A 57,671-nucleotide genomic window follows, 5' to 3' on the forward strand; every position below is an offset into this window, starting at 1 on the left:
TATTTTGGGCGCTGCCGATTGCTCAGTTTAAGATTGTTTAGTTTAGGTATTGGGACTTGCTAAGGAGCGACTAATTAATCAGGCATAAAAACAGCGGCGGCTTTCCTTTTTAGAGAGGAAAGCCGCCGCTGTTTTTATGCTACGGTTTCTGATCTGCGCTGATTACCAGCCGCTGGCCAGCACATCGGCGATGTGCATGGTTTTGATCGGTTTGTTCTGTTTCTGGATATAGGCCTCCAGGTGCATCAGGCAGCTGCTGTCTGTGGAGATGATATAATCCGCACCGGTGGCCATGGCGTTCTCCACTTTCTGCTCGGCCATGGCTGTGGATATGGCCTCAAACTTCACGGCAAAGGTACCGCCGAAGCCGCAGCACGTCTCGTTGTCGGCCATCTCCACCAGTTCAAGCCCGCGCACGTTACCCAATAGCGCACGCGGCCCTTCTTTAATGCCGCACTCCCGCAGCCCGCTGCAGGAGTCGTGGTAGGTATAGCGCCCGTTGAGCGCCGCGCCCTGAATTTCTGTCACGCCCAGCACATCGGTCAGGAACTCGGTGAGCTCATACACCTTCTTTTGCATGGAGCGGTACTTCACCAGGCTCGACGATTTCACGAAAATATCCTGGTATGCGTTCCGGACCATGCCCACGCACGAGGCCGACGGGGCCACAATGTAATGGGAGGTCTCATTGGAGAAGTCGTTCAAAAACTTCGTCGCAACCTCGCGGGCCTCGTCGAAGAAGCCCGCATTAAACGCCGGTTGCCCGCAACAGGTCTGGTTGGCATTGTAGTGTACCTCACACCCTACCTTTTCCAGCACTTTCACCATGTTCATGCCCGTTTCGGGGTAGAGTTGGTCTACAAAGCACGGAATAAAAATATCTACAACTATTCTTCTTGCCATAATCAGGAAAACACAGCGACGGACCGCGCCATTGCGGCGTCGAAGGCTGCTTTATTCAGGTTCAAATTTAAACCATTATTTTCGAAGTAAGCGATCAAATTTTCGGTGGCCATGTTGCCCGTCAGCGCGTCTGCCGCCATCGGGCAGCCGCCATACCCCCGTAGCGCACCGTCAAATCGCTGGCACCCTGCCTTATACGCGGCATCCACCTTTTCTTCCCAGGTACTGGGGGTGGTATGCAGATGCGCCCCAAACTCAATTTCCTGGAAAGCCCCGATCAGATGCTCGAACAGGTAGGTGATGTTCTGCGGATTGGAAACACCCACCGTGTCTGAAAGCGAGATGATGCGCACCTGCAACCGGTGCAGTTTCTCCACAAACGAGATGACGGTTTCCGCGTCCCAGGGGTCGCCGTAGGGGTTGCCAAAGCCCATCGAGATATAGGTTACGAGGGTTTTGCCCTGTCTGTGGCAAATCTCCTGAATCTGGGCCAGGTGCTCCAGGGCCTCGGCGATGGATTTATTGGTGTTGCGCTGCTGGAAGGTCTCGGACACGGATAGCGGAAAGCCCAGGTACTGGATCTGCTCATGCTGGGCGGCCTCCTCGGCACCGCGCACGTTGGCGATAATCGCCAACAGCTTCGACGAGCTGCCTTCCAGTTCCAGGTTCGCGAGCACTTCGGCGGTGTCGCGCATCTGCGGAATCGCCTTCGGTGAGACAAAGCTCCCAAAGTCGAGGGTGTCGAAACCGACTTTCAGCAGTTGGTTGATGTAGTCAATCTTCTGTTCGGTGGGTATAAAGTCGTGGATGCCTTGCATGGCATCGCGGGGACACTCGATTAGTTTCATGGTGTTAAATGTGGTCACAGCTTTTCGGGTATACTCAAAATTCACGTCGCAGCAGGCAGGGCCGCTCCAAAGCTCGCGCTTAACCAAAGGTACAAATTTACCCGGGAGGTGGCCTACTTTGTAACGGCCTTTTGCCACAGCCCACCGACTTGCTTCTCTTACGAGGAATCGGGGGAGATTGTAACGAAACAGCTTGCCAAAACCGCAACAGGATTTTTGCGCACGCCGCTTCTAAAGATTTACAGTTGCCTCGCTTGATCGAGACAGCGCCAGGCCAATTTAAGACGCAAACCCCACGGCATTTTTCTGCGTTTTTAGAGTATGTGTACATAATGCAGCGGACTACCGTATACCCTTTTGCCGATAGCGCTGCCATCTGCCTCATTCTTTCGATGTATGGAATGAGCACTGAAGAGAATCAATAGAACCCTTACCCCTGAACCTATGGAAAATCTAGTAGAGTACCTGGACGAGTCGCTCGTGCCCCTGGAGGAGAAAATCAGAAACTACCTGAGCGTGGAGCACAACATCCGCATGATTGAAGTAGAGCTGCTCTCGCTGCAGAGCATCGCCTCTGACTTTACCCCCGACAGCGACGAATCGGGCCAGCATATGGCAAAAGAGCAGCTGCATGTAAAGCTGAACGACAAGGAAAAACGTATGGGCGTGCTGCTGGAGCAGTATAAAACGCTGCGCCAGGAAGTGATTAACATGCTGCCGGAGCAAAACAAGTTTTTCGAGCTGAACCTTGGGTATGGCCCGAGCATGGTTGGCTATTTCACCGTCGACCACGAAACGCGCCAGCCACTTTCAGAGCCAGTTCTCCGGATCGTGCACTAAATAACATGTCTTGTTTGGTTCGGTCATCCGGATTTAGCGCTTGCCGCAACCAGCTACTCCTTCATCATCAGGTAATCAATGGGTTTACTTATACTGTATTTAAGCATTGCCTTGTTCTTCTCGTTTCTGTGCTCCGTGCTGGAGGCAGTCCTGTTGAGCATCACGCCTTCCTTCATTAGCATTACCGCACAGCGGGACCCCGGACTGGGCAAAGACCTGCAGGGATTTAAAGACAACGTGGACCGGCCCCTGGCCGCCATCCTGACGCTGAACACCTTTGCCCATACCATCGGGGCTGCCGGCGTGGGGGCGCAGGCACAGCGCCTATGGGGAGACGCCTATCTCTCGCTCACTTCCGGCATCCTCACCTTGATTATCCTGATTTTCTCCGAAATCATACCGAAAACAATAGGCGCCAACCACTGGAAACAGCTTGCCCCTTTCTCCATCCGCACAATCAAGGTACTGATTTACTCCCCCCTGTACCCCATTATTCTCTTGTCGCAGTTTATCACGAAGCGGCTGAAAAAGGAAAAGGGGCGCAGCATCCTGAGCCGGGCAGACTTTACGGCGATGGCCGAGATCGGGATCAAGCAGGGCATTTTCCAACAAGGGGAATCGCAGATTATTCGAAACATCCTCCGCTTCAACAATATCATGGTCCGCCATATCATGACGCCCCGCACGGTGGTGGTGAGTGCGCAGGAGGACATGTCGATTATGGAGTTTTTCAGCAGCTTCCCGGATTTGCGCTTTTCCCGAATCCCCGTATTCAAAGAAAACCTCGACGACGTGACGGGCTACGTGCTGAAGGATGAGGTGATGTATGAGATGATCCAGAACCAGGGCCATAAACCACTAAAGTCCATAACCCGACCTATACAGGTGGTGCCCGAACACATGCCTATACCCACCCTGTTTTCGCGGCTGCTGGATCGCAAAGACCAGCTGGCGCTGGTGGTAGACGAGTACGGCGGCACGGCGGGCCTGATCAGCATGGAGGACATCATCGAGACGCTGCTGGGCATGGAAATCATTGATGAAATGGATCAGATTGCCGACCTGCAAACGTGGGCCCGCACCAACTGGGAAAAGAGAGCCAAGCGCCTTGGGTTTCGGATGGAGGAATAGGTATGGCCGCTGCGCCACTTTCATATAAACGCCTCACACGTCAGGATGCTCCAGAGCTTGCCTCCCTGCGGAAACTATATCAGGAGGCCTTCCCGCTGCGGGAGCGCAGAACGTTCGGGCAGGTAGAGCGGCTGCTTGAGCACCCCGGCATGCGCTGTATCGCAGTGATGCAAGGCACATTGTTCGCAGGTTTTTATATCAGCTGGCGCCTTGGGCAGTTCTGTTTTGTAGAGCACTTCGCCATTGTCAGCCATCTGCGCGGGCAAGGCATTGGCCGGCAAGTAGTACAACGCATGCTGCAGGACGAAGCGCTTGGCGTTGTGCTAGAGGTGGAGCTTCCCTACTCCCAGGCTAGCCGCCGGCGCATCCTCTTTTACCAAAGCCTCGGGTTCTCCCCCATTGCCGGACTTACCTACCACCAGCCGCCTTATCGCAGCGGGGAGGCCCCTTTGCCCCTCTGCCTGATGTCGTCCTTTCCTCTCACAGACCCGGCTGAGCAGGACAGGGCGGTCCGCGCGATTCACGAGCAGGTATACGCGCGCTTTATGGTATAGAAACGCCTGAAACTCACTTAACATAGCGTCTGATTTATATTAAAATCAGAAAAAGCCCCGGCTAACTCCTTTGTCCTCCGGGCACAAAAGCTTATCTTGTGCTGCTGATACAGGCCGTTTTTGCTGCCTGCTGCATACCCTAATTTTACCACAGTACATGGCACAGCCCTCCCTCCGGCAAATGGTTCATCCAAACCTGCAGGCGCCGCTCTCGCTTTTCCAACTGCACCAGCAGATACGGGAAGAGCTGGAAGTAGCGTTCCCGGAAAGCTATTGGGTGGTGGCCGAAGTGGCCCAGGTAAATGTGGACCGGCGCAAGGGACACTGCTACCTGACGCTGGTGGACAAGGGAGCCGATGCCCGCCAGATGCTGGCACAGGCACGTGCCACTATTTGGAGTTCGCGGTACCAGATGCTTAGCCGCTACTTTGAGGAAAAGACAGGCCACCCCCTGAAGGCTGGCCTGAAAGTGCTGCTACATACCTCGGTGCGTTTTCATGAGCTCTATGGCCTTAGCCTGGATATCTCGAACATCGACCCCAATTATACCATCGGTGACCTGGCTCGCCAACGGCAGGAAACGCTGAAGCGGCTGGAAGCAGAAGGCCTGCTGGAAGCCAACAAAGCGCTCCCTTTATCGCTGTTGCCCCAACGGCTGGCCGTCATTTCCTCGGCCACGGCAGCAGGCTATCAGGATTTTGTGCATCAGCTGCAGCACAACAGCTTCGGGTATTATTTCGAGATTACCCTTTTTCAGGCCACGGTGCAGGGCAACGAGGCACCTGCCTCGGTCAGAAACGCCCTTGCCCTGGTTGCGAAAGACAGCCACCGGTATGATGCTGTCGTCCTGATCCGCGGGGGCGGGTCACAGACCGACCTGAGCTGCTTCGATGACTATGCCATCGCCGCTGCCATTGGTCGCTCCCCACTGCCGGTGCTCACGGGCATTGGCCACGAGCGCGACGAGAGCGTTTCGGATTTGGTGGCGCACACGCGCCTGAAAACCCCAACGGCTGTGGCCAATTTCCTGACAGACCGCTTCCGTTCGGCAGAGGAGTATACCGAAAGCGTGTACGCCAGCATCCGGCTTCTGTCGGGGCAGCAACTGCAGCAGGCCGATGACGCGCTTGAGCGTAGGAGTCACCGGTTCTCGAACCAAACCAAAGCCTTGTTGCAGGCGGCCAAAGACAGATTGGAGCTGTTGTCGCGGGGGCTGCTCCTGAAGCCAAAGGCTTACCTCGATACCCAAAAGCACCAGATCAGCACCCTCGACAAAGACCTGAGCTCCCAAACCAAAGAACTGCTGCACGAGCGCCAACGCTATTTACAGGAACTGACGGGATGCGTGGAAGGAAAAAGCCAGCGCTACCTGCACATGAAAGCGCATGAGCTCAACACCTTGGTACACTGTGTCGAGACGGAGGCTAAAGACAGCCTGCAGCGGAAACAGCTCCTGTTTAGCAAATGTAGCGACAAGGTAGGGTATGAAACCCAGAAGAAGATGCAGCATGAGCACCATCGGTTAAAGCTGCTTGAAATGAGCATTGAGGCCAACAACCCTGAACGGCTGCTGCTGCGGGGGTATACGCTTACACTGGTCAATGGGCAGATCACGAAAAGCATTAAGGAAATTAAGGAGGGAGACGTTATTGAGACGAAAATGCAGGACGGAACGCTCCACAGTATGGTTGTAAATATTGACGAAGATGACAGATAAGGATTTAAAAAGCTTAACCTACCGAGAGGCCACACAGGAGCTGGAGGAAATACTGCGCGCAATAGAGAATGATTCAGTGGATGTGGACGAACTGACCCAAAAGGTGCAGCGCTCTTCCCAACTCATCAAACTCTGCAAAGAAAAGCTGCGCAACGCCGAAAAAGCGATTGATCAAGTGTTTAACGAGGAAAACTGTGAGCAACCCGCCACAAAGGCACCCGGCGGCGGACCGGACAAATCCGCCAATGGCTCTCTTTTTTAAATTCGCTTAAAACTCTATAACAAGAAGGCCCCCTGTATCGGATACAGGGGGCCTTCTTGTTATAGTGCCAAAGCAATTGATCAACCGGTCATCAGGGCACCGGGAGATTGCTCCTGCCGCCTCGACTGCACTAGTCTGGAAAGCGTCTGGCGGGCATCCTCGCAGGTATCCACATGGTATTTTGCAACCGAGTGAGAGTTACCTACCTTGATGGTATACGCCTCGCGCGGCATGGCTTTAAAGATTTCCTCATCGCCCCAGTCGTCGCCAATGGCCATCACGAACTTATGCGGAAACTTGGTGAGCCAGTAACTGGAGGCCTTTCCTTTGTTTATTTCCTGCGCCTTTATCTCGACAGCCATTTGGCCGTCCAGCACTTGCAGGTTGCTGTTGGAGGCAATGAAGTTAAGATGGTTCACCAATTCCCGGGCACGCATCTCGCCAAGGCCAGTCTCTACGCGGCGGTAATGCCATACAAGGGAGTATTCCTTTTCCTCGATAAAGGAAGCTGGGGTACGGTCTACGTACAGGTCCAGAATCAGGCGAATGTCTTTCTTCCAGTCATCCATCAGGCTGAGCATGGTTTGCCATCCGGTGCCCCGCTGCTTAATCCATACCCCGTGCTCCGCGATGATGTCTATGTTCAGGTGGCCAAGCCAATCCTGCATGGTTACTTTCTCACGGCTGCTCACCACAACCACCCTGTTTTTAGAGTTACTACTAAGCCTTTCGAGTAAGTCCATCAGCTCGTCATCCGGGCGGGCCATCAAGGGACGGTTGCGGTAATCTACCAAAGCCCCGTCATACTCCAGGAAAAACAAACGCGAACTCGCCGAGTCGTAGGCATCGTTCATCTCCATGATCGTCGCCTCGTCCAGGTATGAGGTAGCCAGCGACATTTGCTTGATCTTGACGTAGGACAGCCGGTCCATGAACATGCTCACCCAATGGTGGATGTTGTAGCGCTGCAGCGACTCCTGCATGTTGGTCATGTGGGCGATCTGCTCTTCTTCCGGCATCGTCAATGCCGAGTAAATGGCCTTCACCATTTGGTTAATGTCGTTCGGGTTGATGAGCAGCGCATCGGAGAGCTCTTTCGAGGCTCCCGCCATCTCGCTCAGAATCAGAACACCTTTTTTATCCAGCTTGCTGGCGATGTACTCTTTACACACGAGGTTCATACCATCGCGCATTGGCGTCACGAGCGCTACATCGGCCATGCGATAGAAGGCAGAAAGCGTTTCGAGAGGGTATGAGCGATAGAAATACTGGATTGGGTTCCAGCTGATACGGCTGTACTTACCGTTTATGCGGCCTACCAGTTCATCAACTTCTTCTTTCAGTTCTTTGTATTTTTCCACGGCGTCGCGGCTCGGCACCACGAGCATCAGCAGGGTTACCCGCTCATGAAAATCCGGATACTCCTCCAGAAACTGCTCAAATGCCTTCAGGCGCTGGGCAATGCCTTTCGAGTAGTCCAGCCTGTCGATAGAGAGTATAACCTTTTCTGCATTGAGGTTTCCCCTGTAAATCTTCTCGCGCTTCACCACCTCTTCGAGGGCAGCCGTCTGGCTGTATTTTTCGTAATCAATCCCCATCGGGAAAGAGTCGACGAGTAGGGAGCGGGTGTTGGTGTTGATCCAGCCATGCATGCTGCCATACCCTACCAGCCTGTTGACAGAGCTGAGGAAGTGGCGCATGTCGTCGTAGGTATGGAAGCCCACCAGGTCAGAGCCCAGCATACCCTCCAAAAGCTCTTTTCGCCATGGCAACAGCCGGAAGACTTCGTAAGACGGGAACGGGATATGCTGAAAGAACCCAATCGTGCTGTTTGGCAGTTTCTCGCGCAGCATGGAGGGCAACAGCAGCAGTTGGTAATCATGAACCCATATGGTGTCGTCAGGCCCCGCCTGCTCTACCACTGCCTCGCAATATTTCTGGTTTACCTCCACATACGTTTCCCAGAGTTGCTGGTCATACTCGGCATACTGGCTGAAATAATGGAAGGTGGGCCAAAGCGTCTCATTGCTGAACCCCTCGTAAAACTCTTTGATTTCGGTCTCTGTCAGGAAAACGGGTTGCATGCTCTCCGGACGGAGATCCTGTCGGATGCGCTGTTGCGTTATAGGGTCGTCGACAACCAGGCCCGGCCATCCAATCCAAAGGTTATCCCCTTTTTTGTAGATAGACCCTAGCCCCGTTGCCAGTCCGCCCTCACTCGTTTTGTACTCTAGCTCGCCCTCCTTCTCTTGCAGTTTTACAGGAAGCCTGTTCGATACAATGATCAGTTTTGCCATGTGTTATGGTTTTTTATTGAAGCTGTTTTTCAATAGCGCTTGGGGTGATACACCGTTACCTACTGAGCCCATCTTTCGCCTAAAATTTTATGATTAGATTGGATGCAATTACTTACTTACTCATACGCTAAAACCCGTATTAGCGTTTAGGTTATATATAAAAATCTCTATAACAAGATCATATCCCGAAACACTGGCTTTGTAATGATTGCACAAAACCAAGATTAGCATATTCTAATAAAGTCGGTATACGGCCCAATATTTACCGTACGCTTTGCTACCAGCTATTAAGTTTAGCAGAATTTTCATAGAATCCAAATAGAAAAGAGATTTGATTACGTGCGCCAAGGCTGTTATTTCACCTTTTGGCTTGCCGTGATAGGTGTCGCAGAGCAAGCCGGTCTGCCGGTAAAGCACGTTGGATTCCGGCTGACGCGCACCTCCAATAATGCCGATAAGCCATTTCTGTTGCCGCCGCTCACAGAGCAAATGAGTCTGCCACTCACCTTGTTCATACCGGTGCGGGCCGACCTGGTGCTGCTGCCTGTGTCAGCACTCACTGAGGGCCAAAGGCACCCGATCCGGCGCATCAGTGACTTACCCGACCAGCGTCTATCTACCGGCGGGGCCGCAGCCTGTTTTCAAGCCGCCTATCCGTTTGGGACGATACGCTGGCGGTGGAAGAAAGCGGTTGTATGGAGAAAGTGTCGATGCTCGATAGGGTGTTGTGGCTCTGGGATAACCGATGCTTTCTTCTGCCGTTATACTACTTCACCGAGAAACCCTTTCAGAACCAGAGGCGCATCGGGTCTGCTTTTCTTGCCACGCTATACCTACACTCGGATTATACCGTGCCGTTAGTATCGGTTTGCCAGGAGCTTTTCTACATCCTGGCTTGCACGAACTTGGTGTGCGGTCATGTGGCAGGGCTATAAGTCACCGGCTCAAATGTGTTGACCATGCTTAAGAACTGCGTAGCTTTACTGATAACTTTTGCACCACCCAACAACGCGCACTGTGCTGGCAGGTAATCCGCTGCTATCTTGGGACAAAGGTTACTGGTGTATAATTCCGGGCCGGGCTGGCCCTTCACTTTCAAACCCTAATTGCATGCAATTTTTAGATGGCGTAGATCCCGGTATTACGGAATGGGTGATCATCCCTTCCCTAATTTTCCTGGCCAGAATCTGCGATGTGACACTGGGAACCCTGCGTATCGTGTACATTTCCAAAGGTGACAAGACGGTAGCGCCCATGCTTGGTTTTGTGGAGGTACTCATCTGGCTGATTGCCATCACGCAGGTAATGGAAAACCTGGGCAATGTGGCCTCATACCTTGCCTGGGCAGGAGGCTTTGCCACGGGCAACTTTCTGGGGCTGCGCATCGAGCAGAAACTGGCCTTGGGCCAGGTCGTGGTGCGCGTGATCACGGTAGAGCCTGCCGGAAAACTGATTGAGGAACTCAAGAAGAGCGGCTACCGACTGACGTTCGTGGATGCCCACGGCACCAGAGGCAAGGTAAACCTACTGTTCATGGTCGTGAAACGCCGGAAGTTGGACGCGGTAGTATCCATTATCAGGAGCTTCAACCCTCATGCCTTTTATTCTATCGAGGATGTGCGCTCTGTTTCTTCTCTGGAGCCTGAAATTGCCCCAGACACCGCAAAAGGCGACAGGAGCCTGCGCAAACTCTTCCCTATCAGGAAAGGGAAATGAATTTTCATATCAGCCACTGCTTCAGCATCTGCTCACTAAGGCCTTTAAAGGTATAAGCTAAGCTGGAGACGTAAGTAAGTATAAAAGCCAAACGGCAGGCCTGAAGTGGCCTGCCGTTTGGCTTTTAAATGATGCACTTTAAAACTTATCCCTTCACAGACTTTAAGTAGATCACCGACAATGGCGGTAGTTTTAATGTGATGGTTTGCTCGCGTCCGTGCGATAGCTCAGCTTTGGACGATATGATATCGTCATTGTGCTGGTCGCTGCCACCATAGCGCTTGTCATCAGAATTGAACACCTGTTTCCACTGTCCGGCTGTCGGCACGCCAATACTGTAATGCTCGTGCATGGCAGGGGTAAAGTTACAGACTACCAATAGCGTATCCTCAGGATTATCGGATTTGCGCACAAAGCTGATCACGCTGTTGTGAGCATCGTTGTAATCGATCCACTCAAAGCCGCGGTCATCAAAGCTATACTTGTACAAGGCCGGCTCCTGTTTGTAAATAGCGTTCAGCTCCCGGATCTCATCCTGGATTCCCTGATGAAATCCATACTGAAGCAAGTGCCAATCCAGGCTGCTGTCGTGGTTCCATTCGCTGCTCTGGCCGATCTCGGCTCCCATAAACAGCAGCTTGGCTCCCGGGTGGGCATACATGTAAGCATACATCGTACGGAGGTTTGCAAAGCGCTGCCACTCATCGCCCGGCATTTTCTGCAGAAGTGCTCCTTTGCCGTGCACCACTTCGTCATGGGACAGTGGGAGCATGAACTTCTCCGAGAACGCATACATCATACTGAAGGTAATTTCCCCCTGATGGTGGCGGCGGTAGATGGAGTCTTTGGAGAAATAGTCCAGCGTGTCGTGCATCCAGCCCATCATCCACTTCATGTCGAAGCCTAGGCCTCCGTGCTCCACAGGCGTCGTCACACCAGGCCAGGCCGTGGACTCTTCCGCGATGGTTTTCACATCCGGGAAGCGCTCGCGCACCGCGTGGTTGAAGTCCTTCAGCAGAGAGATGGCCTCCAGGTTCTCGCGTCCCCCATGCTCGTTCGGAATCCACTCGCCTTCCTTGCGGCTATAGTCGAGGTATAGCATCGAGGCCACGGCGTCTACGCGCAACCCATCCGCGTGGTACTTGTCCAGCCAGAACAGCGCGTTGCTGATCAGGAAGGAACGGACTTCGTTGCGGCCATAATTAAAGATATAGCTGTTCCAGTCCGGGTGATACCCCTTGCGCGGGTCGGCGTGCTCGAACAGGTGCGTGCCGTCGAAATAGGCCAGACCATGCTCATCAGAGGGGAAATGCGATGGCACCCAGTCCAGGATTACACCAATGTTATGCTGGTGCAGGGCGTCAATCAGGTGCATCAGGTCCTGCGGAGAGCCGAAAGAACTGGCTGGCGCGAAGTAACCCGTGACCTGATATCCCCAGGAGCCGGCAAAAGGGTGGAACATGATCGGCATCAGCTCTACGTGCGTAAAGCCCATTTGCTGCACATACGCAGGGAGTTCCTCGGCCAGCTCGCGGTATGTAAGCGACCGGTTGCTGTCCTCCATCTTGCGGCGCCAGGAGCCCAGGTGCAACTCATACACACTGTAAGGCTGCGCGGCATCCTTTTGGGCGTTGCGCTGCTCCATCCACTGTGCGTCCTGCCACTCATACTTGAGGTCCGAAACCACGGAGGCCGTTTGGGGCGGCGACTCGCGGCAAAACGCGAACGGGTCGCTCTTTTCTACATGGAACAGATGGTAGCGTGATTTGATATGGTACTTGTAGAGCATGCCCGGTGCCATGTTGGGCACAAAGCCCTCCCAAATACCGGATCCATCCTCGCGCGCGTGCAACTGGTGGCTCTCGCGGTTCCATTCGTTGAAATCGCCCATCACAGACACCTGCTCGGCATTTGGGGCCCATACCGCAAAGGATGTCCCGGTTTTGCCGGCATACTCCATATAGTGCGAACCCAGCTTCTCATACAGGGTAAAGTGCCTGCCTTCTTTAAACAGGTAAATGTCAAAGTCGGTCAGCCTGCTGGCAGGATAAACTGCCCGTTCGGTATCCTGTGCCTGTTGCAAGCCAGTGCCTGCCAGTTCTTGTTCGTTCGTTTCAGTCTGCACGATTGTCGTTACTTTGGTACGCCCCCTGGGCTTGATCACGATTTGCTCCTGCACGATATCATTGGATGCCACAGGCACCACGATCCCGGCAGCCGGAGTTTCCTCTTTGGCCTTGCGCCCACGCTTTTTAGGCGCAGGTGCCGCATCTTCGGTTGCTGCTTTCTTTGTTCGACCACGCTTGGCAGGCGCTTTGGCCTCCCCTCCCTCACCTGAAGTGTCGCTGGTGATGGGGGCGCCCATTTCGGCTGCCAAAGAATCTGTTTTCTTTTTTCTTCCTCGCTTCTCAGCGGCTTTAGGCGTCTCGCCTCCAACCGGGGAGTCGGGGGAGGCACTGCCCGCCGCCTTTCTCCCGCGCTTTGGAGTCGTCGCTTTTTTGGTTGTGTCCTGGTCAGTGCCTGACAGGCCGCTTGTTTGCGTTATATCGGTGGTCTCGGTGGTTGTGCTTTCTTTTTTCTTAGCCATTCTTATACTTTTTCATTATGTATTTGATGCCTCTGATGGGGATGAGCACCCAATCCGGACGATTATTCAATTCATATCCGAGTTCGTAGATCGCCTTCTCTAAAAGGAAGGTATGGATCAGAATCTCGAAATCCTCTTCTTTAGCAGGCACAATACCGGAGTTTTTGGTTTTGCTCAGGTAGTTGTGCATAAAGAAGCCACTGGCGTATTGATACCACTGCTCGGCCCATGCCTCCAGGTACTCTACATCCTCGCGGCGCAGGCCTTCTTGGTGGAAAAGGGCGCTGTAGGCAGCGTAATGGAAGGAGCGGATCATACCGGCCACATCGCGCAGGGCAGAGCGCTTGAGACGACGCTCACTGAACGAGCGGGCTGGCTCGCCCTCAAAGTCAATGATATAGAAGTCTTTACCGGTAAAGAGCACCTGGCCCAGGTGGTAGTCTCCGTGCGTTCTGATTTTAAGGGTGTCTATTTTGTGCGAGAAGATCATCTTCAGGCGCTCCAGCACCTGCTCGCGCATCTCCAGCACCTCTTTTGCCTCAGCCCGCACGTTTTCCGGCAGGTTTGGCAAATGTTTCTGCAGGCTGTCGAAGTTGCTGCGCACCAGCGAGGTGAGCGACGAGTACAGCGAGCGCTGGTAGTGCAGCGAGAACTCCTCGGGCACAAAGTCTTTGTGGTTGGTGATGCTGCCCAGCGCCAGGTGCATCTCTGCGGTGCGCTGGCCAAGCAGCTCCACGCGCTCCACGTGTGCGCCGCCGATCTGCATCTGCATCTCCTCCGGAATCTCGGTGAAGGCCTTAGGCCGGGCGAGCGATCCCGTCGGTTGCTTGATCTTCATCCGCTCCGGCTGCGTCAGCACGCGCTCATACATGCGTTTCAGCGAGTCACCGAAATAGCTCCAGGCGTCGCCCTGGTTCGGCACCAGTTCCTGCAGCATCACGAGCACCATCGGCTGCTGCCCCGGCTCATGCTGCTCCAGCGCCCCCAGGAAGCGCGGCACGTTGGCAAACCCGACGCCTTCGCTCAGCATCTGCACCACTTCCACATCCGGGTTCATGGTCCTGTCCAGTTTGCGGTATACCTTCAGGAACAAGGAATTGTCGAAGATGATGGAGGTGTTGCTTTGCTCTGCAGCCAGGATTTTTGAGGTGAGCGGTGCCTCTGCGTTGCGCAGGTCCGCGGCCAGAGTACGGTTGCTGTGCCCTACCAACTCGCCCTTGCCGTGGCGCACACGCTTTTTCTTCAGCATCAGCTGCAGCAGCGACTGCCGGAATTCCTCGCTGTAAATCGCATCGTACAGCACGCCCTCTTTGCCATCCATCACCACACGGGCGATGATGCTGGCAGGTGAATGGTCGCGCAGTTCCTGCTCCTGCTCGCCCGTCGCGAAGCTGATCGGCAGTTGGTACATCTCGGGCAGGCCCTCGTTGTAGCTCACCTCGATAAAGAGCAGCGAGGCTCCGACTTTGGCCAGCGGCAGCGGCATGTTGTTCACTACCTGCATGCGCTGCACGGTACGGGCCTTTCCGCCAAACCAGCGGCGTTGGAAAATATAGCCTGGCAGCACCCGCGCCTCCAGTTCTTTCAGCACTTTGCTGTCCAGCGCCGCTTTCAAAGATCCCATTTGCAGGGCTTTGCGCTGCCCGTTATCTTCATGGGATACCTCCTGTGGCTGCAGTTCCATCCAGTAGTAGCCGTGGCCGCCCATGGTAAACAGGTATGGCTCCTCTTTCACGTTCGGGAACTTGTTCTTGCTGAACACCTCCACCGGGGTATAGCCCTTGTACTCATGCAAGTCAAGCTCCACTGCCTCCGGGAAGCGCGACAGGTTGGCGATGACCAGAATGGTCTCGTTCTCATACTGCCGTATAAACGCCAGCACTTTGGAGTTCGTCGGAGACAGGAAGGAGATCGTGCCGCGGCCAAACGCCTTGTAGCGCTTGCGCATGTTAATGATGCGGCGCATCCACCAGAGCAGCGAGTTGCTGTTGTGGTTCTGCGTCTCCACGTTGATCGACTCATACTTATACTCCGGGTCGATGATCACGGGCAGGTACAGGCGCTGCGGGTTGGCGCTGGAGAAGCCGGCGTTGCGGTCTTCGTTCCACTGCATCGGCGTGCGCACGCCGTCGCGGTCACCGAGGTAGTAGTTGTCGCCCATCCCGATCTCATCGCCATAGTATACCACCGGTGTGCCGCGCATCGAAAAGAGGAGCACGTTCATGAGCTCTATTTTGGCGCGATCGTTATTCAGCAGCGGGGCCAGGCGGTGGCGGATACCAAGGTTGATGCGCGCCATCGGGTCTTTGGTGTACACCTTGTACATGTAGTCGCGCTCCTCGTCAGTCACCATCTCCAGCGTCAGCTCATCGTGGTTACGCAGGAACATGGCCCACTGGCAGCTCTCCGGTATGGGCGGTGTCTGGTTAAAGATGTCGATGATGGGGTACCGGTCCTCCATCTTCACCGACATGAACAGGCGCGGCATGATGGGGAAGTGGTAGTTCATGTGGCACTCGTCGCCGTCGCCAAAATACGAGGCGGAGTCTTCGGGCCACATGTTGGCTTCGGCCAGCAGCAGCTTGCCCTGGTGCTTGCTGTCTACGTGCGCGCGCAGTTTCTTCAGGAAGTCGTGTGTCTCGGGCAGGTTCTCGCTGTTGGTGCCCTCGCGCTCAAACAGGTATGGCACGGCATCCAGACGGAAGCCATCCACCCCAAGGTCGAACCAGTAGTCCAGCACCTTGAACACCTCTTTCTGCACATCCGGGTTGTCATAGTTCAGGTCGGGCTGGTGCGAGAAGAAGCGGTGCCAGTAGTATTGCTGCGCCACCGGGTCCCAGGCCCAGTTAGAGGGCTCATAGTCTGTGAAGATGATCCGCACGTCCTTGTACTTGGTGGGGTCGTCGCTCCATACATAGAAATCCCTGTACTTGGATCCCTTTTTGGCAGTTCGGGCGCGTTGGAACCAAGGGTGCTGGTCGGAGGTATGGTTGATCACCAGCTCGGTGATTACTTTGAGGCCGCGGCGGTGCGCCTCTTTCACGAAAAGCTTAAAATCCTGCATGTTGCCATACGAGGGGTTGATGCTGTAGTAATCGGCAATATCATACCCATCGTCGCGGAGGGGGGAAGGGTAAAAAGGGAGCAGCCAGATGGCGGTTACGCCCAGGTCTTCCAGGTAATCCAGCTTTTGCATCAGGCCTTTAAAGTCGCCTATGCCGTCGCCGTTACCATCCGCGAATGCCTTGATGTGCAGCTCATAGATAATGGCATCTTTGTACCAATGGATATTATCGTCTAACAGGATTTTTTCGTCTGCCATAAATTTTGGTCAAAAGGATTCTTCTTTATCGGGGTTAGTTTTTATTCGTTGATGTTGGGCAGCCAGGCGTCGTCCAGGTTGTCGTGGCCCATGATGGCGTTGGCGTCCTCGATGCGCAGCACATGCACCGGCATCTCATGCGGGCGCAGCTCCACGTAATTCCACTCGCCTGTCCAGGTATATTTGCGCTCGGTCAGCATGTCATGCACCAAATACTGCTGGTCTTGGCCCAGGTTAAGCTCGGCTAGCGGCACCTGCACCCACCCGGTCTGCGTGTTGTGCGGATCCAGGTTCACCACCATGATCATCCTGTTTTTGCGGTCGCTGCTCCACTTGGCATAGCACAACAACGAGGGGTTGTCGCTCTCGCCGAAGGCGATGTTCCAGGTTGTCTGCAGGGCCGGGTTCACTTTCCTTATCTTGTTTATCAGCGTGATCACCTCCCGGATTTTGGTCAGCTTGCCCCAGTCCCAGTGCTTCACCTCGTATTTCTCGGAGTCAAGGTACTCTTCCTTGCCAACGATCGGGTCGGCGATCCCGAACTCATACACCGGCCCGTACAGCCCGTAGTTGGACGACAGGGTGGCCGCCATCACGACGCGGGTAATATGGGCCGCCTCACCGCCCTGCTGCAACGCCACCGGGTTAATGTCCGGGGTGTTGGGCCAGAAATTGGGCCGGTAGTATTCCCGCATCTCGGTTTGGGTGAGCTCATGCATGTACTCTTTTAGTTCCTCGGCTGAGTTTCGCCAGGTATAATACGTATAGGATTGCGTAAATCCAAGTTTTCCCAGCTGCTCCATCACGCGGGGTCGCGTAAAGGCCTCGGCCAGGAAGATCACCTCGGGATGGGCTTTGTGAATATCATTGATCACCCACTCCCAGAAAGCGAACGCCTTGGTGTGCGGGTTATCCACGCGGAAGATGACAACGCCTTGGTCGATCCAGTGCTGCAGCACGCGGCGGAGCTCTTTCCACAGATTCTGCCAGTCCTCTGTCTCAAAGTTAACGGGCAACACGTCCTGGTACTTCTTCGGCGGGTTCTCGGCATACTGCACCGTTCCGTCGGGGCGCCAGGTAAACCACTGCGGATGCTCTTTCACATAGGGGTGGTCCGGGGAGCACTGTATGGCGAAATCCAGCGCGATCTCGATGCCGTGGTCTTTCGCCTGCTGCACCAGCCCCCTGAAATCATCCAGGGTGCCCAGTTCCGACAGGATCGCGTCGTGGCCACCCTCGGGTGCGCCTATCGCCCACGGGGATCCGGGCTCGCCGGGCTGTGAGCTAGGGTTGTTGTTTTTTCCTTTTCTGAAAGCATACCCGATCGGGTGGATCGGCGGCAGGTAGATGGTGTCGAAACCCATCTCGGCGATGCGGGGCAGAAGCCGCTCACAGTCTTTAAACGTGCCGTGCTGTCCGGCCTGCTGCGCCGACGATCTTGGGAAAAATTCATACCAGGCGCTAAAGAGCGCTTTCTTACGCTCCACATCCAGCTTCAATCGTCTGTCGTAGGTGCTTACGTTTTTGAGTTCCTCGCTGTCCCGCATCTGCTCCGAAACCTCCCCGCTGGTGGCCAGGGCCACTGCGTCAGCGTGCGACTGGTTGTGACGGAGCTGGTAGGCATAGCTATAAAGCCGATCCTGTTCCTCTCCCCCCACTTGCGCGGCGACGCCCTCCAGCATTTGGGCCCCTATCTGCAGCTCTACCGTTACGTCCTGATTGGCTTCGAACTTCTTGGAGAGTCCTTTCTGCCAGGTATAAAAGTGGTCTACCCATCCCTGGAGGGTATACTCGTAGCGGCCCATGGCCTTGGGCGTAAAAGTGGCGCGCCAACTGTCGTTCCCCAGAAACTCCATCGGCACTGCGGTCCAGTCCTCCCCTTCCACGCTTGTGTTGCGGTATACCAGTTGCGCTTTCACCTCGTCGTGGCCGTCGCCGAATATGTCGGCGGTCACGGTAATCTCCTCCCCCACTACCCTTTTTGCCGGAAACCTCCCGCAGTTTATTTCTGGCTTTACGTTCTCTATTATTATCCTTTTCGTTCCTTCGAGTTGTTCCATGTAGTAGTTTAGCTTTGTCAAGTGTAGGTACTGCGCTCTGATAAATATGTTACGGACAATATTCCGTTATTGCAAATATGGTAAGTATTAGCTACGTTACACGCAACCAAGGTAAAAAAATCTTTGTATCGTTACACGTACTAATTACTTATACTACATCACAACTTAATCTTTTGATGCGAGTTTATACGTGCTATTAAAACCCAAGCTAGACATGTCGATAGTAAGAAATATAGGAGCGGAATACCAGCCGGGCAAGGGCACAGCCTTCACGGTTTGGGCGCCAAAAGCAACACAAGTGGAACTGTCGCTGAAAAGCAACCCCCAGACGCGGGTTCCGCTGCAGCGGGAGGCCTTTGGCTACTGGACGGGTTTGTCGGAGGAGGCTGTGCCCGGCACACGCTACATGTACCACCTCGACGGCGAGCGCGACAGGCCGGACCCCGCCTCCCGGTTCCAGCCGGAGGGGGTGCACGGGCCCTCTGCCGTGGTAGACCACACCAGCTTCGGCTGGACGGATGCCACATGGCAGGGTCTTCCGCTGGATCAGCTTATTATATATGAGCTGCATGTGGGCACCTTCAGTGCAGCGGGTACCTTTGAGGGTGTGATCGAACACCTGCCTGAGCTACAGGACCTGGGCATCACGGCCATTGAGATCATGCCTATCGCCCAGTTTCCGGGGAGCCGCAACTGGGGCTACGACGGCGTATTCCCGTTTGCGGCCCAGAACTCGTACGGCGGCCCGGAGGGACTTAAAAAGCTGGTGAACGCCTGCCACGGTCACGGCATTTCGGTAGTGCTGGACGTGGTTTACAACCACATGGGCCCTGAGGGAAATTACCTGAACGAGTATGGCCACTACTTCACGCACCGGTATAACACGCCCTGGGGCGATGCCCTGAACTTCGACGATGCCCACTGCGACCATGTGCGCAACTTCTTCATCCAGAACACGCTCACGTGGCTGCGCGACTTCCATATAGACGCGCTTCGCCTGGATGCCGTGCACGCCATATACGATACTGGGGCCAAGCATTTTCTGCAGGAGCTGCGCGAGCATGTGGGGCAACTGGAGGAGCAGGAAGGCCGTCCCTTCCTGCTGATCGCGGAAAGCGACCAAAGTGACGTGCGCCTCATCAACCCTATCAACAAAGGGGGGTATGGCCTCCATGCGCAGTGGTTCGACGATTATCACCACGTGATCCATACCCTGGTGACAGGCGAGATGGAGGGCTACTTTGAGGATTACGGCAAGCCGGACCAATTGCAAAAGGCACTGGAGCACACGTTCGTTTACAACGGGCTGTACTCTGAGCACCGGAAGAAAACGCTCGGCACCGACGCGACCGCCAATCCGGCCAGGCAGTTTGTGGTGTGCGCCCAGAACCACGACCAGGTGGGCAACCGCATGCTGGGAGAGCGCCTCACGGAGTTAGTGCCGTTCGAAATGCTGAAGACTGTGGCGGGTATGATTCTGCTGTCGCCGTATGTGCCGATGCTGTTTATGGGTGAGGAGTATGGCGAGCAGAATCCGTTCCTTTACTTTGTGAGCCATACAGACACAGACCTGGTGGAGGCCGTGCGCAAAGGCCGGAAAGAGGAGTTCGCTTATTTCGCGGCGAAAGGCGAAGCGCCCGATCCGCAGAGCGAGGAAACGTTCGAGCGGTCGAAACTGCGGCGAAGCTATACTTCTGATCCGCAGCAGCAAAAACTGCGGGAGTTCTACAAGGCGCTGATTCAGCTTCGGAAAACGCACCCGGCGCTGGCCCACCCCGACAAGCCGCACCTGCGCGTGAAACTGGATTCCGAAAAGCTGGTGCTGCACCTGACGCATACCGGGCAGGAGCCGCACCTTTATTGCCTGTTCAACATAAGTAACCAACCACAGAAAACACAGCTGCACGCGGCGGCAGGCCCCTGGAAACCGTTGCTCCACTCCGCCGACACGGCCTGGGGCGGACCAGGAGCCGACATCCCCGAAATGCTGCAGCAGCGAGCGACCGTTAGTCTGCCCCCTGCCTCAGTGCTCATACTTGAACTATTCGCTTAAAATGGAAAAACACATCTGCATACACGGGCACTTTTACCAGCCCCCCCGCGAGAACCCCTGGCTGAACGACGTAGAACTACAGGAGTCGGCCTCACCCTATCACGATTGGAATGAGCGCATCACGGATGAGTGCTACGCACGCAACTCCGCATCCCGCATCCTCGACGGCCAAGGCAAGATCGTGGACATCATCAACAACTACGCCCGCATCAGCTTCAACTTCGGCCCGACCCTGCTGGAGTGGATGCAGAAGAAGCAGCCCGAAACCTACCAAGCCATCCTTGATGCGGACAAAGAGAGCATCGAGCGGTTCTCGGGCCACGGCTCGGCGCTGGCGCAGGTATACAACCACATCATCATGCCGCTTGCCAACGAGCGCGACAAGCATACCCAGGTGATCTGGGGCATCCATGATTTCAGGAAGCGCTTCGGCCGCGACCCGGAGGGTATGTGGCTTGCCGAGACCGCCGCCGATACTCCCACCCTGGAAGTGCTGGCTGAGCATGGCATCAAGTTCACGATCCTCTCCCCTTACCAGGCGCTGCGCTATCGCAAGATTGGCGAGAAGGAGTGGCGCAACGCCGAGGGAGCCAACATTAACCCGCGCCTGCCCTACCTGTGCAAGCTGCCCTCCGGTAACGAGATCGTCCTGTTTTTTTACGACGGCCCGGTATCGCAGGGCATCGCCTTTGAGCACCTGCTGGAGCGCGGCGAGGACTTTGCAAACCGCCTGGTTAACGCCCTGGACGGCGATAGCAAGGAGCCGCAGCTGATGCACATCGCCACCGACGGCGAGACCTACGGCCACCACCACCGCTTCGGCGAGATGGCCCTCTCCTACGCCCTCGACCATATAGAGGAGGAGGGGTTGGCGCACGTCACGATTTACGGCGAGTTTCTGGCCAAATTCCCTCCCAAATATGAGGCCCAGATTATTGAGGAAACTTCCTGGAGCTGTGCCCATGGCATCGAGCGGTGGCGCAGCGACTGCGGCTGCAACACCGGCGGCAACGGCACCTGGGACCAGAAATGGCGGGAGCCGCTGCGCGAGGCGTTCGACTGGCTCCGCGACCAGCTGAGCCCCCTTTACGAACGGGAGATGAAAAAGCTGGGTGCCGAACCGTGGGTTGCGCGCAACAACTACATCCAGGTGATGATGGACCGGTCCACGGCAAACGTGGAGAGCTTTATCCTGCGCCATACCCAGCGGCCACTGGAGATGGACGAGAAAATCCGATTCCTGAAGCTGCTGGAGATGCAGTACCATACCCTGCTGATGTATACCAGCTGCGGCTGGTTTTTCGACGAGGTGACAGGCATCGAAACCGTGCAGGACATCTATTACGCCGCGCGGGCCATACAGCTGGCCGAGGAATGGAAAGGCGAGAATTTCGAGCAGAAGTTCCTGCAACTGCTGGAGCGGGCCAAAAGCAACCACTCCGAGCACGGCAATGCCGCCAACATCTACCGGGAATCCGTAAAACCTGCTATCATCGACCTGCTTCGGGTGGGTGCGCACTATGCCGTGTCGTCGCTCTTTGCCGAGCATACCCGCCACCTCCAGCTGTACAGTTACCAGGCCACCTCGCAGCAGTATGAGCTGATGGCGGCGGGCCGGCAGAAGCTGGCCGTGGGCCGCGCCAAAATCCGCTCGATGGTTACCTGGGAAGAGGAGGTGATCACGTTCGGGGTGCTGCACCTCGGCGATCATCAGCTGTTTGGCGGCGTGCGGGAGTTTGTGGGTATGGAGGACTACAGCCAGCTGAGCAAAGAGCTGCGCATCGCCTTTGAGCGCGGCAACGTGAGCGAGGTGATCATGCTGTTCGACAAACACTTTGAGTCGCACAACTACTCGTTCTGGCACCTGTTTAAAGACGATCAGAAGAAAATACTGGACCAGGTGCTGGCACACGCCATGGACAACGTGGAGAATAATCTGCAGCAACTCTACGAGAACAACTACCCGCTGATGGCCGCCATCAAAACGCTGGGCATGAAACTGCCCCGTCCGCTGCGAACAACCGTAGAGTATATCGTGAACTCGAAGCTGCTGCACGAGTTTAAATCCGAGACGCCCGACCCGGCCGAGATCAGCCGCCTGCTGGAGGAAGCCAGGCGCATGAAAGTGAAGCTGAACTACAAGGCCCTGGATTTTGCCGTGACCCAGCGCGTGGGCCAGTTGATGAAGCAGGTGCAGGAGCACCCGGATGACATTGCCCGGATGCAGCGTATAATTGAGCTGCTGCAGGTGCTGGAACCCTCCAAGCTCCGGCTGGATTACTGGCAGGCGCAGAACATCGCCTTCCAGATGCAGGAAAACATGTATAAGAAATACAAAAAGCACACAGAGCAAGGCGACAAAGAGGCCGCTGCCTGGAACGAGACGTTTGAAGTGCTGTACACAAACTTAAATTTAAAAGCATAAATGCCATACATACCATCGGCCACTTACCGGCTACAAGTTTCGCCAAGTTTTACGCTGGAGCAGGTGCGCCAGCTTATACCTTATTTAGATGAACTGGGTATCAGCACGGTCTACTCGGCCCCCTTTTTCTGCTCCCGCCCCGGAAGCGAGCATGGCTACGACGTGACGGCCCCGTACGCCATCAACCCCGAGATCGGCACGCAGCAGGAGCTGAAGCAGATTGCCGAGGAGCTCAAGCGCAGGGGTATGGGCTGGCTTCAGGACATCGTTCCCAACCACATGTCCTATCACCCAGACAATGTATGGCTGATGGACGTGCTGGAAAAAGGACCGCAATCCCATTTTTATACCTTTTTCGATATTGATTTCAATCACCCGGACTTTGCCGGGCAGGTGATGGTTCCCTTTTTAGGAGATCCGCTGGAGGAAGTGCTGGAGCAGAAGCAGCTCAAGCTGACCGTAAAGGATGACGGCCTGTACCTGGCCTACTACGACAGCGCGTACCCGTTGAGCGTGGCCAGTTACCGTCCGCTGATACTGCAGGCCCAACAGGTCTCCGGGCAACCCGAGGCGACTGAGGCAACCCAACAGCTGTTGAAGGAGCTGGCGCCCCTGGAGTCTGAGGACAGCCTGTCGCCCGCGGCCTGGACAAACTTTAAAAAGAAACTGGTGACCAGCGAAGCCTTGCGGCAGGCGCTGGAAAATGTGGCGGAGGGTATAAACTCCGACACGGCCCAACTGCAGGAGCTGCTGGGCCGGCAGCACTACATTTTCTGCCACTGGAAAGAGACTGAAAAGCGCATCAACTTTCGCCGCTTCTTCACCGTGGACGAGCTGATCTGCCTGAGCATGGAACACCCGGAAGTGTTTGAGCAGTACCATCAGTTTATCAAGCAAATGTGCGAACAGGGGCTGCTCCAGGGCCTGCGTGTGGATCACGTGGACGGACTGTTTGACCCGGTGACCTACATGAAGCGCCTGCGCAAGCTGGCGGGCCCGGATACATACATTGTGGTGGAGAAAATATTGGAAGGCGAAGAGGAACTGCCGGAGCGCTGGCCCATTGAAGGCAACAGCGGCTACGACTTTCTGGCCTGGGTAAGCAATCTCTATACCTCCGGCTCCGGCCGCCGCAAGCTCACAGGCATTTACAGCCGCCTGGTGCCAAACGCGGATACCAATTACGAGCAGCTGGTGTTCGAAAAGAAAATGTTTATCCTGGATAACCAGATGCAGGGGGAGTTGCAGAATCTGCTTCGCCTGTTGCAGGAGCGCCACCTCATACCGCTGGAGCCAGCCGAAGAGTGGGGCAAGGCGCTGGGAGTACTGCTGTGCGCCTGGCCGGTCTACTGCATCTATGGCAACCGGCTTCCGCTCACCAAAGCCGATATGGAAGTGGTGCAGACCGCCTTCGACGAGGCCCACAAACAGGCGCCAGAACTGCGGGAGCAACTCCAGCACCTGCATACCCTATTCTCCGTACAGGCAGGAGACTCTGAGCAGACCACGCACGACAAGCTCTATTTTGTCATGCGCAGCCAGCAGTTCACGGGGCCTTTGTCGGCGAAGGGCGTGGAAGACACCACTTTCTACAACTATAACCGCCTGATCTCGCTGAATGAGGTGGGCAACAGCCCGGATATTTTCCACCTGAACGACGATGCCTTCCATGAGCTGATGGTGCACAGGCAGCAGGTATACCCCCACTCCATCAACGCCACCGCCACCCACGACACCAAGCGCGGCGAGGGCGCCCGTATCCGGCTGAACGTGCTGAGCGAACTACCGGAAGAATGGGAGAAAAAAGTACAGGAGTGGCTTGATATCAGCAGGGAACATACCACCAAGATCACCGTCAATGACCTATACTTCCTCTTCCAGACCTTAGTAGGCGTTCTGCCGCTGGACGGGCAGGCGGATGAATCCATTGTGGAGCGCGTGCAGGAGTACCTGCAAAAAGCCCTGCGCGAGGCGAAGGTAAAAACAGACTGGGCAGCTCCGAACGAGCCATACGAGCAGGCCATGCAGGACCTGGTGCGCCAACTCTTGCTGGAAGACGAGCAGTTTATGCCTTCTCTCCGCCCATTCTTACAAAAGGTGTCGCACTATGGCTGGATCTATGCCCTTTGCCAGGCACTGCTGAAGGTAACCTGCCCCGGCGTGCCCGATGTCTACCAGGGCACCGAGCTCTGGGACCTGAGCCTCGTAGACCCGGACAACCGCCGCCCCGTGGATTATGCGCTGCGCAACCAGTATCTGCAGGAACTGAAGCAACAGCCAGACGGCGAGCAACTGCACCAGCAGCTGCTCCAAAACCCGGACGATGGTAAGGTAAAGCTATACCTCCTGTACAAGGCCCTGAACAAGCGCCGGGAACTACAGCACGTCTTTGCCTCCGGCGACTACCTTCCGCTACAGGTGCAGGGCATGCACAAACATCATATCCTGGCCTTCGCGCGCCAGCACAAAGGGCAGTGGGCGCTGGTAATTGTACCTTTGCACCTGGCGAGCCTGGTTGGGGAGAACGAATTGCCGGTTGGCCAGCACGTTTGGGAAGACACCACGGTTGTGCTGCCTGAAGGGGCACCGGCCGAGTGGCACCATGTGTTAGGCTCAAACGCGATCAGCACCGACGGCACGCTGCAGGTAGCGGCGGCATTCCATTCATTTCCAGTAGCATTATTAACCGCATCAACCTTATGACGATCCCCAACAGAAGCGCAGGTCTCTTACTGCACATCACCTCTCTCCCCTCCCGCTTTGGCATCGGCGACCTTGGCCCGGAGGCCTACCGTTTTGCTGACCTGCTGAAAGAAGCCGGTCAGAAGTACTGGCAAATTCTACCGCTCAACCCAACCGAAAGTGGCTACGGCAACTCCCCGTACAGCAGCCACTCTGCCTTTGCCGGAAACCCCCTGCTTATCAGCCCCGAGCTATTGGTAGAAGAGGGCCTGTTGCGAAAAGAGGATCTAGAAAACGCCCCGGACTTTGCCGAGGACCGCGTGGAGTTCGAGAAAGTGGCTGACTTTAAGCTGCAGATCTGGCATAAAGTGTTCGCCAACTTCAGTAAGGAGGCGGATCATGCCCTTCAGCACGAGTACCATGCCTTCCAGCACAAGCACCAGGCGTGGCTAACCGATTTCACGCATTTCGCAGCGTTTAAGAAAAGGTTTGAGAACAGAAGTTGGGTAGAGTGGCCCCACGAAATCAAAAACCGGGACAAGCACAGCATCAAGGAACTGGCCGCTGAGATGGAGGAGGAAATTGCTTTTGAAGAATTCCTGCAGTTCCTTTTTTACAGGCAGTGGGAGGCCCTCACAAAATACTGCCACCAGCGCAACATCACCTTTTTCGGGGACATGCCTTTTTACGTGAGCCACGACAGTGCGGATGTATGGGCGCATCCCGCTTATTTTAAGCTTGATGCAGACGGCAACCCTACGGGGGTATCGGGGGTGCCCCCGGATTTCTTCAGTGAAACTGGTCAGCTGTGGGGCACACCGGTATTCAACTGGGGAGAGCTGGCCAAGCATGGGTATGACTGGTGGATCAACCGCATCGACCATAACCTGCGCTTGTTCGGCCTGCTGCGTCTCGACCATTTCCGGGCGTTCTCAGCCTATTGGGAAGTGCCCGCAAGCGAGGACACCGCTATGAACGGGGCCTGGGAGCCATCGCCGGGAAGCGCCATTTTACACCATGTACAGCAAAAGCACCCGAACCTGCCCATCATCGCCGAAGACCTTGGGGAGATTGACGAACCAGTCCGTGACCTGATGCAGCTCTTCGACCTGCCGGGCATGCTCGTGCTGCTATTTGCCTTCGTGTCGGATGAGAAGGCCTTTGAAAGCTCCTACATGCCCCATAACCACATACCGAAGAGCGTGGTGTATACCGGCACCCACGACAACAGCACCACCGTGGCCTGGTACCAGGAGGCGAACGAAGGAGACAAGGAGAGCCTGAGCAAGTATACCTTCCAGGAGCTGTCAGATAAAAACGTGCACGAGGTGATGTTGCGCCTGGCCCTCGCCTCAATCGCGAACCTCGCAGTGCTGCCTGTGCAGGACGTGTTGGGACTGGGCAAAGAGGCTACCATGAACAAGCCGTCCACGGCAAACGGTAACTGGCAGTGGCGCCTTAAAAAAGGGCAGTTCACGGAAACGCACGCACGAAAGCTGATGGAACTCACCAAACTATACGGGCGTGTTTAGAGCATTCTACTAAATCATTTGTGATATGCCTCAAGAATGCTTACTTTAGAATAATCGCTCTTTTCGGGAACGGGAAGGGCGATTATATCCTAATTCATACCCTCCACTATGGCATACACCAGCGCTACGATCGATTTGGGCACCAAAGCCCCCAGTTTCGCTTTGATTGACACGGCATCAGACACTCTCGTTTCGCTTGCCGACGTAACGTCGATGAAGGCAACGGTTATCATGTTCATCTGCAACCACTGCCCATACGTGCAGCATATTCTGGATGAAATTCTTGAGCTTGCCAGGGAGTATGAGGCCAAGGGCGTAAAGTTTGTGGCCATCAGTTCTAACGACACCATGGCCTCGCCGCAGGACGGACCGCAGCACATGAAGGCCCTCGCGCTGGATTATGAGTTTCCCTTCCCATACCTCTACGACCAGACCCAGCAGGTGGCCCGCCTGTATCAGGTTGAATGCACACCCGAGTTTTTTGTGTATGACGGAAACCTGACACTGCGCTACCACGGCCAGTTTGATGATGCCAGGCCAAATAACGACAAACCCGTGACGGGAAAAGATCTGCGCGCGGCATTAGACGCCTTGTTGCGCAAGCAAGAGGTGCCGCAGGATCAGATACCCAGCGTGGGGTGCAGTGTCAAGTGGCGTATGAGCTGATTCAGGATTGGTTTAGGTTTACGGGAGGTATGGCTTTGCTCTTTTCATGCACTAGCTCCGCCATGGCTGTCACGTGGTCAAGGTACTGCGAGGTATAGGCATCGTAGGCGGCATGTGCGTAAAGGGCAGTACCGCCCATAACGGCTTTGATAATCTCATCGTGCTGCTCCATCGGAATGGCCGGACAACCAAGGCTTCGGCCTAAGCGACCTGCCTGCTGAATAAAGTCCTCGGTGGCATACTCTGCCCCGTGCATCACGATGCAGCGGTCTTTGGCGTTGGTGTTGAAGCCCTCGTCCAGCCCCTCCAGTTTCAGCGAAAGGCCGTGCTTGCCGAAGTACGTGTCATCGGTCACGTAAAACCCGATGCTGCTCATATAGGATTCGTTCTCATTCGAGAAATACTCGGCATACTCGTTGCCGGAGTTGCGGCCATGCGACACGTATGTGTTGAACAGAATCTCCTTCTTATCGATATCCACCACCCACAGCCTTTTCTCGTTCGAGGATTTTGTGAAGTCGATGATGGTGATGATCGGTTTGTCAGACACCTGGCCTTTCCGCTTCATGTTGTAATACCCGGTCAGGGCTTTGTCGAACACCTCAAACTTAAGCCCTGTTTTCTGCAGGTCCATATAGCTGTAGAGGCTGTAGGCCACCTGGTTAAATTTCATCACTTTGTAGCTTGCCACCCTGTCTTTAATCTTCCTGGAGTCTGGCTTGTGCATGGCGGCTCCCGTGTTTGCGGGGGTAGCGAATGGGGTAAGCACCAAAGGGGCAAACAACGGCAGCAGTCCTTTGGCCAACTTGTGCTTTGCGTATCTCCATCTTGGTATTCTCATTTTTTCTAGGTTTTAGCTTCCTACTTAGTACGTACAATCAGGGGCTCAGTTAATTCCTATTTAGCATTTCGGGAAAATCGCGTAGCAAACAAGAAAATATGAGGGTTAATTGGCATCATTTTTACTTGATAGGCTGTTATCAAGACAACATTCACATTATACCACTCCATGAGAAGCAATTCTGGAAATAAGATTTTTTATATATGCTATACCCTCCTCCTGTTGCTGCTGGCCAGCTGTAGCGGAAAGCAAACCTTGCGCGGGGTGTTTGAGCGCCACCAGTCGCCTTACGAAAAGTACGCCGCGAAAATCAAATCGGCCGGGCTGGACCAAACAGCGCTGGGGCAGGACTGGCTGCAGGCCGGGCAGAAGGCCTTACAGGACTCCATCACCATTACGCCACCCTTAAAAGAGACGGGCTACTTTGCCGCAGGCCAGCCTCGTGCCCTCGGCTACCTCGTGGCAGCGCAACGGGGCGAGCGCATCGTGGTGCACCTCGAGGTGCAGGCAAAAGAGCCGATGCAGGTGTTTGTCGACCTGTTTGAGGTGCCGGAAAACGCTGGCGGGGAGGCCCGGCGCGTGGCCTCCGCCGACTCAGTGGGCGCCTCTCTCGGGTATGAGGTGGAGGAGGACCAGCAGCACGTGCTGCGCGTACAGCCCGAACTCCTTCGCAGCGGCCAGTATACCCTCAGGATAGAGACAGAACCCACCCTGGCTTTTCCGGTGCAGGGCAAAACCAGCCAACATATCGCCAGCATCTGGGGCGACCCACGCGATGGCGGGGCCCGCCGGCATGAGGGCGTCGATATTTTTGCGGCGCGGGGCACTCCTGCCCTCGCCGCCACCGATGGTACCGTGACGCGCGTGAACGTGACGCCGCGCGGCGGCAAGGTGGTATGGGTATCGGACATGAGCCGCCGGCAAAGCCTGTATTACGCGCACCTCGACAGCCAGCTGGTGCAAGTGGGCCAGCGCGTGCACCCCGGCGACACGTTGGGCCTGGTGGGGAACACCGGCAACGCCATCACCACGAGCCCACACCTGCACTTCGGGATTTACCGGTATGGGCGTGGGGCTACAAATCCATACCCCTACCTCCATACCTCACCTGATGAAGCTCCTGATGTGCGGATAGACCCTGCATTGGTGGGTAATTGGGTACGGGTGTCGGCAAGTGCCGCCAACCTCCGGCTGGCACCTTCCATTAAAGCCCGCTCCTTTGGCACCCTGCCCCGCCATACCCCCCTGCGCGTGACGGGCGGGGTTTCGGACTGGTACCGGGTGGCGTTGCCCAACGGTTCCGAAGCATACATCGCCAGCAGTGTGGTTGAAGCCGCCGCAACTCCCATCTCCTATGAAAAGCTCGCGGCAGCAACAGATTTGCTGGATAGTGCCGATACGCGCGCCGCCGCCAAAGACAGCCTTGCCGCCGGTAGCCAAATCGCCATCCTCGGGAATTACAATGGCTTCAGGCTGGTGCGCGACACCGGCGGCGTGCTTGGGTGGATAGACTAATCAGAATGGGCCTATGCATTCTGGCGAACGGTGGGTGCCATCAGCCGTTCCGGCTTCCCAAAAGGATTTTTCTGCTTATATTTACCCTAACGACAACCAAAACAGCAAACATTTGAAGTTAGCAGCCATTGACATCGGATCGAACGCGGTGAGATGCCAGATCTCCAGCGTGCTTAACCAGAACGGGCATGTTTTTTTTAAGAAAGTAGAGTACGTGCGCTATGCCATTCGTTTTGGCGAAGATGTGTTTAACACCGGCTACATCAGCGACGTGAAGATCGAGAAGTTCATCAAGCTCCTGCATGCGTTTCAACTTTTGCTGGACGTGCACGATGTGGACCATTATATGATTTGCGCCACCTCCGCCATGCGCTCCTCCCTCAACGCTCCCGAGATTATTGAGCGGGTACGGCAGCAACTGGGTATGGAGATACAGGTAATTGAAGGCGAGACCGAGGCAGAACTCATCAACAAGGTGATTTACAAGTACCTGGACGAGCGAAATTACCTGCACATCGATGTGGGAGGCGGAAGCACAGAGTTCAACATCTACGTGAACCGCGAGAAAATGGCGTCTCAGTCTTTTGAGCAGGGGTCTATCCGGCACATGCATAACCGCGACTCCTCGCAGCTCTGGAACAGCATGCGCGAGTGGATCGAGACGAACTCCAAAAAATACCATCCTTCGCGTGCCATCGGCACCGGGGGCAACATCAACAAGATATTCGAGATTGCAGGCAAGGTAAGCGGCAAGCCGATCTTCCGGAAACAGATTGAAGAGGTGGCGGCCCGCATCAGTGCCATGCCCATGCAGGACCGCATTACCGAGCTGCTCCTAAACCCGGACCGTGCCGATGTCATCATTCCCGCCTCCGAGATATACCTGTCGGCCATGAAGTGGGCCAAAGTCGAGAGTATGATCGTTCCCTCGGTTGGTTTAAAGGACGGTATGCTGCACTCGCTTTACGAGCGCTATCACCCCGAGCGCTTTGTGATCAGCAGCATCAGCTAATATCAGTTATCAGTTATCAGTTATCAGTTATCAGTTATCAGTTTGAGTACTTATATAGTAAGAAGGCGGTTGCAGTTAACTTTCTGAAAAGTTAACTGCAACCGCCTTCTTACTGGTATATGTTAAATGGTAACTGTTAACTGTTAACTGGATTATACCAGTTCCCCTTCTTTCACTTCGTGGCAATACCTGTTGAAGAACAGCTTGTGGATGTCCACTATTTCTTCGTTCGGGCCGGTTCGCTTTTTTATGTAGGTGCCGTCCTCGCGCATGATGTAGGAGTTCTGGTTATCCTGCAGGTTGTAGTACAGGATGTTGATCACCTCTTTTTTCAGTTCCTCGTTCATGATCAGGAACAGGGCCTCGATGCGCCGGTCGAAACTGCGCACCATGATGTCAGCGCTGCCGCTGTATACCTTGGGGTCGCCGTTGTTGTGGAAGTAATAAAGGCGTGAGTGCTCCAGGTACTCCCCGACAATGGACTTCACCGAGATGTTCTCACTCAAATCCTCGCGGCCCGGCCGAATACAGCAAATGCCCCGCACAATCAGTTTGATGGGAACGCCGGCTTTTGAGGCCTTGTAGAACTCATCAATTACCTCCTTGTCTTCCAGCGAGTTTATCTTGATCACGATACCGCTTTTCAGGCCTTTCTTAGCATTGCGGGCCTCAGTACGGATCAACTCAATTAAGTGGTGCCGCATGCTCTTTGGCGAGGTCATGAGGTACTTATACTCGTTCGGGCGCGAGTGGCCGGTGATTACGTTAAAGAACTCCGACACGTCGTGCGCATATACATCGTTGGTAGTCAGCAAGCTCACGTCGGTATAGAGGCGGGCCGTCTGCTCGTTGTAGTTGCCACTGCCGATGTGCACGTACCGCGTCACCTTCTCCCCCTCCTTCCGGATGATCATCAGCATCTTGGTGTGCGTTTTATACTTGCTGATCCCGTAGATCACAAAACAGCCTGCCTTCTCCAGGCGCTCGCCCTCGCGCAGGTTGCGCTCCTCATCAAAACGTGCCTTCACCTCAAACAGCACCGACACGTGCTTGCCATTCTCGGCCGCCTTCAGCAGGGCAGCCGTTACCCTGGACTGGTCAGCCAGACGGTAGATCGTTTGTTTTATACCCAACACCAGCGGGTCTTCCGCAGCGCGCTCCAGCATACTTACCACCGGCTCCATGCTGTTGTAAGGGTGGTGCAGCAGCACATCATGCTCCTTCAGGTACTCAAACATGTCCATGCCATCGCTGGGCAGACTAAGCGGCAGCACCGACGCGGGTTGCTTAAAGCCCTTGTCTTTAAACTGCCGGTGTTTGATGATCTGCCACAAACCGCGCAGGTCCATCATACTGTTGATCGTAAACACGTTGGAGTTGTCGATCACCCAGCGCTCCTTCAGCACTTTCATCAGGAATTGCGAAGGGTTGCGCTCTATCTCCAGCCTGACCACCCGGCCTTTCTTCCGCGTTTTCAGTTTCGATTTGATCTCCTGCACGAAGTCCGCCTCCATGTCATCCGATTCCTCCAGCGTGAAGTCCCCATTGCGGGTGATGCGGAACAGGTTAGCCGACACGATCTCCACATTGCGGAACAGCTTCTTGATTTTTGTGCGGATGATCTCCTCAATCGGCACAAAAACGATCTTGTCTTTCCGGTTGATTTCGTAGAAACGCCCGAGGTTTTGCGGAATCTGCACAAACGTTACCCGATCCTGGGCCTTTAGCTCCTCGGTGGTGCGCGTCACTACGCCAAAGGTCAGCAACTGGTTCATCAGCAGCGGAAAACCGTGGTAGTTGTCGTAAACCATTGGGGTGAGGAGCGGGTAGATGGTGTTCTTAAAGTAGGAGTCGGCTTTCTTTTGCTCTATCTCAGTCAACTCGCTCATCTTCAGAATATCGCAGCCGTTCTTGGCAAAAACCGGTTTCAGCTCATTGTTGAACGTCAGGTACTGGTCGTTAACGAAGCGGTGTGCGTAGTCGAGCAGCTTCTTCCGGAACGGCAGTTCCCGCAGCCCGGAATAGTCGGTGCGCTCCTTGCCGTAATCGAGGTAATTGTACAAACTACCCACCCGGATCATGAAAAACTCGTCCAGGTTGGAGGAAGTGATGGCTATAAACTTGAGCCTGTCGAAAAAGCCCTTGTTGGTATCGCGCGCCTGGTCCAGCACCCGGTAATTGAAACGCAACCAGCTCAGGTCGCGGCTGATGTATTTACTTCTCTTTATTTGGTCAGAAACCTTATTTATAAGCATGTTTTCGGTGATTTAGGCCTCAGTCTCCTCTTTGCTCACACTGAAGCCGTTTTTTTGTTTATTCCAAAATATAGCCAGAAAGTATAGTTATTCCTTCATATTGCGAATTTAAATTTTTAAGCGCAGATTGTGCTATCAACCAAAGGCAGATTTTATACTTTGCTGCTATTTCATGTCTCACTGTTCAAAATTCATGCGGCCTTCTTCCAAGACTGGTTTTATACTGACGCGCCTGCTGGTGCTGCTGAGTTTCCTCGGTTCGCTTCTGACATCCCTGCTCGCTTTTACCGGGTTTGGCGAGGTATACCCATTTGCCAGCTGGAAACTGTATACCCAACCCTTGGGCTATAAAAGGCACGTGGAGGAATACCGGATTTATACCATGCCGAAAGGAGCAACCCAGTATGTGCGCCAGCCGGTCAGCCCAACAGTCACCTTCAGCCAGGACGAGTATGTGTATACCCTTACTACGCTGGTGCAGGCCGCTCTGGCTGAAGGACAAACTTCTGTTAAGGCAAAAGCTCGCCTGCTCAGCTTCGCACAGCATGTAGCGCCAGCGGCAAGCCACTATAAAATTGTCCGCGAAAGCTATACCCCCAATTTACATTCCATCGCCCCGCAGCGCTATGACACACTCACCGTTCTCACCTTCTAGCTTAAAGCGCGTCAGAGAAGCGGCAGGTGTGGTTCAGGATCCATCCCGCCAGGTCTTTAATTTTTTTATTGGCACGCTGGCGCTTCGGGTTTTTAGTTTCGTGTGGCTTTTCTGGACCGTTCGGAAGTTTCAGCTTCTGTTGCAAAGGCCCCCCGAACTTTTCTGGCAGCTGCACCAGCTCCCCCGCCTGCTGATGCCCACGCTGCCAGGCGAGTGGCTCTTTTACTGTATAGCCGGACTTGCCGTGGCACTCAATGGCTATCTGTTGGTGCGGGCAAGAAACCAAACGCTACCCCAGGCCTTGTTGGCCGTGTGCCTGCTGTGGCTGAACTTACCGCAGTGGGGTTACGGTATTTTGAGCCATGTGAATCATACGTTTTTGCTAGCACACTTATTCCTGATTTTCATACCTGTAAACAGGGCATCCCTTTCATTGCCTGACCATTACCTGAGCAAGAGCATCCAGTGGTATTATGCCGGTATACTGTTCACCTATACCCTGGCTGGCCTCTGGAAAATCCCGGCATTGCTGTATAAGCTTGTCATCGCCTCGCCTGACATGACCTGGCTTCACCCGGACGCGGCCTTGTCGAACGCCTTTGTCAGCTTCCGGAACTATGACCTCGCGTTTGAGACCACCCCGTTTTTCACAGTCTTCCCGGTGTTTTGGCAAGCCAGCTTTGTGCTAGCGGTCTACCTACAGAGCGTCAGTGTGTTTGCCGCCTTCCGGCAGCCCCTCCGCCCGTGGATCGGACTTTTCCTGGTTCTTTTCCATGTGATGAACATGGTAGCTTTTCAGACGTTCTTTGTGGTGGCAACCGTTGTGGTCCTCTGCCTTTTTATACCATACGACGCGATGTTTCCCCGGCTATTCCACCAAAGGCAGAACGGTTCTGTACCGAAGCCATACATCAGCCTCTACTCTTCCGCTTTTGACGGCTTTAGGTTTAAGATTCTGCAGAAGCATTTCTACCTGGCGGGGCTGCTGTATTTCCCGGGCGTACACACGCTCGCTAAAACCTTTCTGCGTTCACGCAATTAATCCTTGACCATTTCCTGGCGCAGCCGTACCATATAACCTGAAGGAATTATGGTTCAATAACTTAACCCAGACCCTATGGACATATCCAGCAAATCCGGAGTAGCACAAGAGACCTTCCCCGCCCTGCCGCTGGAAGCGTGGGAGCCAACCAAGGAAACGCTACACCTCTACCTGCAGATTATCGGAAAGATCAGGCTGAAGCTGATGCCCCGCCGCAACCACTGGTGGAACGTAACGCTGTATGTAACCAGCCGTGGCCTCAGCACTGGCCCCATGCCCTACAAAAAGACTACCATAGAGATCGACTTCGACTTTATAGAGCACCAGTTAAAATTGTGCAGTAGTAGCGGGGATACACAATGTATACCCTTACAGGATGGCCTGAGCGTTGCAATTTTTTACACAAAGGTGATGGAGGCGCTTGCAACGCTGGGCGTTCATGTAAAAATCCTGGCCAAGCCCTATGACTTGAAAACCGAAACGCCTTTTGCCCAAGACAACGAACACGCCATCTATAAGCCCGAGCAGGCTAACCGGTATTGGCGTGTACTGACAACAGTAGACCAGGTGATGAAGGAATTCAGCGGACGCTTCTATGGCAAAACATGCCCGGTGCATCTCTACTGGCACCACATGGACCTAACCATCACGCGTTTCTCCGGCAAAAGACTCCCGGTGCGTGAAGATGCCAGTGTGGTGGAGAAAGATGGCTACTCCCATGAAGTAATTAGTTTTGGATTCTGGCCCGGCGATGACCAGGTGCGTTTCCCCGCGTTTTATGTCTATACCTACCCTTCCCCGGAGGGTATCGACAAAGAGGTGCTAAAGCCTGATGTGGCAAAGTGGGTAGATTCTAACGGAAGCCCCATGGCCCTGCTGAACTATGAGGAGTTGCGGCAACTCGACAACCCGCGCCAGGCCCTGCTGGATTTCCTGGAAAGCAGCTACCAGGCCGGTGCCAGGCTGGCAGGCTGGCCAATAGAAGAATTGCGCGTGAAGCCGCTGAATGAGCTGTAGCAGGTATAGTATGATTAAAATGTGGCGCTTAAACCAGTCTGTTTTCATTTGCCATTCTGAATTCAGACTTCATTGAGGTTCCTTCATCAGTTATGTTCCCCATAAATAGAAAAAGGCCAGCTGTACAGCTGGCCTTTTCCCATGTATAGATTTTATGCTTATACGTCTACTCGGGCGTATTTGGCGTTGCGCTCAATAAAGTCGCGGCGAGGGCCTACCTCATCGCCCATCAGCATCGAGAACAGGTGATCGGCCTCTGCGGCAGAATCGATATTCACCCGCTTCAGGCTGCGGTGCTCAGGGTCCATGGTGGTGTTCCAGAGCTGCTCCGGGTTCATCTCACCAAGACCTTTGTAACGCTGCACGCCTACGCTTTCCTCACGGCCCTTACCCAGTTCGGCAACCGCTTCAACACGGTCCTGCTCGCTCCAGCAATAGCGCTCCTCTTTGCCTTTCTTCACCAGGTAAAGCGGCGGAAGCGCAATGTAGATATAACCGTTCTCGATCAGCTCTTTCATATAGCGGAAGAAGAACGTCAGGATCAGGGTCCGGATGTGAGAACCGTCCACGTCCGCATCCGTCATGATGATGATACGGTGGTAACGGAGCTTCTCCATGTTCAGGGCCTTGTCGTCTTCCTTCGTTCCGAAGCTAACGCCAAGCGCTGTGATCATGTTCTTGATTTCCTCGTTCTCGTAGATGCGGTGCTCCTGCGCCTTCTCCACGTTCAGGATCTTACCGCGCAGCGGCAGAATCGCCTGGAACTTACGGTTACGGCCCTGCTTGGCAGACCCGCCCGCTGAGTCACCCTCCACCAGGTAAATCTCGCAGTTCTCAGGGTTGCTGTCGGAGCAGTCGGCAAGCTTGCCCGGCAGGCTGGTGCTGGAAAGTACGCTCTTGCGCTGCACCATCTCCCGCGCCTTGCGGGCGGCAAAACGGGCCTGCGCCGCCAGGATCACCTTCTGCACGATAATGCGCGCCTCCTTCGGGTTCTCCTCCAGGTACTGGTTCAGCATCTCACCCACAGCAGTATCCACGGCTCCCGCCACCTCTGAGTTACCCAGTTTGGTTTTCGTCTGGCCTTCAAACTGGGGCTCCTGCACTTTCACCGAGATAACAGCTGTCAGACCTTCTCTAAAGTCATCGCCGGCGATTTCAATTTTCACCTTGTCCAGCATACCTGATTTGTCCGCGTAGGACTTCAGGGTACGGGTGAGGGCACGGCGGAAACCAGCCACGTGCGTACCACCCTCGATGGTGTTGATGTTGTTCACGTACGAGAAGATGTTCTCGGCATACGACGTGTTATACTGCAGCGCGATCTCCACTGGCACGCCGTTCTTCTCGCTCTCCACATGGATCGGCTCCGGGATCAGGTTCTCCCGCGTTTCATCCAGATACGCCACAAACTCCTTCAGGCCACCCTCCGACAGGAAAGAATCATTGAGGGGCTCGCCCTGCTCGTTCATCTCCCGCAGGTCCGTCAGGTTAATGCGGATACCCTTGTTGAGGAAAGAAAGCTCGCGGAGACGGCTGGCGATGGTATCGTACTTGTACTCTGTGGTGGTGAAAATCGAAGCATCCGGCTGAAAGCGAACCGTGGTGCCCGTCTTGTCCGTCTCGCCGATCTGACGCACCGGGAAGGCAGGTACTCCTATGTTATAGTGCTGCTCAAATATTTTTCCGTTGCGGTGAACGGTTACGTGCAGGTCTGTAGACAAGGCGTTCACACAGGATACCCCCACCCCGTGCAAGCCTCCAGACACTTTATAGGTGTCTTTATCGAACTTACCTCCGGCGTGCAGCACCGTCATTACTACCTCCAATGCGGAGCGGCCTTCCTTGGTGTGGAAGTCCGTTGGGATGCCGCGCCCGTTGTCCGACACCGTGATGGAGTTGTCTTCGTTCACGGTAACCGAGATCTCGTCGCAATGGCCTGCAAGGGCCTCGTCGATAGAGTTGTCTACTACCTCCCATACCAGGTGGTGGAGGCCTTTTATACCGATATCGCCGATGTACATGGCCGGGCGTTTTCGAACTGCTTCGAGGCCTTCCAGTACTTGTATGCTATTTGCTGAATAATCGTTTGCTAATTGTTTTTCTTCTACGTCACTCATTGTGTGTCAAAAGGTAGATTAGTAGGTAAAATTACCACTTTTATTTTGTTTATGCTATACTTTTAAAGGGCATAAAACAGGTACCGAAGCCGCTATTCTCCCCCATATCGATTTAGTAACCTGTAGGCCCATCTTCATCAACAATCCCCCTCCCTTATTAGTGCCAGCCTGATGAATACTTTCCCTTGCAAAATGCAAAATTCAGGTTCTTTGATCAAAAATTCTTTATTCGGCTAAAAATCAGGAGATTATTCGTTACAACTGGCTAATTGATAAGTCCTGTCAGTGTTTCCGGGCCTTCACCCGCACCCGCGACACCATACATCGGTTAAAATCGTTATACTCGGGGCCATACGGCACGGTGTTGTCCATTTCCTCCACCTCCACGATTTCGTAGCTGTCCTCGCTGCCCGCCAGTGCATTGAGTTTCTGTGTGGCGTTTTGTAAGGCTTTCTGCATTAGTTCCTGTTGTATGCGCTGTCGCTCTTCATGATCTACCACAGTCCCTCCCACCTGCAGGCTAAACAGTATTTTTCGGCGCAGGAGATCGTCCATAATGCGGGTATACATGGCGCTGTCTGCGGCAATAATATTATAAGATATGTTTGCCTGTAATAATTCGGGCTGCAGCTTCGCGGCTTGCTCGGGCATGTAGTTCATGTACACGTTCTCGCTGGTAAGGACCATACTGGGCACTTGCTGTTGCAGGGAGTCGGCCCACCGCTTAATCGCTCCGCGCTGGCGCAGGGGCCCGTTAAAAGAGAGATTGAGCCGATACCCCGCATCGGGCATTGGTTGTTCATACTCCCCAATCACTGTCAGGTAAGTCGCTTCGTCGCGGTTCCGGCGTGTGTCGCAGCTGCTGAGCAGGTATAAGCCAACTGCCACGGCCAGGCTGCGAGCGAGCGTGAGGTGCATGGGCATAAATCGCATCATAGTAAATTTAAAGTGCGGAACATATATTTAAAGCGCCAGATGAAACACAAACCACACTCAATTCCTTAAAACTCTCTTCAATTGCCCGCGTTAGGTTTAGGTAGTATATGTCAAACGAGAATAAATAGGATAAAATTATGGCGATGAACTTCGATAACTATCTGAAAGACTCAAAAACCTGGCTTTATGAGCTCTGTACGTATCTGGGCATAGAGGATGAGCACAAGGCTGCCCGGATTATGCGGGCGGTGCTGCACGCCATCCGCGACCGTATACCTACCGGAGAGGCAATCCATTTTGCTGCGCAACTGCCCATTATCTGGAAAGGAATATACTTCGACGGTTTTAAGGCGCACGAGCCTGTGCGCATCCGCCACAAGGACGAGTGGCTGGAGTTTATCCGCAGCAAAGACTCAGGTGCCGGTGAAGCCGACTTCCCTACGCTTGATCACGCATACTATGCCTTTCATGATGTGATGGCCTTCCTGCGCGAGCACATCTCCGCAGGGCAATACGACCAGGTGGCGCAGGCGCTGCACTCCGACTTTACGGTACCCGCCTAATCTGAGGCAAACATACCTGTACGCTGAAAGCCCAGACCATACCGGGCTTTTTCGTTTTTTCGCCAGGAAATGTCTGTCATACCCTTTTATACTACCCTGTACTATTTCTGATAATGGAATGCAGAACGAATTCTGGGAATATGACGTTTTTATATTTAGGTTTACATATTAAATATGACTAATTTTAGTAATTGCACAATTTATACCTAAATTGTCGGCTATCATACCATCCTACCTGGCAGCCTGATTAGCAGGATTTCGCAACGGCTATGAAAACTTATTTTAAGACAAAAACTAATTTTGTGTTTGGTGATGCCAAGAACTTCTGGCTCCTGTTTGTGGCGATTGGTGTCGTGATGTGGCTTAGCCCTTTCTTTATGAAGCAGGAAATCTCTTTCCTGAAATCTGCGCTGCTAGGTGCACTCTCTTTGCTCACCGGCCTGCTTTTCCGATACTCCTATTGCGGAGTGGAGATTGATGCCGCCGCGAATCGGTTTCGAAACTATACCTTCGTTTTAGGGGTTCGGGTGGGCGAATGGAAATCCTTGCCTGATTTCAAAAAAATACGGTTCACAACCCACCGTGTCCGCTCCAGAAACCTGTCTAACGGCACCTCTCCCACGTTTACCAGCAGCAGAACCCTGTATAAAATCACGTTGGTCACAGACCCGCTTTTCCGCGATTTGGCATTCTACCTTTCCAACAGAAAAAAGGCACAGCATGATGTACAGCTGCTGGCAGCCATATTGCAGTTGCCGGTAGAGGAAATTGACAATACCTAACCGTAACTTATTTCCAGATAAACTCGACTTCTGTACGTTGCAGAAGTGCGCCTACATGCTTCTGCAATCCCTTAGTATAAAGCATGGCTTGCAGCTCTAGCTTATATAGCATCTTCCCTTCCGCTGGCAATCACTGGTTGCTTCTCTTGTAGTTGCCAGCTACCGACCATACCTTTGCAGCGAAGCGCATTTTACTTAACCTATTTCTTGTGAGCAAAATGCGCAGAAAGAACGTCTCAGATGGGTGCTTCCTGTCGCTATACGCTGGCGTTGCCATACATCGGAGGTTTTGAGCGTGCTTCGAGCTAATTTAACCAGACACCAATGCCCATGAAACGAAAAACACTATTGCTGCCTGTCCTGTTGTTTATGTCCTGCACGGGCAACAGCGCATCCGAGGCAACAGCGCAGAAAGAGTTGGAGGCGACAGTGCTGGCAAAGCATGACAGCGCCATGGCCCAGATGGGTGACATATATAAACTTCGCCGCAACCTGCGCAGCCTGCACGACACCCTTGCGGCCCGGCAGACAGACACCCTAACCCTACAGGCGCTGCAAGAGCAAATGGAAGGCCTGAGCCAGGCCGACGCTGTGATGATGGACTGGATGCACCAGTACCACGCTCCCGATAGCCTGGCCCCGCAGCATGCAGAGGCCTATCTGCAGCAGGAGCTACTGAAAATACAACGCGTACAATTTGTAATGGACAGCACCTTGCGCGCTGCCCGAAAAACTTTCCAATCTTATGAGCAACCTGAATAATAAAGTGTGTTTTTTGCGAAAAGTATTTGTTGGAGCCTCGCTGGCCTTGTCAGTGGGTATGCTGGGCGGCTGCTCTGATTCCGCGACGGATGCCGAGGGCAGGACGCTCCCTATACTGGGGGAGCGTGAGACCGTGGAACGCGAGGCAAACGGCCAGACCGTGGTGGACACAGTATACCACCAGGTGCCTGACTTTGCGTTTACAGACCAGGATAGCCAGCAGGTGACACAGCAAACCGTGGCGGGCAAAATTTACGTTACCGACTTCTTCTTCACCTCCTGCCCTTCTATCTGCCCCAAAATGAAAAGCCAGATGCTGCGCGTGTATGAGGAGTATAAAGACAATCCTGACGTGCTGTTGCTCTCGCACTCCATAGACCCGGAGCATGATACCGTGGCCGTGCTGAAAGACTTCGCGGAGCGCCTGGGCGTTACCGCAGCTAAATGGCACTTCCTGACAGGCGAGAAAGACCGCATTTATGACATGGCTAATAATTATCTGGTGGCAGCCCAGGAGGACGGACAGGCAGACGGCGGCTTTACGCACGGCGGCCATTTTATACTGGTTGACGGCCATCGCCGAATTCGGGGCGTGTATGATGGCACCGAGGAAACATCCGTAAACCAGTTGATTCAGGACATCCCCTTACTGCTGAATGAGAATAAGCATGCGAAAAAGTAAATGGGCGGTACTGGGGTTCGGCACCCTCTCCCTGCTTACCCTGACGCAGTGCTTCACGGACAAGCAGAATGAGGGCCAGCGCCTGTACGTTGCCAATTGCCAGAGCTGCCATATGGAAGACGGAACAGGACTGCGGGGCCTGATCCCTCCCCTTGCCGGTGCCGACTACCTGCAAAAGAACAGGCAGCAACTTCCCTGCCTGATCCGGCATGGGGCCGAAGGGCCGATGGTGGTGAATGGAAAAGAGTATAACCGGGAGATGCCCGGTGCGGAACGCCTGGCTCCCGATGAGATCACCAACCTGCTGAACTATATGCAGACAAACTTCGGAAACAGCAACCAACGCTATACCATGCAGGAGGTCACGCTCCTACTGGAGCCGTGCCCGCCACACCAGCAGTAACTGGAGCGGTGAATTCTGGCCCTCATCAATATCCCGTTAAAGCCTCCAGATTATACCCCGCTGCGGCATCGTACCAATCCCGGATCAGGCGGTAAGAGATGGAGATGACGGGCGGCAGGCGAAGGGAGCCATCCCGCAGTCCGGCGGCTATCTCATCCCGCGTAAACCAGCGGGCATCTTCCAATTCGTCGTTATATACCAGCAGGTTTCTGCTGGCGGCAACCGCGTGAAAACCCACCATGATCGAACTTGGGAATGGCCAGGGCTGCGAGGAGTGGTAACTGATTTCTGCTAACGCCACCCCTGTCTCTTCCCGCGCCTCCCGAGCCACTGCCTGCTCCAGCGTCTCGCCGGGCTCCAGAAACCCTGCGATGGTGGCATACATCCCGGATGGCCATACCGCCTGCCGCCCCAGCAAACACGCATCGCCTTCAGCTATCAGCACGATAATGGCAGTGTCGGTGCGCGGAAAATGGTGCAGGTTGCAATTTCCGTTGGTACACTCCCGCACATGGCCGGCATGCGTGCTTCGGGTTAGGGTGCCACAGTTCGCGCAAAACCGGTGCCGCAGGTTCCAGTGCACCATACCCCGGGCATAGGCCAGCAAGGCACTGTCGGGCAAGGGCAATTCGTGTGCGGTTGTTCTCAGGTCAGCCAGGGCATATGCCTCCCCGAGTAGCGTGGGCAGCGTGTCCTGCACCCCTTCCAGACCCAGGGCAAAATAAGGGACGCCGTTTTCGGAACCCAGGTATACCTGCACCATTGCCGCCGAGGCCAGTTGGTCAGCTTGCGGGCGCGATAGCAAGGCGGCTTGCCTCCCCAGGTCATGCTGTTGCAACAAGCTCAGGGATTCGTGCACCACCAGCACGCGTGTCTCCTGCATTTGCCATAACTGCTGCATGTGTGCCTCATCGGGGCGCATCTCAGAAAAACGGTTCAGGGGGTTGTGTGAGAAATAGTTCATGGCAGTTGGTTCCGCTGTGTTGCAGGGGTATGAAATCAACGCTCGAGGCCGTCACCAAAAGCGCCAGCCTGGAGTCCAGACTGGCGCTTTTGGTGACGGTCAAGAAAACGGATAAAAACGTGTTACCGACCGAAGTCGTCCTGCACGCGCACGATATCGTCTTCGTTAGACGGGTTGGAGGCATCGGTATGCTGCCAGATCTCGGCCAGCACGCCCCACTCTTTCAATCCCACCAACCGATGGCGCTCGCCCTGCTTTAACGTGATATAATCACCCGGTTGCAGAGTTTTCATTTCGCCTTCCTCATCGGTTTCGCTGGTCACAACACCCACGCTGCCTTGCACTGATTTCCAGATCTCGGCGCGTCGGTGATGGTACTGCCACGACAAACGCTTCTCGGGTGCCACCACCAGAATTTTCGGGCTCAGCTTGCCGGATATCTTCAGTTTGTCAACAGACACCCCTTCGAAATACGTGTCTGCAAACTTTTGCGCCTGGCTCTCATCAATCACAAAAAAACCGCCCCATGGCCTGGTCTGGTCCTGCTTATCAATGTTGAAACCCTGTGTGGTAAGTTGTTGCTCTATCTCTTTAAAAAGCTGTTGCTTGCTGTCTTCGGTTGGCATTTCTGATCTCGGGTTAAATTGTTAAATCCAGTAGCTGCGGTCAAAACTTACCCGCTACTTTGCAAATGAAGTGTAAAAGTAAAATTATTTGCGAATTTTTACCTACGCGATGGCCTTTTTTGAGAAAATCATACCATTTTTCACTTTCCTTTGCGCACTTATACCGCTAATTTACTTTACAGTAAACGTTTTATTTTCAGGCCCAACACCGGTAATGGTCAGGCTTTTCCACTGTTTCGGTATCACAGATTTCACTTGTTTAATCCCAGTGGGAGTGATTTCTATACCTCCGAAGCCCATGATGACAGCCTGCAGGATACCTCCCGCCCCAGTGGCAAAGTAAGGGTTGGTGCCCCCTTTTGTCTCCGCGATCACCCGGAACGGAGGGTTGAGATTTGGCTCGTAGGCCTCCTTAAACCATTTAAATGCTTTGTCCTGGTCGCCAAGGCGGGCATAGAGCAGGGCAAATACTCCCTGCGTCATGGCTGGGGTTCCTTCGTCCGGCACACGCGTTTCGTAGTACTCCAGGTCTTTTTTGATCTGGGCGGGGTCGGTTACCTCCTTCAAGGGGTAGGCCAGCAAGTTTACGTCAGCCTGTTTTATACCCTCCCCGGCATAAGTGGCATGCTCTTTCGTCACGCCGTTTTCCAGCTTCAGAATCGGGATATTGTTGGCTACCTGCATCCAGTCTTTGTCGGCGGTCAGGCCCAGGATTTTGGCAGCCTGCGTGGCGTACTGCAGGTTGGCTTTGGCAGCGGCATTGGTAAAGGCGTTGTTGTCTACGTTCTCGGCCCATTCGTCAGCGGCCACCACGTTTTTGATGTCATACCTTCCGGGACCGTTGCGCTCCACACGGCTAGCCCAGAAATCTGCCGTTTCCTTCAGGATCGGCCAGCCTTTCTCGCGAAGCCACTGTTTGTCTTGTGTCACGAGGTAGTAGTTCCAGGCGGCGATCGCCACGTCGGCAGTGATATGGTGCTCAAACGGGCCGCTGAGTGCCCATACAGGGGTCTCCTCCACGCCAGAGTCTGCACTCTCCCACGGGTACATCGCCCCTTTAAATCCTTTTGAGAAAGCGTTGCGCCTGGCGGCCTCCAACCTTTGGAAGCGGTACTCTACCATGCTCTTCGCCAGTTCGGGGTGCATGACCAGCAGGGCCGGATACATCCAGATCTCGGTGTCCCAGAACACGTGGCCGTTATACCCCAGGCCGCTCAAGCCCATCGGTGAGGGCGACAGGGCTGTGTTTTCGCGCACAAAAGAGTACAGGTGATAGAGCATGCTGTGCACGTCCTGTTGCGACTGCGCGTCGCCCTCGATTTTTATATCGCTTTGCCACAGCTTATCCCAGGCATTTTTGTGGTACTGCAGCAGGCGGTCGCGGCCTTCCAGACGGGCGTAGATGGTCAGGCGCTCGGCCTCGTTCAGCGGGTCGTCGTGGTGGGCGGACGTGATGGATGAGCCGGCCACGGAGAAAGTATAAGTCTCCCCTGCCTTCAGTTGCTTCCCGAACTTCATGAGGTGCATGTTGTTGTCCCACATCTCATGGATCACGCGCGGCTCGTGGCCGTGCTCCTCCTCAAACAGGAACGTGTTGCTGGCCGCCATCAGCAGCTTGCCCGTCGGGCTTTTGGCGGCTGAGGTAAGCAGGCTGAGCACCACGTGCGGGCGGTCGATCTCGTTGTAATAATTCTGCACCTCACGCAGGGCATCCGGAGCCTTCATCACGCTGCTGGCCGAAATCGAGATGGCCTTCTTCGCCTGCACAGTCACGTTCATCAACACCGTAAATGGTAAATGGCGCAGGGCGTAGTAGGTATAACTCACCGTGGCATCCGGGCCATAATCGAAGGTAGTGGTGAACGTGGCCTCGCGCATGTTCAGTTCCTGCTTCATCTTGGAGACATTCCGGCTGTCTACGCGGCGGCCGTTGATGTCCATGTTCATGTTGAGGAGGTTGAAGCTGCGCAGGAAATTGCTTACCCGGCCGCGGCCATACTGGTCGTAGGCGCCGGCCAGCACCACGTCTTTCACCTTAAAGGGCTCCGGGGAGGAAACCACCCCGATCATTCCGTTGGCCACCGTGATGCCATAGTAATTGGCGGGGTCCACCTTATCGGCTTTGATTACCCAGGGATCGCTATCCTGCGCCGCACCTAGAGCGGGGAAAAAGAATGCTGCCATCAAAAGCAGGCTAAAGTAGTGTTTCATCATGTTTTATAAGTATAGGGTTAGGGTCTGTTCAGGAATTTTGGTCCATCATCTCTTCATGAAAAATAAAAGCGGCACCCAGGTAGCATTGTAGCCTCAGGTGCCGCTTTGGGAGATGTTGTTTAGGTTGATGCAGGTATAAATTGCGCTTGATAGCTGTAAAACTTTAGTTGCTACTGGCGACTGCGGCGGGTTTTTCAGCGCGCTTGCGTGTGTTCAGTTTCGAGACAATGAACGTGCCTACCTGCTTGCCTTCTGCTGCACCGTTTACGATGGCCGGCATAAAATGAATGCCACCGTACAAGCGGCTGATGGCGGCTTCCTCGGCGGCGGCCTCAAAAGAAGTGAACGAGCGAACCGGCAAGCCATATGTCACTTCCGTAGAGTCGGCAAATGCGAAAGACGGCCCAAAGAGATCCGTAAGCACCACGGCGGCAGCGTTCGATATCACGCTATGCCCGCTCGGGTATTCCGGGAACGGAGGCGTCTGCAAGAGCGGCACCCACTTCTCATCCACCAGCGCATTGATCACCGACTCCGGCCGGATCTTGTCGCTGCGGTACTTCTCATCCCAGCAGGAGATAAAGCCATCGGCCAGGGCCACCGACACGCGGGTATAGGCTTCAAGCGTCTGCATCATGTCGGCGTTGGCCTTGCGGGTGGCGAGGCCGGTGATGCCAAGCCAGTGGCCGCCCGGCGTTATTTTCTTGGTCGCATACATCACGTGCCCAGTGGTGTGCATCACAAAGGGGTTGCAATCCCAGAAGCTGGCGATCTCCCTTTGCTCTTTCGTCATGTTGGTGGTGGCATCGTATACCTCCATCACCTCCTTATAAAAATCGCTGCCCGGCGTAGGGTTATAGGCTACGGGCTTTGGTGGCGCAAACTGACTGCAGGAGTCGATCACGAAGGGACGCAGCTTGTTCCAGTTAGGCTCAATGGCATCCATATAGGCCGGTGGCGTCGGCACCCAGTGCCCTTCGGCCTGCGACACGTTGTGCCGGTAGCCGCGCGTCTGCTTGTAGCCATCCTCGCTGGCATAAGCGATAATGCTTTTCGCGGCGGCCTGCCCATACCGTATAGAGCGTGCAAACACATCCTCTGGCACACCCATCTTGCGGTATTTCTCATACAGTTCCTCCTCATAGGCATCAAACATAACAGAAGAGAAGGTGAACTGGCGACCCACCGTCAGGAAGGCGTTGAGGCTGGCCAAGGGATAGCAGTATATAGAGTCTGCTGCCGGTTGGGGGATACCCTCAAAATTGGTCAGTTGCCCCGTAAGCGACTGGTACTCCGGATGCTCGTTGCGGAGCACCTCGTAGGCTGCGATCTGCGGGTATACATACACGCGGCTGGCCACCGGCGGCGAGAAGATATCATGCGTAATCACCTCCGTCAGCTTTCCCACAGACTGGTGCAGAAACGCCGGGTTGGCCGCCGCCTGGCTATAATCCACCTGCTTTTGCTGGCAACCGCCCAATGCGGCAATAATCAGAACAAGTATGCTGGTCAGGAGAGAATGCTTTTTCACGTTGCGGATTCTGTTTTTTAACAAGGCGATATCGTTTATGCTTCTGATCGATTTATAGTTCGTTTACTTGATGCGGGCTACTGTCTCGGCCGCGTCGCGGGTTACTTTTTTAAACACCTGCATCGGCTCGTTGTTGCGGGCGACCAGCATCAGTTCACCGTCTGCCGTGCGCAGCGTTTTAATGTCGCGCACCTCGCCGTTCATCACAATACCGGCATCAGCCACCTCTACTGGCTTAAAGCTGCCCTTGCCGTTGCCCAGCAGCAGCAAACCGTAGCTGCTGTCGTAGCGGCCCTGATAGGTGCTCACGCCGTAAAAGTTGCCTCCTGCTATAATGTCCAGATTGCCGTCTTGGTTCACATCCGCTACCTGAAACGCGAATAATTTGGACACCTGGGCCTCGCGCGGCAGGTTATGTTTTTTGAAACTTCCGTTCCCCAGGTTTTCCCAGTAAACAGATGCAAAGGTATTCACATCGAGCACGCGGGCATCTTTCAGCTCCTCCTTCTCGAAAAGTTCCTCCACTGCCTTGCCGGCGTAGCCTTTGTAATCGGTGATTTTTTTATTGATGAGCGGCAGCTGCTTCCCGAGCTCGTCTTTGGTGGCAACCGGGTACCAGTTGTTGTCCAGTTGGTAGGCCAGGATATGATCGAGGCTCTCATTTCCGTCGATATCCTTCACATACATCCGCAGGTTTTCCTTGCCCCTTTTGTTGAATTTAGTGTTGGTGCCCAGGTTCCCCGCGATCAGGTCCAGGTCGCCGTCTTTGTCGAAGTCCGCGGCTTGCACGGTTTGCCAGAAGCCCGTTGCATCGCTCAGGCCGTTGCTTTCGTTCACTTTTCCAAACTTGCCGCTTTTGTTTTTGTAGATCGTCAGGGCCATCCAGTCTCCGGCTACCACCAGGTCCACCGTTCCGTCGTTGTCGTAATCGGCCCAAACGGCGTCGGTTACCATACCCGCCTTGCGAAGCTCGGGGGCCAACTGTTCGGTTTTATCCGTGAAACGGCCCTTACCATCATTCACGAGCAGGTATGATTTCGGCGAGATGCCATATTGGTAGCCCAGCACACGGCCGCCCACAAACAGGTCGAGGTCGCCGTCCTTATCAAAGTCATAGGGTTTCACGCAGCATTTGTTGTCATACATGGCGGGCAGGGTATGGCTGCGTGTGAAGTTGCCCTTGCCGTCGTTGAGGTACAGGCGGTCGAACTGCTCTTTCATGGTGCCATAAAACTCATTGCCGCCCGTCACTACATACAGGTCCGGGAAGGTGTCGTTGTTGGCGTCGAAGAACACGGCATCCACATCCTCATAGGTAGAGTCAGCCTGGAAGAGGGCCTGGTTCGTGGCCACAAACTTGCCGTTTGCCTGTTGGGTATACAAGGCACCAGCCTGCCACTTGGCGCCGCCGATATAAAAGTCATCTAGGCCGTCTCCGTTCACATCGCCCACCGCAATTTTCGGTCCCTCGGTTGATGTCTTGAAAGGGATCAGGCTTTCGCGGTAAAAATCGAGGTAGCTGTTCTCCTGATGGGTATAGTTTACCGGGAAGCTCTTGGTTACGTCTTCAAACAGTGGTTCATGCGTCTGAAACAGACTGTAATAGGCTGAGGCCGGGAGTTGCGCGGCAGCCTCCTCCAGCACTAGTGTGGTGTTGGCCTTTACGTTCGTCCGCATCTCCACGCGCTGGCTCCCCCAAATTACCACGAGGGTATCCACGGTACCCAGCTTGCCCAAACCGAAATTCAGCACAGGTTCCACAGACGACATAAAGCCACGCGTTGGGGTTAGTTGCTGCACCTGCACTTTGCCCTTGCTCTTGAGCAATACTTTTGCCCCAACGCCAAACTGGTTATACTTGTCTCCCTTAAATCTGACCTTCAGGTAATTGTTCTGCAGCAGCGTCTCGCCTTTGTTTTTGTAGATGCCTGCCGGGTGGTTGATGTTGTTGGTGATCAGTTCCAGGTCGCCGTCGTTGTCCAGGTCCGCGTACACTGCACCATTGGAAATGTTCGGCTCGGCAAATCCCCAGCTCAGCGACTTGTCATTGAAGCGCAGGCTGTCGGTGCCTTTGTAGAGGTAGTTGTGCACTTTGCCGTCCGGCATCATGGCCACGCCTTTGTCATCCAGCTCTTTCGATATCTGAGGGGCATAATACATGGAGTCGGTGGAGGCGAACTTTATGTAGTCCATGTTATTTGGCCGCCGCACGATGCCGTTGGAGATAAAGATGTCCTTGATGCCGTCGTTGTCATAATCGGCCAGCAGCGTGCTCCAACTCCAGTCTGTCGCCGCCACACCCGCCATCAGGCCGATGTCGGAGAACTTCTGCCCGGAATGGCTCAATTGCAGGCAGTTGCGGCTATACTGGTTGAAATACCCAAACTGCAGTTTATACTGGAAAATATCGAAAGCGTCCTCCCCCATCGACGTCTTTTCCACCAGTTCATCCTCCGGAAACATGTCCAGCGTCATCACGTCCGGATAGCCGTCGTTGTTGATATCGGCGGCGTCACAGCCCATCGAGAAGCGGCTCAGGTGCCGGAAGTGGTCTTTCACGCTTTCCGTAAAAGTGCCGTTGCCGTTGTTGATATAGTAATAATCATCCTCATGAAAGTCGTTGGACACATAGAGGTCATCCCAGCCGTCGTTGTTCAGGTCCGCAACCACCACGCCGAGGCCGTAGCCCATGGCGGCACCGTAAATGCCCGCTTTCTCACTCACGTTCTTAAACTTTACCACCTGCCCTGCCGGTGCTGTGCCTGTGGGGGTGATGAGCTGGTTCTCGAACAGTATATCGCCCGCCTCGTTGTGGCGCAGGTTGCGCGCATTCACGCGGTCGTAGCTGCGTGAGGTATGCACGGCGTGGTTCAGCAGGTACATGTCCAGGTCACCGTCGCGGTCGTAATCGAAAAAGGCGGCCTGCGTGGAGAAGCCCGTGAAGTCAATGCCATAGTCGGCGGCCATTTCCGTGAAGCTTACCTGACCATCCGCGTCCACCCCGTTGTTGATGTATAACTCATTTGCGCCCTCCAGGCCTTTGTAATCCCCGACGGCACTCACATACATATCGAGCCAGCCGTCGCCGTTCACATCGGCCATGGTTACGCCGGTTTGCCAGTCGGCATACCCTTTCACACCCGCCGCATCCGATACATCCTCAAACGTAAAGTCGCCCTTGTTCAGGTATAGCTTGTTGTCGCCCTGGTTGGCTACAAAATACAGGTCTGTCAGGCCATCATTGTTTACGTCGCCGGCGGCCACGCCTGCCCCGTTGTAGAAGTAGAGGTAACTCAGGATGTTGAGCTTTTCAGTGTCCTGCAGCTTGTTAATGAAACTGATATGCGTTTGGGTAGAGTCGATCGGCTCAAAAAGGGCCTTCTCCGATACCTCATCCTTATTCTTGCATCCAGAGAAAGAAAGCGCTGTGGCAATTAAAACAAATGCCCCCATTGCCCTGAGCGGGCGGTAGCACTGTTTGGCAGATCGGGTGAATTGGTAGTTCATAAGAGGCTAAAGATTGGGTGGTATGCGTACTATTTTTTTCGGATACTGAAGACCTGCAGCTTGTCGTTATTTTTGGCGAGCAGGAAATAGGACTGCCCCCTGGCGTTGGTAAGCTGCTGCATGTTTCGGACCTGCCCGGTCGTGAAGAAACCGGACTCTTTTGGTTTCCGGACCACGAACTTTCCGTTACCCCTTCCTTCCAGCAGCAGCCCGTAGTTGGCGTCATACTGGCCCAGTTCCGGAAGCACATCGAAAAAATTGCCAGCCAAAAGTATATCCAGCTTTCCGTCGTTGTTATAATCCAGCGTTTCGATGCCGTATACCGGCGAGAATTGCGCCTCCAGTGGTAGGGCCTCCAGCGTAAACTTCATGTTCCCCCCATTTATCAAAATAGATGAGTTCGGGTTGTTCACTTGCTTTACCACCGCCTCCTTTAATTCCTCCTCCGAGAAGATTTCATTCACCTGCTTCCCGGCATAGTCGGCATACTTCACAAACTTTTTCTTGATGCTCGGCACCCGCTTCTCCAAATCCTGTTTCAGCACCATTGGGTAGGCTTTGCCATCCTCGGTATAGCAGCTGATGATCTGCTCCACGGTTCCGTTTTTCTCAAAGTCGCTCACATACAGGGAGGCAGGCTGGGATTTGCTACCCGTCAGGCGGCTGTTACGGCCTAAGTTGCCCAGTATAAAGTCGGTGTCGCCATCTCCGTTAATGTCTGCGGCTTTAATGGTGTTCCACCAGCCCGAGGAGTTAGGCACTTCATATTTCTCGCCGAAGCTCCGGCCCTTTTTGTTGGTATAAATGGTCACCGGCATCCAGTCTCCAACCAAAATCAGTTCCGGGAACGTGTCGCCGTTCAGGTCTTTCCAGACTGCGTCGGTGATCATGCCCAGCTCATTTTTAGGAAGGTAGCGCTTGGTGTAGTTTTTAAAGCCGCCCGTGCCATCGTTGATGTATAAATAGCTCGGCGCATCATAGCCATAGGCACCCGGCACCATGCGCCCCCCGATGAACACATCCATGTCACCGTCCTGGTCAAAGTCGGCAGTGGTAACGCAGGAGGCATTTGTGTTGAGGTTGGGCAGGCGGTTGTCTTTTTTGAAATTGCCCTTGCCGTCGTTGATATAAAGCCGGTCGAGGAGTTGAGGGGAGTTGGGCATGAACTCGTTGCTGCCCGTTACCACCATCAGATCAAGGTCTCCGTCCTTGTCCGCATCAAAGAAAGTAGCCGCAATATCCTCGCTGGCCTCATCCTCCTTAGACACCGGAGAGGTGCCTTCCCGGAAGGTGCCGTCTTTCTGCTGCAGAAACAGCTGCTTGGCTCCACCAGCCGCGCCGCCCACGTACACATCCTCCAGCCCGTCGCCGTTCACGTCGCCCACAGCCAGGGCCGGGCCCTGTGTGGAGAACATCTGCTTGACAAGCGCATCGCGGTTATAGTCTACAAATTTGCTTTCCTGGTGGGTATAGTCCAGCTTCAACTCCTGAGTGGCATCGTAAAACGGGGGGATGTCCTTTGCAGGCTCGGGTATAAACTTTAGGTTGGCTTGCGTCTGCTTCAATGCCAGTTCCTGGTCGGGCTTTACCTGCTGCAGCACCTGCATCTTATCGTCCGGCCAGATTACTTTTACAGAATCGATCTTCGCCTCCTTGCCCAGGCCAAACACCAGCGTCAGGTCCACAGACGATTCGAAACCGCGGTTGGGCATCTGCTGCAGGTATACCGTTTTGCTGGGCTGGTACACGTATACCTTGGCACCAATGCCATTGAGGTTCTTACCCGAGCCCTCCAGCTTCACACGCAGAAAGTGGTTTTTGAGCGTTTCAGAGGATTTGTTTTTATAGATGGACACTGGCATGTTCACGTTGTTCACCACCAGGTCCAGGTCCCCGTCGTTGTCGAGGTCGCCGTAGGCAGCCCCGTTAGAGAAACCGGGCTTATCCAGCCCCCATGCTTTGGCCTGGTTGGCAAAATGCAGGTCTCCCTTGTTTTGAAAAGCGTAGTTCGGAAGCGGCGTGGAGGTCATCTTCGCGATGAGCTGTTTATTATACGCATAGCCGCCACCTTCCCTGGCCTTCTGCATCGTTTCCTCGCTCCCCAGAAAGTTCACGAAATCCTGATCGGTGAGGTCCTGGTAGATACCGTTGGCCACAAAGATATCCTTCAGGCCGTCGTTGTCCATGTCAAACAACAGGGCGCCCCAGCTCCAGTCTGTCGCGTGCACGCCCGACAAACGCGCCACCTCGCTAAAGGTATTGTCGCCATTGTTCAGGTGCAGCATGTTCTGCATGTACTGGTGGTGGAAGTCACGGGAGAGTTTTAGCTGTGCCAGATCATAGTTCTCATACATGGATGTCCGTTTCAGGCGCACATCGTTGCCGGGAAGCATGTCAGTCACGAAGATATCCTGGTTGCCGTCATTGTTGAGGTCGGCAATGTCAGCCCCCATCGAAGAAAGGCTCTCATGCGGCATCCAGGCCTTGCTGGCCTCCGTAAAGGTGCCGTTATGGTTATTTATATAGAGATAATCGCGCTCGTAAAAGTCGTTGGAGATGAAGATATCCGGCCAGTTGTCGTTGTTCACGTCCCCGATCGTGATGCCGAGGCCAAAGCCGATAAGGCTGCCGTAGATACCGGCGGCCTCGCTCACATCCGTGAACTTGCCGTCGTCGTTGCGCAGCAGTTTGTCGCCGCCCAGCGCATCGCGCCGACCGCGTAGGTTGGTATAGCCTAGGCTTCCGACCGGGTATGAACTGTTGTTCAGGAGGTACACGTCCAGGTCGCCGTCCCGGTCATAGTCAAAAAAAGTGGCGTGGGTAGAATAACCTTCATCATCGAGGCCATACGTAGTGGCTTGTTCAGAAAAGGTCGGAATGCCCTTTCCGGCAGTGCCATTATTCAGAAAAAGTTCGTTTTTGCGGTTGTCGCCGTTTACCTCGCCGGCATTGCATACATAGATATCGAGCAAGCCATCCCCGTTCACATCGGCCATGGTCACGCCGGTACTCCAGGCTTGGTTGCCCGCCACGCCCGCCAGCTCCGTGATGTCCTCAAACTGCAGGTTGCCTTTGTTCAGGTATAGGCGGTTCTTACCGGTGTTGGCCGTCAGGTATATATCCGGCAGGCCGTCGTTGTTTATATCCCCGATGGCCACCCCGCCGCCATTGTAGAAATTCCGGTAGTTGAAGATGTTCATCTCCTCAGTGCTTTCCACTTTGTTGATAAAGTCAACGTTTGTGCTGGCAGCCGGCAGGTCGTCGAACAGCGTGTCCTCCTCTTGCGTTGCCTCCTTTTTGCCGCAGGCAGCGCAGGTGACAAGAAGGGCTAAAGTAAGCGGTTGTATGTATTTTCGCACCATGGTTTTTGGGCCCCACAGGGTATGAAGCGGCCTTTTTCGACGAATCTAAATAAAGAAAGCAAGTTCTACAACTTGCTTTCTTTATAAGAATAATATGGTTCTATAAGTTCACCGTGTATTAGTAACCCGGGTTCTGCTTCAGGTTCGGGTTGTTCGAGATTTGCAGTGACGGAATCGGGAACAGTTTGCGTGTAGGGTCTGTCTTGGTTTTAAACTCCCATGTGCTTCCTGTATACTTCCCAAAACGGATCATGTCGTTTCGGCGCCATCCTTCCCAGGCAAACTCACGGCCACGCTCTTCTAAAAGCGCATCCAAAGTCAGGTTTACAATAGGGCCAGTTCCGGCACGGTCACGCACTTCATTTACCAATAGAATCGCCTCTGCAGGCATACCTAAACGCAATAATGCTTCTGCTTTCATCAGCAATACATCCGCATATCGGAACACCACCAAGTCATTGTCCTGGTCGTTTCGGGTGTTGCCTCGCTGCACCTCATACTTCACATTTCGTACACCTTCGTTACCAAAGGCTTTATCAAGCGAAGTGATTTTTGGAGTAAACACAAGGTCTTTTGATTGGCCATCCACTGCATCAACAAAGGTAATCACCTCCCCGTTGTTATTAAGCTGTGGGCCTTCTAACCACATCGCTTTGCGCTTGTCGTTGTCAGAAAACGTATTGTAGAATTCTGCTCTTGTCGCAAAGCCATTCCATGGGTTTCCGGCCAGTCCGAATACAGAACCCTGAGCATAGTGCAAGGTGCGCATTTGCATGTTCATACCTCCAGCAAGTATTTTGTCATAAGGAATCGCGAAGATGTTTTCCTTATAAGCGTCTGGATTATTACCGTTGTTAATGGCAAAGTTGGTCAGGTAGTTCGGGTTCAGTTCATATCCTGCAGGAGAGTTTATCACTTGGTTGGTAGCATCCAGCGCTTTCTGCCATTGTGGTGTGCCTGTATACACTTCTGCGTTAAGGTACAACTTTGCCAACAGCGTATAGGCTGCTCCTTTTGTGAAGCGGCTATAGGTTGTCACATTCACTTCTTCCTTTAGATTTGGGATCGCGGCTAGTATCTCAGATTCAATAAAGTCATATAGTTCCTGCCGGGAGCTTTGTGGCGCGTTACCTGCGGGGGTGTCTTCTGTTACAATAGCAACGTTTCCGAACATATCCAGTAGCCAGAAGTAGGCGAAAGCACGCAGCATGTGCACCTCACTCACTATTGTTTCCTTGCCATCTAGTTCGAGTGTGCTATTTTCCAGACCAATTATGTTGGTGTTGGCGCCCGCAATCACGCGGTAGGCCCACTCCCAGGAGCCGTTAATCTGGCCTGGCGAGACAGGAGACCATTCGTGCTTGGCCATCTGCTGCCACGAAGCGTTGTCATACCAGTCAGGCCCACGGGTTGGCACTACAAGTTCGTCCGTAGTTGCCTCATTCAGTACCAGTACAGGATCCAGAAAACCGCGCAGATCGCCATAAGTGGCACCAACCGTAGACAGCAATTCATCTTCGTTTGCCGGGAATAGGCTGGTCTCTGCCTGGTCAAAAACCTCAGCGTCAAGATCGGTACATGCCTGGCCGCCCATCAGCATACTTGCTACAGAGGCAACCACTAAAACATTTCTAATTTTATATTTTTTCATACGAAAAGTCGTTTTTCACTACTGTTTGGTTTGCAAAACTTTCTTTAAAGACTATCCTAAAGCGTCAGTGAAAAGCCTATGGAATAGGATCGTGTTCTTGGATAGAAAGTCACCGGCTCTATACCCGGAGAAAGGTTCACGGCAATGTCAGAACTGCCATAGATATCACGTGTGGCTCCTAACCTTGGCTCTGGGTCAATACCGCGGTAACCTGTAATCACAAAGAGGTTGTTACCGGCAACATATACCTGCGCATTATTCATATATTTCCAGAATTTTGGCAGACGATAGGATAAACGGAAGTTATCCAACCGGATAAAGTCCGCATCTTCTACCCAAAGGCTGGAGAATGCAGGTGATAAGCCATCTGGGATACCTGTTGAGAAGGCATCGTCGATCACGTTATTACTTGGGAAGCGGTTCGGGTTAGCAGAGTAGATATATGGCCCGTTTACAATCTGATGCCCCAAGGCTCCTCTTAACAGGAAATTTAAGTCAAAATTCTTGTACGTGAAACTGTTGCCCCATCCGAAGATCAAGTCTGGGTTGGCATCCCCAATGAATGTGCGGTCACCCCCAAATGGCTCTATCTCTCCATTGCCATCTATATCTTTGAAAATGTAGGTAGGTGTACCATCGCTATTTTGCCCAAAACCTTCGAACACTGGGCCGAAGAACTGACCGATTGGCTTGCCCTCCTGCAACACGACTGGTTGGGCTATACCACCCTGCCCGCTACCAAAACCACCGTATGTACGGGGTGTTGACGGATCATACTCAAAAATACCAGAGCTCAGGGACACAATCTTGTTCTTGTTGCGCGACATGTTAAGATTTGTTCTCCACTGGAAATCGGTTTTATCGAGTACCAGGTAATCCAGCGCAAGCTCAAGGCCTTTGTTGTTGATTTCCCCCACGTTTGCCAATATGCTGCTTGTTACAGCAGTTAGTGCATCGGAGCCATACTTGGAGCCGATAGAAAGCGGGTAATCAAACAAAAGGTCTTTCGTATCCTTGTTATAGTATTCGAATGAACCGTTTAAGCGGCCGCTAAGAAGCGAAAAGTCAACACCCACGTTCGTCATGGCAGATGTCTCCCACTTCAGATCCGGGTTTGCATTCTGGCTAAATTTATAGGCCGTCTGGAAACCACCGTTTGTGAAGTAAGATCCGCTCTGACCGTACAACTGACGGGAAGCATAATCCGCAATGCCCTCCTGGTTACCTGTCACACCATACCCCACACGCAGTTTCAGGTCATCCAGGAATGTTACGCCCTGCATGAAGTCTTCCTGCATAATTCTCCAACCCACAGAAACGGAGGGGAACCAACCCCAGCGGTTGTTTTCTCCAAAGCGGGAGGAACCGTCGCGACGGATATTGGAAGTCAGGAGGTACTTATCCTTGTATGAGTAATTCACACGCCCGATGAAACCGATCAGGATCGCCTCGGATTTAAAGGAACTCACCTCACGGTTTGTGGAGTTTGTATCGTCGATGTTGGCGTTACCAGCTCCCAGGTTATTATAACCAAAAACATCCGGGAAACGGCTGTTTGCAGCTCTGAAACCTTCGTTTGTGAGCTTCTGGTAGGTATAACCCCCTAAAACGTCAAATCTGTGGTCGCCAGCTTCGCCGT

Annotated in this window: 40 protein-coding genes (1 of these 40 running past the window's edge); 21 read left to right on the plus strand and 19 right to left on the minus strand. The window is 54.0% G+C overall.

Annotation, left to right across the window (positions count from 1 at the left end; genetic code table 11):
• Window positions 1–162 precede the first annotated feature (162 nt).
• Window positions 163–903 carry a (Fe-S)-binding protein gene (locus MKJ04_RS06780; RefSeq protein ID WP_241640652.1) on the minus strand — a complete coding sequence of 247 codons (741 nt, stop codon included), beginning with the start codon at window positions 901–903 and terminating at the stop codon, window positions 163–165.
• A gap of 2 nt (window positions 904–905) precedes the next feature.
• A complete protein-coding gene (locus MKJ04_RS06785) occupies window positions 906–1,751 on the minus strand; it encodes a hydroxymethylglutaryl-CoA lyase (protein ID WP_241640654.1) in 846 nt (281 codons plus the stop codon).
• Between the two features lie 444 nt (window positions 1,752–2,195).
• On the opposite strand from MKJ04_RS06785, the gene MKJ04_RS06790 reads away from it, so the two are divergent.
• The 5 genes from MKJ04_RS06790 (at window position 2,196) to xseB (ending at window position 6,255) form a co-directional block, all read left to right on the plus strand.
• On the plus strand, window positions 2,196–2,591 hold the full coding sequence (locus MKJ04_RS06790) for a hypothetical protein (protein ID WP_241640655.1): 396 nt from the start codon (window positions 2,196–2,198) through the stop codon (window positions 2,589–2,591).
• Between the two features lie 78 nt (window positions 2,592–2,669).
• Window positions 2,670–3,722 (plus strand): CNNM domain-containing protein, encoded by a 1,053-nt coding sequence (locus MKJ04_RS06795; RefSeq protein WP_241640663.1) that lies wholly within the window; start codon window positions 2,670–2,672, stop codon window positions 3,720–3,722.
• 2 nt (window positions 3,723–3,724) lie between these two features.
• Window positions 3,725–4,276: a GNAT family N-acetyltransferase gene (locus MKJ04_RS06800; protein WP_241640665.1), complete on the plus strand. Its 552-nt coding sequence runs from the start codon at window positions 3,725–3,727 to the stop codon at window positions 4,274–4,276.
• A gap of 157 nt (window positions 4,277–4,433) precedes the next feature.
• Window positions 4,434–5,993 carry an exodeoxyribonuclease VII large subunit gene (gene xseA / locus MKJ04_RS06805; protein WP_241640669.1) on the plus strand — a complete coding sequence of 520 codons (1,560 nt, stop codon included), beginning with the start codon at window positions 4,434–4,436 and terminating at the stop codon, window positions 5,991–5,993.
• Window positions 5,983–6,255: an exodeoxyribonuclease VII small subunit gene (gene xseB, locus MKJ04_RS06810; protein ID WP_241640678.1), complete on the plus strand. Its 273-nt coding sequence runs from the start codon at window positions 5,983–5,985 to the stop codon at window positions 6,253–6,255. Before xseA ends, xseB begins: the two co-directional genes overlap by 11 nt.
• An 80-nt stretch (window positions 6,256–6,335) precedes the next feature.
• On the opposite strand, the gene MKJ04_RS06815 is transcribed toward xseB, so the two are convergent.
• Window positions 6,336–8,552 (minus strand): bifunctional alpha,alpha-trehalose-phosphate synthase (UDP-forming)/trehalose-phosphatase, encoded by a 2,217-nt coding sequence (locus MKJ04_RS06815; protein ID WP_241640690.1) that lies wholly within the window; start codon window positions 8,550–8,552, stop codon window positions 6,336–6,338.
• A gap of 1,110 nt (window positions 8,553–9,662) precedes the next feature.
• On the opposite strand from MKJ04_RS06815, the gene MKJ04_RS06820 reads away from it, so the two are divergent.
• The gene (locus tag MKJ04_RS06820; protein WP_241640693.1) at window positions 9,663–10,268 is read left to right on the plus strand and encodes a DUF2179 domain-containing protein; all 606 of its coding nucleotides are present in this window, start codon (window positions 9,663–9,665) and stop codon (window positions 10,266–10,268) included.
• Between the two features lie 145 nt (window positions 10,269–10,413).
• Here the strand turns inward: MKJ04_RS06820 and glgB are convergent, their stop codons facing one another.
• Genes glgB through MKJ04_RS06835 form a run of 3 tightly spaced genes read right to left on the minus strand, consistent with a single transcriptional unit; the run spans window position 10,414 to window position 18,237 of the window.
• Window positions 10,414–12,855, minus strand: coding sequence for a 1,4-alpha-glucan branching protein GlgB (gene glgB, locus MKJ04_RS06825; protein ID WP_317246708.1), 2,442 nt, complete (start codon window positions 12,853–12,855; stop codon window positions 10,414–10,416).
• Window positions 12,848–16,177, minus strand: a complete 3,330-nt coding sequence (gene treS, locus MKJ04_RS06830; RefSeq protein ID WP_241640705.1) for a maltose alpha-D-glucosyltransferase — start codon at window positions 16,175–16,177, stop codon at window positions 12,848–12,850. The genes glgB and treS overlap by 8 nt, the downstream gene beginning before the upstream one ends.
• A 41-nt stretch (window positions 16,178–16,218) precedes the next feature.
• Entirely contained in the window at window positions 16,219–18,237 is a 2,019-nt protein-coding gene (locus tag MKJ04_RS06835; protein ID WP_241640707.1) for an alpha-1,4-glucan--maltose-1-phosphate maltosyltransferase, read from the minus strand.
• A gap of 214 nt (window positions 18,238–18,451) precedes the next feature.
• Here MKJ04_RS06835 and treZ point away from each other — a divergent pair, with 214 nt between their 5' ends.
• From treZ to MKJ04_RS06860, 5 genes are all read left to right on the plus strand, one after another.
• Window positions 18,452–20,290: a malto-oligosyltrehalose trehalohydrolase gene (gene treZ / locus MKJ04_RS06840; protein ID WP_241640715.1), complete on the plus strand. Its 1,839-nt coding sequence runs from the start codon at window positions 18,452–18,454 to the stop codon at window positions 20,288–20,290.
• A gap of 1 nt (window position 20,291) precedes the next feature.
• On the plus strand, window positions 20,292–22,715 hold the full coding sequence (locus MKJ04_RS06845; protein ID WP_241640717.1) for a DUF3536 domain-containing protein: 2,424 nt from the start codon (window positions 20,292–20,294) through the stop codon (window positions 22,713–22,715).
• Window positions 22,716–25,418, plus strand: coding sequence for a malto-oligosyltrehalose synthase (treY, locus tag MKJ04_RS06850; protein WP_241640724.1), 2,703 nt, complete (start codon window positions 22,716–22,718; stop codon window positions 25,416–25,418).
• On the plus strand, window positions 25,415–26,929 hold the full coding sequence (gene malQ, locus MKJ04_RS06855) for a 4-alpha-glucanotransferase (RefSeq protein WP_241640727.1): 1,515 nt from the start codon (window positions 25,415–25,417) through the stop codon (window positions 26,927–26,929). The genes treY and malQ overlap by 4 nt, the downstream gene beginning before the upstream one ends.
• A 108-nt stretch (window positions 26,930–27,037) precedes the next feature.
• Entirely contained in the window at window positions 27,038–27,595 is a 558-nt protein-coding gene (locus MKJ04_RS06860; protein WP_241640729.1) for a thioredoxin family protein, read from the plus strand.
• Between the two features lies 1 nt (window position 27,596).
• Here the strand turns inward: MKJ04_RS06860 and MKJ04_RS06865 are convergent, their stop codons facing one another.
• Window positions 27,597–28,436: a murein L,D-transpeptidase catalytic domain family protein gene (locus tag MKJ04_RS06865; RefSeq protein ID WP_241640730.1), complete on the minus strand. Its 840-nt coding sequence runs from the start codon at window positions 28,434–28,436 to the stop codon at window positions 27,597–27,599.
• 168 nt (window positions 28,437–28,604) lie between these two features.
• Between MKJ04_RS06865 and MKJ04_RS06870 the strand changes: the two genes are divergently transcribed.
• Together MKJ04_RS06870 and MKJ04_RS06875 are read left to right on the plus strand one after the other, a co-directional pair.
• Complete coding sequence (locus MKJ04_RS06870) at window positions 28,605–29,951, plus strand: M23 family metallopeptidase (protein WP_241640731.1); 1,347 nt, start codon at window positions 28,605–28,607, stop codon at window positions 29,949–29,951.
• A 112-nt stretch (window positions 29,952–30,063) separates the two neighbouring features.
• Window positions 30,064–30,963, plus strand: coding sequence for a Ppx/GppA phosphatase family protein (locus MKJ04_RS06875; protein ID WP_241640732.1), 900 nt, complete (start codon window positions 30,064–30,066; stop codon window positions 30,961–30,963).
• Between the two features lie 152 nt (window positions 30,964–31,115).
• Here MKJ04_RS06875 and ppk1 read toward each other — a convergent pair whose 3' ends face one another.
• Complete coding sequence (gene ppk1, locus MKJ04_RS06880; protein WP_241640733.1) at window positions 31,116–33,218, minus strand: polyphosphate kinase 1; 2,103 nt, start codon at window positions 33,216–33,218, stop codon at window positions 31,116–31,118.
• Between the two features lie 193 nt (window positions 33,219–33,411).
• On the opposite strand from ppk1, the gene MKJ04_RS06885 reads away from it, so the two are divergent.
• From MKJ04_RS06885 to MKJ04_RS06895, 3 genes are all read left to right on the plus strand, one after another.
• Window positions 33,412–33,873 (plus strand): hypothetical protein, encoded by a 462-nt coding sequence (locus MKJ04_RS06885; protein ID WP_241640734.1) that lies wholly within the window; start codon window positions 33,412–33,414, stop codon window positions 33,871–33,873.
• Window positions 33,845–34,915, plus strand: coding sequence for an HTTM domain-containing protein (locus MKJ04_RS06890; RefSeq protein ID WP_241640735.1), 1,071 nt, complete (start codon window positions 33,845–33,847; stop codon window positions 34,913–34,915). Before MKJ04_RS06885 ends, MKJ04_RS06890 begins: the two co-directional genes overlap by 29 nt.
• Before the next feature lie 75 nt (window positions 34,916–34,990).
• Window positions 34,991–35,932, plus strand: coding sequence for a DUF5996 family protein (locus MKJ04_RS06895; protein WP_241640738.1), 942 nt, complete (start codon window positions 34,991–34,993; stop codon window positions 35,930–35,932).
• 158 nt (window positions 35,933–36,090) lie between these two features.
• Here the strand turns inward: MKJ04_RS06895 and gyrB are convergent, their stop codons facing one another.
• Together gyrB and MKJ04_RS06905 are read right to left on the minus strand one after the other, a co-directional pair.
• Entirely contained in the window at window positions 36,091–38,049 is a 1,959-nt protein-coding gene (gene gyrB / locus MKJ04_RS06900; protein ID WP_241640746.1) for a DNA topoisomerase (ATP-hydrolyzing) subunit B, read from the minus strand.
• 282 nt (window positions 38,050–38,331) lie between these two features.
• Complete coding sequence (locus MKJ04_RS06905) at window positions 38,332–38,985, minus strand: hypothetical protein (RefSeq protein ID WP_241640748.1); 654 nt, start codon at window positions 38,983–38,985, stop codon at window positions 38,332–38,334.
• 137 nt (window positions 38,986–39,122) lie between these two features.
• Here MKJ04_RS06905 and MKJ04_RS06910 point away from each other — a divergent pair, with 137 nt between their 5' ends.
• Both MKJ04_RS06910 and MKJ04_RS06915 read left to right on the plus strand, forming a co-directional pair.
• Window positions 39,123–39,548, plus strand: coding sequence for a DUF2267 domain-containing protein (locus MKJ04_RS06910; protein ID WP_241640749.1), 426 nt, complete (start codon window positions 39,123–39,125; stop codon window positions 39,546–39,548).
• Window positions 39,549–39,817: 269 nt separating this feature from the next.
• Window positions 39,818–40,330, plus strand: a complete 513-nt coding sequence (locus tag MKJ04_RS06915) for a hypothetical protein (RefSeq protein WP_241640750.1) — start codon at window positions 39,818–39,820, stop codon at window positions 40,328–40,330.
• 130 nt (window positions 40,331–40,460) lie between these two features.
• Here MKJ04_RS06915 and MKJ04_RS06920 read toward each other — a convergent pair whose 3' ends face one another.
• Entirely contained in the window at window positions 40,461–40,607 is a 147-nt protein-coding gene (locus MKJ04_RS06920) for a hypothetical protein (protein ID WP_241640752.1), read from the minus strand.
• Between the two features lie 53 nt (window positions 40,608–40,660).
• On the opposite strand from MKJ04_RS06920, the gene MKJ04_RS06925 reads away from it, so the two are divergent.
• From MKJ04_RS06925 to MKJ04_RS06935, 3 genes are read left to right on the plus strand one after another with little or no spacing between them, the layout of a single operon-like run.
• Window positions 40,661–41,092: a hypothetical protein gene (locus MKJ04_RS06925; protein WP_241640754.1), complete on the plus strand. Its 432-nt coding sequence runs from the start codon at window positions 40,661–40,663 to the stop codon at window positions 41,090–41,092.
• A gap of 4 nt (window positions 41,093–41,096) precedes the next feature.
• Window positions 41,097–41,774, plus strand: a complete 678-nt coding sequence (locus tag MKJ04_RS06930; RefSeq protein ID WP_410896812.1) for an SCO family protein — start codon at window positions 41,097–41,099, stop codon at window positions 41,772–41,774.
• Window positions 41,761–42,177 carry a c-type cytochrome gene (locus tag MKJ04_RS06935; RefSeq protein WP_241640757.1) on the plus strand — a complete coding sequence of 139 codons (417 nt, stop codon included), beginning with the start codon at window positions 41,761–41,763 and terminating at the stop codon, window positions 42,175–42,177. Before MKJ04_RS06930 ends, MKJ04_RS06935 begins: the two co-directional genes overlap by 14 nt.
• A gap of 25 nt (window positions 42,178–42,202) precedes the next feature.
• Here the strand turns inward: MKJ04_RS06935 and nudC are convergent, their stop codons facing one another.
• The 8 genes from nudC to MKJ04_RS06975 form a co-directional block, all read right to left on the minus strand.
• Window positions 42,203–43,141 (minus strand): NAD(+) diphosphatase, encoded by a 939-nt coding sequence (gene nudC, locus MKJ04_RS06940; protein ID WP_241640766.1) that lies wholly within the window; start codon window positions 43,139–43,141, stop codon window positions 42,203–42,205.
• A 122-nt stretch (window positions 43,142–43,263) separates the two neighbouring features.
• Window positions 43,264–43,767, minus strand: coding sequence for a phosphoheptose isomerase (locus MKJ04_RS06945; protein ID WP_241640768.1), 504 nt, complete (start codon window positions 43,765–43,767; stop codon window positions 43,264–43,266).
• A 171-nt stretch (window positions 43,768–43,938) separates the two neighbouring features.
• Window positions 43,939–45,981: a glycosyl hydrolase family 95 catalytic domain-containing protein gene (locus MKJ04_RS06950; protein WP_241640776.1), complete on the minus strand. Its 2,043-nt coding sequence runs from the start codon at window positions 45,979–45,981 to the stop codon at window positions 43,939–43,941.
• 163 nt (window positions 45,982–46,144) lie between these two features.
• Complete coding sequence (locus MKJ04_RS06955) at window positions 46,145–47,536, minus strand: vanadium-dependent haloperoxidase (protein ID WP_241640784.1); 1,392 nt, start codon at window positions 47,534–47,536, stop codon at window positions 46,145–46,147.
• Window positions 47,537–47,575: 39 nt separating this feature from the next.
• Window positions 47,576–51,019 carry a VCBS repeat-containing protein gene (locus tag MKJ04_RS06960; RefSeq protein ID WP_241640786.1) on the minus strand — a complete coding sequence of 1,148 codons (3,444 nt, stop codon included), beginning with the start codon at window positions 51,017–51,019 and terminating at the stop codon, window positions 47,576–47,578.
• A gap of 29 nt (window positions 51,020–51,048) precedes the next feature.
• On the minus strand, window positions 51,049–54,381 hold the full coding sequence (locus MKJ04_RS06965) for a VCBS repeat-containing protein (protein WP_241640788.1): 3,333 nt from the start codon (window positions 54,379–54,381) through the stop codon (window positions 51,049–51,051).
• Window positions 54,382–54,499: 118 nt separating this feature from the next.
• On the minus strand, window positions 54,500–56,032 hold the full coding sequence (locus MKJ04_RS06970; RefSeq protein ID WP_241640798.1) for a RagB/SusD family nutrient uptake outer membrane protein: 1,533 nt from the start codon (window positions 56,030–56,032) through the stop codon (window positions 54,500–54,502).
• A gap of 56 nt (window positions 56,033–56,088) precedes the next feature.
• Window positions 56,089–57,671, minus strand: partial view of a SusC/RagA family TonB-linked outer membrane protein gene (locus MKJ04_RS06975; protein WP_241640806.1) — the 3' portion only. The gene runs 1,576 nt beyond the window's last position; 1,583 of the gene's 3,159 nt are visible here — the last part of the coding sequence; its start codon lies off the right edge, out of view — the gene reads right to left on this strand; the stop codon is at window positions 56,089–56,091.

The sequence above is a fragment of the Pontibacter sp. E15-1 genome, from assembly GCF_022601975.1.
In the GTDB taxonomy this organism is placed as follows: Bacteria; Bacteroidota; Bacteroidia; order Cytophagales; family Hymenobacteraceae; genus Pontibacter.

What these genes read in the sequence shown, in the direction of transcription:
- gyrB (WP_241640746.1), bottom strand. Translation starts at nt 38,049, where the DNA reads ATGAGTGACGTAGAAGAAAAACAATTAGCAAACGATTATTCAGCAAAT.
- MKJ04_RS06835 (WP_241640707.1), bottom strand. Translation starts at nt 18,237, where the DNA reads ATGGAACAACTCGAAGGAACGAAAAGGATAATAATAGAGAACGTAAAG.
- MKJ04_RS06920 (WP_241640752.1), bottom strand. Translation starts at nt 40,607, where the DNA reads ATGGCAACGCCAGCGTATAGCGACAGGAAGCACCCATCTGAGACGTTC.
- MKJ04_RS06795 (WP_241640663.1), top strand. Translation starts at nt 2,670, where the DNA reads ATGGGTTTACTTATACTGTATTTAAGCATTGCCTTGTTCTTCTCGTTT.
- MKJ04_RS06895 (WP_241640738.1), top strand. Translation starts at nt 34,991, where the DNA reads ATGGACATATCCAGCAAATCCGGAGTAGCACAAGAGACCTTCCCCGCC.
- MKJ04_RS06925 (WP_241640754.1), top strand. Translation starts at nt 40,661, where the DNA reads ATGAAACGAAAAACACTATTGCTGCCTGTCCTGTTGTTTATGTCCTGC.
- ppk1 (WP_241640733.1), bottom strand. Translation starts at nt 33,218, where the DNA reads ATGCTTATAAATAAGGTTTCTGACCAAATAAAGAGAAGTAAATACATC.
- MKJ04_RS06845 (WP_241640717.1), top strand. Translation starts at nt 20,292, where the DNA reads ATGGAAAAACACATCTGCATACACGGGCACTTTTACCAGCCCCCCCGC.
- MKJ04_RS06965 (WP_241640788.1), bottom strand. Translation starts at nt 54,381, where the DNA reads ATGGTGCGAAAATACATACAACCGCTTACTTTAGCCCTTCTTGTCACC.
- xseB (WP_241640678.1), top strand. Translation starts at nt 5,983, where the DNA reads ATGACAGATAAGGATTTAAAAAGCTTAACCTACCGAGAGGCCACACAG.
- MKJ04_RS06820 (WP_241640693.1), top strand. Translation starts at nt 9,663, where the DNA reads ATGCAATTTTTAGATGGCGTAGATCCCGGTATTACGGAATGGGTGATC.
- MKJ04_RS06790 (WP_241640655.1), top strand. Translation starts at nt 2,196, where the DNA reads ATGGAAAATCTAGTAGAGTACCTGGACGAGTCGCTCGTGCCCCTGGAG.
- MKJ04_RS06860 (WP_241640729.1), top strand. Translation starts at nt 27,038, where the DNA reads ATGGCATACACCAGCGCTACGATCGATTTGGGCACCAAAGCCCCCAGT.
- MKJ04_RS06890 (WP_241640735.1), top strand. Translation starts at nt 33,845, where the DNA reads ATGACACACTCACCGTTCTCACCTTCTAGCTTAAAGCGCGTCAGAGAA.
- MKJ04_RS06950 (WP_241640776.1), bottom strand. Translation starts at nt 45,981, where the DNA reads ATGATGAAACACTACTTTAGCCTGCTTTTGATGGCAGCATTCTTTTTC.
- treZ (WP_241640715.1), top strand. Translation starts at nt 18,452, where the DNA reads ATGTCGATAGTAAGAAATATAGGAGCGGAATACCAGCCGGGCAAGGGC.
- glgB (WP_317246708.1), bottom strand. Translation starts at nt 12,855, where the DNA reads ATGGCTAAGAAAAAAGAAAGCACAACCACCGAGACCACCGATATAACG.
- MKJ04_RS06915 (WP_241640750.1), top strand. Translation starts at nt 39,818, where the DNA reads ATGAAAACTTATTTTAAGACAAAAACTAATTTTGTGTTTGGTGATGCC.
- MKJ04_RS06870 (WP_241640731.1), top strand. Translation starts at nt 28,605, where the DNA reads ATGAGAAGCAATTCTGGAAATAAGATTTTTTATATATGCTATACCCTC.
- MKJ04_RS06800 (WP_241640665.1), top strand. Translation starts at nt 3,725, where the DNA reads ATGGCCGCTGCGCCACTTTCATATAAACGCCTCACACGTCAGGATGCT.
- MKJ04_RS06960 (WP_241640786.1), bottom strand. Translation starts at nt 51,019, where the DNA reads ATGAACTACCAATTCACCCGATCTGCCAAACAGTGCTACCGCCCGCTC.
- malQ (WP_241640727.1), top strand. Translation starts at nt 25,415, where the DNA reads ATGACGATCCCCAACAGAAGCGCAGGTCTCTTACTGCACATCACCTCT.
- MKJ04_RS06945 (WP_241640768.1), bottom strand. Translation starts at nt 43,767, where the DNA reads ATGCCAACCGAAGACAGCAAGCAACAGCTTTTTAAAGAGATAGAGCAA.
- MKJ04_RS06785 (WP_241640654.1), bottom strand. Translation starts at nt 1,751, where the DNA reads ATGAAACTAATCGAGTGTCCCCGCGATGCCATGCAAGGCATCCACGAC.
- MKJ04_RS06815 (WP_241640690.1), bottom strand. Translation starts at nt 8,552, where the DNA reads ATGGCAAAACTGATCATTGTATCGAACAGGCTTCCTGTAAAACTGCAA.
- treS (WP_241640705.1), bottom strand. Translation starts at nt 16,177, where the DNA reads ATGGCAGACGAAAAAATCCTGTTAGACGATAATATCCATTGGTACAAA.
- MKJ04_RS06885 (WP_241640734.1), top strand. Translation starts at nt 33,412, where the DNA reads ATGCGGCCTTCTTCCAAGACTGGTTTTATACTGACGCGCCTGCTGGTG.
- MKJ04_RS06970 (WP_241640798.1), bottom strand. Translation starts at nt 56,032, where the DNA reads ATGAAAAAATATAAAATTAGAAATGTTTTAGTGGTTGCCTCTGTAGCA.
- MKJ04_RS06910 (WP_241640749.1), top strand. Translation starts at nt 39,123, where the DNA reads ATGGCGATGAACTTCGATAACTATCTGAAAGACTCAAAAACCTGGCTT.
- MKJ04_RS06865 (WP_241640730.1), bottom strand. Translation starts at nt 28,436, where the DNA reads ATGAGAATACCAAGATGGAGATACGCAAAGCACAAGTTGGCCAAAGGA.
- xseA (WP_241640669.1), top strand. Translation starts at nt 4,434, where the DNA reads ATGGCACAGCCCTCCCTCCGGCAAATGGTTCATCCAAACCTGCAGGCG.
- nudC (WP_241640766.1), bottom strand. Translation starts at nt 43,141, where the DNA reads ATGAACTATTTCTCACACAACCCCCTGAACCGTTTTTCTGAGATGCGC.
- MKJ04_RS06935 (WP_241640757.1), top strand. Translation starts at nt 41,761, where the DNA reads ATGCGAAAAAGTAAATGGGCGGTACTGGGGTTCGGCACCCTCTCCCTG.
- MKJ04_RS06780 (WP_241640652.1), bottom strand. Translation starts at nt 903, where the DNA reads ATGGCAAGAAGAATAGTTGTAGATATTTTTATTCCGTGCTTTGTAGAC.
- MKJ04_RS06905 (WP_241640748.1), bottom strand. Translation starts at nt 38,985, where the DNA reads ATGATGCGATTTATGCCCATGCACCTCACGCTCGCTCGCAGCCTGGCC.
- treY (WP_241640724.1), top strand. Translation starts at nt 22,716, where the DNA reads ATGCCATACATACCATCGGCCACTTACCGGCTACAAGTTTCGCCAAGT.